The 56,648-nt window shown below is 70.5% G+C and carries 53 protein-coding genes and 5 pseudogenes (2 of these 58 only partly in view); 39 read left to right on the plus strand and 19 right to left on the minus strand.

Going from position 1 to position 56,648, the window contains the following annotated elements; translation table 11 throughout:
* Together KUM40_RS06940 and KUM40_RS06945 are read left to right on the plus strand one after the other, a co-directional pair.
* Positions 1-474 carry the end of a DUF4157 domain-containing protein gene (locus KUM40_RS06940; RefSeq protein WP_217163939.1) on the plus strand. Its footprint begins 987 nt before the window's first position, so 474 of the gene's 1,461 nt are visible here — the last part of the coding sequence; the start codon falls outside the window, past its left edge; the stop codon is at positions 472-474.
* Between the two features lie 200 nt (positions 475-674).
* On the plus strand, positions 675-3,002 hold the full coding sequence (locus tag KUM40_RS06945; protein WP_254394681.1) for an AfsR/SARP family transcriptional regulator: 2,328 nt from the start codon (positions 675-677) through the stop codon (positions 3,000-3,002).
* A 354-nt stretch (positions 3,003-3,356) separates the two neighbouring features.
* On the opposite strand, the pseudogene KUM40_RS06950 reads toward KUM40_RS06945, so the two are convergent.
* Positions 3,357-3,896 (minus strand): annotated as a pseudogene (locus KUM40_RS06950) (sigma-70 family RNA polymerase sigma factor); the annotation flags it as partial.
* 209 nt (positions 3,897-4,105) lie between these two features.
* On the opposite strand from KUM40_RS06950, the gene KUM40_RS06955 reads away from it, so the two are divergent.
* The 16 genes and pseudogenes from KUM40_RS06955 (at position 4,106) to KUM40_RS07025 (ending at position 20,422) form a co-directional block, all read left to right on the plus strand.
* Positions 4,106-4,807 carry a flavodoxin family protein gene (locus KUM40_RS06955; RefSeq protein WP_217163940.1) on the plus strand — a complete coding sequence of 234 codons (702 nt, stop codon included), beginning with the start codon at positions 4,106-4,108 and terminating at the stop codon, positions 4,805-4,807.
* Positions 4,808-4,882: 75 nt separating this feature from the next.
* On the plus strand, positions 4,883-5,713 hold the full coding sequence (locus KUM40_RS06960; RefSeq protein WP_217163942.1) for a hypothetical protein: 831 nt from the start codon (positions 4,883-4,885) through the stop codon (positions 5,711-5,713).
* Positions 5,714-5,801: 88 nt separating this feature from the next.
* Complete coding sequence (locus tag KUM40_RS06965; RefSeq protein WP_217163944.1) at positions 5,802-6,308, plus strand: DM13 domain-containing protein; 507 nt, start codon at positions 5,802-5,804, stop codon at positions 6,306-6,308.
* Positions 6,309-6,468: 160 nt separating this feature from the next.
* Positions 6,469-6,699, plus strand: coding sequence for an anti-sigma factor (locus tag KUM40_RS06970; protein WP_217163946.1), 231 nt, complete (start codon positions 6,469-6,471; stop codon positions 6,697-6,699).
* Between the two features lie 135 nt (positions 6,700-6,834).
* Positions 6,835-7,515 (plus strand): RNA polymerase sigma factor, encoded by a 681-nt coding sequence (locus KUM40_RS06975; protein WP_217163948.1) that lies wholly within the window; start codon positions 6,835-6,837, stop codon positions 7,513-7,515.
* Positions 7,502-7,732 (plus strand): anti-sigma factor, encoded by a 231-nt coding sequence (locus tag KUM40_RS06980; protein ID WP_217163950.1) that lies wholly within the window; start codon positions 7,502-7,504, stop codon positions 7,730-7,732. Before KUM40_RS06975 ends, KUM40_RS06980 begins: the two co-directional genes overlap by 14 nt.
* 381 nt (positions 7,733-8,113) lie before the next feature.
* The gene (locus KUM40_RS06985; RefSeq protein ID WP_308401073.1) at positions 8,114-8,815 is read left to right on the plus strand and encodes a hemerythrin domain-containing protein; all 702 of its coding nucleotides are present in this window, start codon (positions 8,114-8,116) and stop codon (positions 8,813-8,815) included.
* 259 nt (positions 8,816-9,074) lie between these two features.
* Entirely contained in the window at positions 9,075-9,848 is a 774-nt protein-coding gene (locus KUM40_RS06990; RefSeq protein ID WP_217163952.1) for an SDR family oxidoreductase, read from the plus strand.
* A 165-nt stretch (positions 9,849-10,013) separates the two neighbouring features.
* Positions 10,014-10,868, plus strand: a complete 855-nt coding sequence (locus tag KUM40_RS06995; protein ID WP_217163954.1) for an LLM class flavin-dependent oxidoreductase — start codon at positions 10,014-10,016, stop codon at positions 10,866-10,868.
* Positions 10,869-11,002: 134 nt separating this feature from the next.
* Positions 11,003-11,186 (plus strand): annotated as a pseudogene (locus KUM40_RS41060) (transposase); the annotation flags it as partial.
* Between the two features lie 12 nt (positions 11,187-11,198).
* Positions 11,199-11,561 (plus strand): annotated as a pseudogene (locus tag KUM40_RS41065) (FAD-dependent oxidoreductase); the annotation flags it as partial.
* Between the two features lie 213 nt (positions 11,562-11,774).
* Complete coding sequence (locus KUM40_RS07005) at positions 11,775-13,979, plus strand: MMPL family transporter (RefSeq protein WP_254394705.1); 2,205 nt, start codon at positions 11,775-11,777, stop codon at positions 13,977-13,979.
* A 77-nt stretch (positions 13,980-14,056) separates the two neighbouring features.
* Positions 14,057-15,250, plus strand: coding sequence for a sensor histidine kinase (locus KUM40_RS07010; RefSeq protein ID WP_217163958.1), 1,194 nt, complete (start codon positions 14,057-14,059; stop codon positions 15,248-15,250).
* A complete protein-coding gene (locus tag KUM40_RS07015; RefSeq protein WP_217163960.1) occupies positions 15,247-15,894 on the plus strand; it encodes a response regulator transcription factor in 648 nt (215 codons plus the stop codon). Before KUM40_RS07010 ends, KUM40_RS07015 begins: the two co-directional genes overlap by 4 nt.
* 273 nt (positions 15,895-16,167) lie before the next feature.
* Positions 16,168-17,823, plus strand: coding sequence for a serine/threonine-protein kinase (locus tag KUM40_RS07020; protein WP_217163962.1), 1,656 nt, complete (start codon positions 16,168-16,170; stop codon positions 17,821-17,823).
* Between the two features lie 1,120 nt (positions 17,824-18,943).
* A complete protein-coding gene (locus KUM40_RS07025) occupies positions 18,944-20,422 on the plus strand; it encodes an MFS transporter (protein ID WP_217163965.1) in 1,479 nt (492 codons plus the stop codon).
* Between the two features lie 114 nt (positions 20,423-20,536).
* Here the strand turns inward: KUM40_RS07025 and KUM40_RS07030 are convergent, their stop codons facing one another.
* Together KUM40_RS07030 and KUM40_RS07035 are read right to left on the minus strand one after the other, a co-directional pair.
* Positions 20,537-20,752: a DUF397 domain-containing protein gene (locus tag KUM40_RS07030; RefSeq protein WP_217163967.1), complete on the minus strand. Its 216-nt coding sequence runs from the start codon at positions 20,750-20,752 to the stop codon at positions 20,537-20,539.
* Positions 20,749-21,670, minus strand: a pseudogene (locus KUM40_RS07035) (helix-turn-helix domain-containing protein). Before KUM40_RS07035 ends, KUM40_RS07030 begins: the two are co-directional and overlap by 4 nt.
* Before the next feature lie 146 nt (positions 21,671-21,816).
* Between KUM40_RS07035 and KUM40_RS07040 the strand changes: the two are divergent.
* Together KUM40_RS07040 and KUM40_RS07045 are read left to right on the plus strand one after the other, a co-directional pair.
* Positions 21,817-22,449: an ATP-binding protein gene (locus tag KUM40_RS07040; protein WP_217163968.1), complete on the plus strand. Its 633-nt coding sequence runs from the start codon at positions 21,817-21,819 to the stop codon at positions 22,447-22,449.
* A gap of 314 nt (positions 22,450-22,763) precedes the next feature.
* Positions 22,764-23,060 (plus strand): hypothetical protein, encoded by a 297-nt coding sequence (locus KUM40_RS07045; RefSeq protein WP_217163970.1) that lies wholly within the window; start codon positions 22,764-22,766, stop codon positions 23,058-23,060.
* Positions 23,061-23,126: 66 nt separating this feature from the next.
* On the opposite strand, the gene KUM40_RS07050 is transcribed toward KUM40_RS07045, so the two are convergent.
* Entirely contained in the window at positions 23,127-23,633 is a 507-nt protein-coding gene (locus tag KUM40_RS07050) for a hypothetical protein (protein WP_217163972.1), read from the minus strand.
* A gap of 156 nt (positions 23,634-23,789) precedes the next feature.
* Here KUM40_RS07050 and KUM40_RS07055 point away from each other — a divergent pair, with 156 nt between their 5' ends.
* A complete protein-coding gene (locus KUM40_RS07055) occupies positions 23,790-24,047 on the plus strand; it encodes a hypothetical protein (protein ID WP_217163974.1) in 258 nt (85 codons plus the stop codon).
* Between the two features lie 151 nt (positions 24,048-24,198).
* Here KUM40_RS07055 and KUM40_RS07060 read toward each other — a convergent pair whose 3' ends face one another.
* Both KUM40_RS07060 and KUM40_RS07065 read right to left on the minus strand, forming a co-directional pair.
* Positions 24,199-26,295, minus strand: coding sequence for a serine/threonine-protein kinase (locus tag KUM40_RS07060; protein ID WP_217163976.1), 2,097 nt, complete (start codon positions 26,293-26,295; stop codon positions 24,199-24,201).
* A 171-nt stretch (positions 26,296-26,466) separates the two neighbouring features.
* Positions 26,467-27,516 carry an LLM class flavin-dependent oxidoreductase gene (locus KUM40_RS07065; RefSeq protein WP_217163978.1) on the minus strand — a complete coding sequence of 350 codons (1,050 nt, stop codon included), beginning with the start codon at positions 27,514-27,516 and terminating at the stop codon, positions 26,467-26,469.
* Positions 27,517-27,857: 341 nt separating this feature from the next.
* Here KUM40_RS07065 and KUM40_RS07070 point away from each other — a divergent pair, with 341 nt between their 5' ends.
* The 3 genes from KUM40_RS07070 (at position 27,858) to KUM40_RS07080 (ending at position 30,753) form a co-directional block, all read left to right on the plus strand.
* Positions 27,858-28,871, plus strand: a complete 1,014-nt coding sequence (locus tag KUM40_RS07070; protein WP_217163980.1) for a glycoside hydrolase family 11 protein — start codon at positions 27,858-27,860, stop codon at positions 28,869-28,871.
* Positions 28,872-28,911: 40 nt separating this feature from the next.
* On the plus strand, positions 28,912-29,931 hold the full coding sequence (locus KUM40_RS07075; protein WP_217163982.1) for a polysaccharide deacetylase family protein: 1,020 nt from the start codon (positions 28,912-28,914) through the stop codon (positions 29,929-29,931).
* Positions 29,932-30,021: 90 nt separating this feature from the next.
* On the plus strand, positions 30,022-30,753 hold the full coding sequence (locus tag KUM40_RS07080) for a hypothetical protein (RefSeq protein ID WP_217163984.1): 732 nt from the start codon (positions 30,022-30,024) through the stop codon (positions 30,751-30,753).
* Positions 30,754-31,184: 431 nt separating this feature from the next.
* Here KUM40_RS07080 and KUM40_RS07085 read toward each other — a convergent pair whose 3' ends face one another.
* Complete coding sequence (locus KUM40_RS07085; RefSeq protein WP_217163986.1) at positions 31,185-31,523, minus strand: MazG-like family protein; 339 nt, start codon at positions 31,521-31,523, stop codon at positions 31,185-31,187.
* Between the two features lie 53 nt (positions 31,524-31,576).
* On the minus strand, positions 31,577-32,119 hold the full coding sequence (locus tag KUM40_RS07090) for a DoxX family protein (RefSeq protein WP_217163988.1): 543 nt from the start codon (positions 32,117-32,119) through the stop codon (positions 31,577-31,579).
* Between the two features lie 196 nt (positions 32,120-32,315).
* Between KUM40_RS07090 and KUM40_RS07095 the strand changes: the two genes are divergently transcribed.
* The gene (locus KUM40_RS07095) at positions 32,316-32,642 is read left to right on the plus strand and encodes a nuclear transport factor 2 family protein (RefSeq protein ID WP_217163989.1); all 327 of its coding nucleotides are present in this window, start codon (positions 32,316-32,318) and stop codon (positions 32,640-32,642) included.
* A gap of 260 nt (positions 32,643-32,902) precedes the next feature.
* Here the strand turns inward: KUM40_RS07095 and KUM40_RS07100 are convergent, their stop codons facing one another.
* Complete coding sequence (locus tag KUM40_RS07100) at positions 32,903-33,709, minus strand: SDR family oxidoreductase (RefSeq protein WP_217163991.1); 807 nt, start codon at positions 33,707-33,709, stop codon at positions 32,903-32,905.
* A 132-nt stretch (positions 33,710-33,841) separates the two neighbouring features.
* Here KUM40_RS07100 and KUM40_RS07105 point away from each other — a divergent pair, with 132 nt between their 5' ends.
* Entirely contained in the window at positions 33,842-35,536 is a 1,695-nt protein-coding gene (locus KUM40_RS07105; RefSeq protein ID WP_254394682.1) for an alkaline phosphatase, read from the plus strand.
* On the opposite strand, the gene KUM40_RS07110 is transcribed toward KUM40_RS07105, so the two are convergent.
* Positions 35,523-36,599 carry a Gfo/Idh/MocA family protein gene (locus tag KUM40_RS07110; protein ID WP_217163993.1) on the minus strand — a complete coding sequence of 359 codons (1,077 nt, stop codon included), beginning with the start codon at positions 36,597-36,599 and terminating at the stop codon, positions 35,523-35,525. The two genes, KUM40_RS07105 and KUM40_RS07110, sit on opposite strands and share 14 nt — an antisense overlap.
* Positions 36,600-36,705: 106 nt before the next feature.
* Between KUM40_RS07110 and KUM40_RS07115 the strand changes: the two genes are divergently transcribed.
* From KUM40_RS07115 to KUM40_RS07135, 5 genes are all read left to right on the plus strand, one after another.
* Positions 36,706-38,067, plus strand: a complete 1,362-nt coding sequence (locus KUM40_RS07115; protein WP_254394683.1) for a multidrug effflux MFS transporter — start codon at positions 36,706-36,708, stop codon at positions 38,065-38,067.
* Complete coding sequence (locus tag KUM40_RS07120) at positions 38,019-39,191, plus strand: serine hydrolase (RefSeq protein ID WP_217163995.1); 1,173 nt, start codon at positions 38,019-38,021, stop codon at positions 39,189-39,191. The genes KUM40_RS07115 and KUM40_RS07120 overlap by 49 nt, the downstream gene beginning before the upstream one ends.
* Positions 39,192-39,230: 39 nt before the next feature.
* Entirely contained in the window at positions 39,231-40,229 is a 999-nt protein-coding gene (locus KUM40_RS07125; protein WP_217163997.1) for a small ribosomal subunit Rsm22 family protein, read from the plus strand.
* Positions 40,230-40,323: 94 nt separating this feature from the next.
* The gene (locus KUM40_RS07130; protein ID WP_217164083.1) at positions 40,324-40,986 is read left to right on the plus strand and encodes a response regulator transcription factor; all 663 of its coding nucleotides are present in this window, start codon (positions 40,324-40,326) and stop codon (positions 40,984-40,986) included.
* A 137-nt stretch (positions 40,987-41,123) separates the two neighbouring features.
* Positions 41,124-42,137, plus strand: a complete 1,014-nt coding sequence (locus tag KUM40_RS07135) for a type II CAAX endopeptidase family protein (RefSeq protein ID WP_308401074.1) — start codon at positions 41,124-41,126, stop codon at positions 42,135-42,137.
* Here the strand turns inward: KUM40_RS07135 and KUM40_RS07140 are convergent.
* On the minus strand, positions 42,132-42,362 hold the full coding sequence (locus KUM40_RS07140) for a DUF6243 family protein (protein ID WP_254394684.1): 231 nt from the start codon (positions 42,360-42,362) through the stop codon (positions 42,132-42,134). The two genes, KUM40_RS07135 and KUM40_RS07140, sit on opposite strands and share 6 nt — an antisense overlap.
* Positions 42,363-42,464: 102 nt before the next feature.
* Here KUM40_RS07140 and KUM40_RS07145 point away from each other — a divergent pair, with 102 nt between their 5' ends.
* Together KUM40_RS07145 and KUM40_RS07150 are read left to right on the plus strand one after the other, a co-directional pair.
* Positions 42,465-43,127 (plus strand): TetR/AcrR family transcriptional regulator, encoded by a 663-nt coding sequence (locus KUM40_RS07145; RefSeq protein WP_217163999.1) that lies wholly within the window; start codon positions 42,465-42,467, stop codon positions 43,125-43,127.
* Positions 43,128-43,218: 91 nt separating this feature from the next.
* Positions 43,219-43,953, plus strand: a complete 735-nt coding sequence (locus KUM40_RS07150; protein ID WP_217164001.1) for a bifunctional DNA primase/polymerase — start codon at positions 43,219-43,221, stop codon at positions 43,951-43,953.
* Positions 43,954-44,004: 51 nt separating this feature from the next.
* Here KUM40_RS07150 and KUM40_RS07155 read toward each other — a convergent pair whose 3' ends face one another.
* The 5 genes and pseudogenes from KUM40_RS07155 to KUM40_RS07170 all read right to left on the minus strand — a co-directional run bounded on the left by KUM40_RS07155 (position 44,005) and on the right by KUM40_RS07170 (position 48,215).
* On the minus strand, positions 44,005-45,006 hold the full coding sequence (locus KUM40_RS07155) for a hypothetical protein (protein ID WP_217164003.1): 1,002 nt from the start codon (positions 45,004-45,006) through the stop codon (positions 44,005-44,007).
* Positions 44,966-45,103 (minus strand): annotated as a pseudogene (locus KUM40_RS41070) (iron transporter); the annotation flags it as partial. The gene KUM40_RS07155 and the pseudogene KUM40_RS41070, both read right to left, overlap by 41 nt.
* Positions 45,104-45,106: 3 nt before the next feature.
* Positions 45,107-45,949: a heme ABC transporter ATP-binding protein gene (locus KUM40_RS07160; RefSeq protein ID WP_217164089.1), complete on the minus strand. Its 843-nt coding sequence runs from the start codon at positions 45,947-45,949 to the stop codon at positions 45,107-45,109.
* Positions 45,950-46,035: 86 nt separating this feature from the next.
* Positions 46,036-47,136, minus strand: a complete 1,101-nt coding sequence (locus tag KUM40_RS07165; protein WP_217164004.1) for an iron ABC transporter permease — start codon at positions 47,134-47,136, stop codon at positions 46,036-46,038.
* Positions 47,133-48,215 carry a hemin ABC transporter substrate-binding protein gene (locus KUM40_RS07170; protein ID WP_217164005.1) on the minus strand — a complete coding sequence of 361 codons (1,083 nt, stop codon included), beginning with the start codon at positions 48,213-48,215 and terminating at the stop codon, positions 47,133-47,135. The genes KUM40_RS07165 and KUM40_RS07170 overlap by 4 nt, the downstream gene beginning before the upstream one ends.
* Positions 48,216-48,316: 101 nt before the next feature.
* Between KUM40_RS07170 and KUM40_RS07175 the strand changes: the two genes are divergently transcribed.
* The 3 genes from KUM40_RS07175 to KUM40_RS07185 all read left to right on the plus strand — a co-directional run bounded on the left by KUM40_RS07175 (position 48,317) and on the right by KUM40_RS07185 (position 52,274).
* Positions 48,317-49,819 (plus strand): HtaA domain-containing protein, encoded by a 1,503-nt coding sequence (locus KUM40_RS07175; protein WP_217164006.1) that lies wholly within the window; start codon positions 48,317-48,319, stop codon positions 49,817-49,819.
* Between the two features lie 68 nt (positions 49,820-49,887).
* Complete coding sequence (locus tag KUM40_RS07180; protein ID WP_217164007.1) at positions 49,888-51,474, plus strand: HtaA domain-containing protein; 1,587 nt, start codon at positions 49,888-49,890, stop codon at positions 51,472-51,474.
* A gap of 155 nt (positions 51,475-51,629) precedes the next feature.
* Positions 51,630-52,274 (plus strand): PhzF family phenazine biosynthesis protein, encoded by a 645-nt coding sequence (locus KUM40_RS07185; protein ID WP_217164008.1) that lies wholly within the window; start codon positions 51,630-51,632, stop codon positions 52,272-52,274.
* Between the two features lie 2 nt (positions 52,275-52,276).
* On the opposite strand, the gene KUM40_RS07190 is transcribed toward KUM40_RS07185, so the two are convergent.
* Both KUM40_RS07190 and KUM40_RS07195 read right to left on the minus strand, forming a co-directional pair.
* Positions 52,277-52,480, minus strand: coding sequence for a DUF397 domain-containing protein (locus tag KUM40_RS07190; RefSeq protein WP_217164009.1), 204 nt, complete (start codon positions 52,478-52,480; stop codon positions 52,277-52,279).
* Positions 52,477-53,361: a helix-turn-helix transcriptional regulator gene (locus KUM40_RS07195; RefSeq protein ID WP_217164010.1), complete on the minus strand. Its 885-nt coding sequence runs from the start codon at positions 53,359-53,361 to the stop codon at positions 52,477-52,479. The genes KUM40_RS07190 and KUM40_RS07195 overlap by 4 nt, the downstream gene beginning before the upstream one ends.
* A gap of 190 nt (positions 53,362-53,551) precedes the next feature.
* On the opposite strand from KUM40_RS07195, the gene KUM40_RS07200 reads away from it, so the two are divergent.
* The 3 genes from KUM40_RS07200 to KUM40_RS07210 are packed head-to-tail and all read left to right on the plus strand — an operon-like array spanning position 53,552 to position 55,983.
* The gene (locus KUM40_RS07200; RefSeq protein ID WP_217164012.1) at positions 53,552-54,175 is read left to right on the plus strand and encodes an ATP-binding protein; all 624 of its coding nucleotides are present in this window, start codon (positions 53,552-53,554) and stop codon (positions 54,173-54,175) included.
* Between the two features lie 43 nt (positions 54,176-54,218).
* On the plus strand, positions 54,219-55,406 hold the full coding sequence (locus KUM40_RS42345) for an AAA family ATPase (RefSeq protein WP_217164013.1): 1,188 nt from the start codon (positions 54,219-54,221) through the stop codon (positions 55,404-55,406).
* On the plus strand, positions 55,396-55,983 hold the full coding sequence (locus KUM40_RS07210; protein ID WP_217164015.1) for a DUF4276 family protein: 588 nt from the start codon (positions 55,396-55,398) through the stop codon (positions 55,981-55,983). Before KUM40_RS42345 ends, KUM40_RS07210 begins: the two co-directional genes overlap by 11 nt.
* A 52-nt stretch (positions 55,984-56,035) precedes the next feature.
* Here the strand turns inward: KUM40_RS07210 and KUM40_RS07215 are convergent, their stop codons facing one another.
* On the minus strand, positions 56,036-56,648 hold the 3' portion of the coding sequence (locus tag KUM40_RS07215; protein WP_217164017.1) for a heme oxygenase (biliverdin-producing). Its footprint extends 35 nt past the window's final position; the window shows 613 of its 648 coding nt (coding positions 36-648); its start codon lies beyond the right edge, outside the window — the gene reads right to left on this strand; it ends in the stop codon at positions 56,036-56,038.

Below are 56,648 nucleotides of genomic sequence, written 5' to 3' on the forward strand. Positions count from 1 at the left end.
TACAAGGGCTGGTATGAGAGTGCTTGGAAGAGTGGGGACAAGGATGAATACAACAGGGTGACTTTTGCCCTGAGTGGTAGATTTCAGGATCATGTCGAGCGGGACCCGGAGAGGTCGGAGGATGTTCTTGCGCGATTGCGTATAAATGAGTTCGCGTCGACTCCTCATGTCGGCGATGGGATGGTCACCATGGCTCAGCCGGACGAGGATCAGGATCTTTTGCGTCAGCAGGGTGAGGGGCGTGCAACTTTCCATTATGGCGGCGTCGTAGCTAAGAGCGGAAAAGATTTCATCACGATGGAAAACTATTCCCGCGAACAGCATGATGACAGTCTGTCGACTCTTAGCGGAAAAGATCCTCTGTGGTTCTTTGCGATGTACGGTGCCGGCATCGGCGGTACGTGGCACGAAGCATGGACGGCAGACCGCTCCAGGTTCCTCGGGGCCACAGTCACGGTCAGGCTGCGAGGCTGATTGGTTCCTGGAGCGTCGTGCGCTGCCCGGCCGAAGGTGCGGTGGGACCTCTTCCAGCCGCTCGCGGCTCCGCGGCGACAGCCCTGACGGCAGGACGGTCGCGGGCGCTCCGGCACCGGCACCGGCACGGGCAGGGACGGTCGCGGGCGCCTGGTCTCGGGCCGCTTGTAACGTTCGGCGTGCGAGCCGCACTGAGGGGCATGGACTACGACGATCTCTTCGTGTTGCCGCTCGCCGGCCACCTGGCCGGAACGGACGACATACCGGGTAGGGCATCGCCGGGGCTGCGTACCTCGAACCAGCATGGACGTGCCGGCGACCGCCTTCCGAAGATGTCGCCCCGGCAGAGTTCCGCGGCCGGCGGTCCGCTCACTGCCGAAGGTCCGGCGATCACGCCGGGGAACGCCTCTCACGCTTCCGCGCAGGCACCCGACGAAGAGGGCCTGTGTTTCGCGCTGCTGGGACCGGTCAGGGCGTGGCACGGTGAACGCGAGCTGGATCTGGGGCCGCCGCAGCAACAGGTTGTACTGGCAGCGTTGTTGCTGCGCCGCGGACGTCCTGCCTCGGCCGCCGACCTGATCGACGCCGTGTGGGGCGACAGCCCTCCACCGGCGGCCGTGTCCATGCTGCGCACCTACGCGTCCCACCTGCGCAAGGTCTTGGAACCCGTCCGTGCGGCCGGTGAGCCGCCGAAGGTGATCGTCACAGCCGCGGACGGATATCGGATCAGCGTCCCTGAACGCGCGATGGACCTGGACCTGTTCGAGCAGCGGGTCGCCAAGGCGCGGAAGCTGCGCGGCGAGGGCAGGCTCTCCGCCGCCTCGGAGCTGCTGCACACCGCGCTCGACGTGTGGGAGGGGACGCCGCTGGCCGGCCTCCCGGGGCCCCTGGCCCAGGACGAGCGTTCCCGTCTGGCCGAGGTGCGGCTGAGCGTCCTGGAGGCTTTCCTCGACGCGGAGGTCGAGCTGGGGCGCCACAGCGAGTCGATCGCCGAACTCACCGCGCTTCTGAGCAAGCACCCCCTGCGGGAGCGGCTGTGTCGGCTCCTCATGCTGGCGCTGTACCGCTCGGATCGGCAGGCCGATGCTCTGGCGGCCTACCGCAGGACGCGGAGCACCCTGGTGACCGAGCTGGGTATCGAACCCGGCGCATCGCTCAGGGACCTGCACGACCGCATGCTGGCGGCCGACCCCTCCCTGGCCCCGGCCGGGCGGCCGGGGGAGGGCACTGCTCAGGAAGCGTCTTCGTCGCCCGCGTCCGGCGTCCGGCCCGCGCAACTCCCCGCCGACCTGGCCAGTTTCACTGGACACGTGGAGGACCTGGCCCGGGCCGACGCCATGTTGACGAGCGATGGCAAGCCCTCAGCGGCGGTCGTGGTTGGTGTCTTCAGCGGCATGGCAGGGGTGGGCAAGACCACCCTGGCGGTGCACTGGGCCCACCGGGTCGCTCACCGCTACCCCGACGGACAGCTCTTCCTCGACCTACGCGGTTTCGACTCGGCCGCCGCCGCCATGTCACCGGTGGAGGCCGTCCGTGTCTTCCTCGAAGCCCTCGAGGTCCCCGCCCGACGCATTCCCGCCTCCCCGGACGCCCGGATCGCGCTCTACCGCACCCTGCTCACGGACCGCCGGATGCTCATCCTGCTCGACAACGCCCGCAACAGTGAACAGGTCCGGCCCCTGCTGCCCGGCTCTCCGGGATGCCTCGTCGTCGTCACCAGCCGTACCCAGCTCATCGGCCTGGTGGCCAGTGCGGGGGCGCATCCGGTGACGGTGAACCCCCTGACGCCTGCTGAGGCACACGGCCTACTGACCCGGCGCCTGGGCGCCGAGCCGCCGATGGCGGAACCGCGGGCGACCGACGAGATCATCACGCGCTGTGGCCGGCTGCCTCTGGCTCTCGCTCTGGTCGCCGCTCGTGCCGCGACCCGCCCCGGGCATCCGCTCAGCGCCGTCGCCAGGCATCTGAGCGACAGCCGGGGCAGCCTCGACGCCTTCACCGCATGCGATCCCGCCACGGACCTGCGCGCCGTCTTCTCCCCGTCCTACGACCACGTGTCCCGTCCCGCCGCCCGACTGTTCCACCTGCTCGGTCTGGTCCCCGGCCCGGACATCTCCGTCCACGCCGCGGCCGCCCTCGCAGGGCTCCCGCTGCGTGATATTTGCGCTCTGCTCACCGAACTTGTCCGCTCCCACCTGCTCGTAGAGGAGTCGCCGGACCGCTACACCGTGCACGAACTGCTCCGTGTCCACGCCGCTGAACGCGTCGTCACGGAGGAACCGCGGCAGGAACGCGACGGGGCCCTGGAACGGCTTCTGTACTGGTACCTGCACACCGCCGACGCCGCTTGCCCCGACTTCGCCGAACGCGGGCACCGGGCTCCCCCCGGGCCACCACCCCCCGGTTGCCATCCCCTGACGTTCGCCACGCAGGACCACGCCCTGCGGTGGTGCGAGGAGGAACGCCCCAACCTCGTCGCAGCGGTGCACCGGGCGGCCATCACGCCCCGGCCGGGCACGGTCCGGTGACCCGCCGCCGCGCTGTGCGGCCGCTCTCCGTCCGGGCAGCCGTCGGCACGACCGGCTCAGCACCGGCGAGGAGTGCCCGGCCCGTGATGTCCCGGCACTCCGCTGACACACCGGCCGAGTCCCGCGCCCAGCCCGCGCATCTGCCGCCGGGTTGGAGGTTCGTGGGGTCGGCATGTGCCCGAGCAGGGCCGGTAGTCGCGGGACGGACAGCCCATCCGCAGCCTTGTTGGGCATGGTCGGCTCCGGAGGGGCCGGCTCCGGCTGGGTCGCGGGGTCTGCGCGGGTGCCATGCGGGGGCCGAGGTCGGCTGGGCGAACCGGCCGGTTCGTCTTGCCGGACGCCAAGCGCCTTACGCAGGGCCCGCAGCGCGTGGTGCGCGCGGGACTTCGCGGTACCCGGTGGGATGCCGAGCACGGCGGCCACTTCACGTGTTGACCCGCCGCAGTAGTACGACTCGTACAGCACCTCCCGGTGCTTGTACGACAGGGACTGGAACGCGTCCTTGAGGGACATCCCGTCGAGCAGCCGGTCGATGTCGTCGAAGTGTGCCGGTACATCGTCGAGCCACGAGGCGGCGTCCACCTCCCGGGGCCGGCCCGCGCGCCGCCGGTAGTCGTCCACGACGAGATTGTGGGCCACTCGGAACAACCACGGCCGCAGTGACGCCCCGTCGTCCAGTTCCTGTGTCCGCCAGCAGCGCAGCAGGGCCTCCTGCACCACGTCCTCGGCCTTGTGCCGGTCGCCCTCCAGCAGCCTCACCACATAGGCATGCAGTGGCCCCGCCACGTCGTCGTACAGCGTGCGCATCGCCCGTTCGCGGTCGCTGACAGCTTCCCTCGAACCCATCACATTCCTGCTCAAGGGCACGTGCGCTCCATCGTTGTGCGGCCGCATGGCGGCAGTCGTCGGTCAGGGGGCCGCAGACGGCGGCCCGGGTGCGTCGGCAAGTCTCGCGCCGGGCGCTCCACATCGCCTTGACGATCGCTTTGCGGCGTCGGCGCCACCGAACAGCGTCTCGGCTCGAGGCCCCGCCCCGTCGGAAAAGAATCCGTCCGATCCCCGAGCCGCTTGTAACGTTCGGCGCCCGGGCTGCACTGAGGGGTATGCGTTATGACGACCTGCGTGCGTTGTACCTCAACTGCACGCTGAAGAAGAGTCCCGAGCTGAGCCACACCCAGGGTTTGATCGACCTGAGTTCTCGCATCATGGAGAAACAGGGCGTCCAGGTGGAGCAGGTGCGACCGGTCGACCTCGAGATCGCCACGGGCGTGTGGCCGGACATGACCGAGCACGGCTGGGAGCGTGATGCGTGGCCCGCCCTCTACGAGCAGGTGATGGCCGCCGACATCCTCGTCATCGGCGGGCCGATCTGGCTGGGTGACAACAGTTCCGTCGCCAAGCTGGTCATCGAGCGGCTTTACGCCTGTTCGGGCCTGCTCAACGACGTCGGCCAGTACGCCTACTACGGGCGGGTCGGCGGCTGCCTGATCACCGGCAACGAGGACGGCGCCAAGCACTGCGCCATGAACGTCCTCTACAGCCTGCAGCATCTCGGGTACGTGATCCCGCCGCAGGCGGACGCGGGCTGGATCGGAGAGGCCGGGCCCGGTCCGTCCTACCTCGACCCGGGCTCCAGCGGTCCCGCCAACGACTTCACCAACAGGAACACCACGTTCATGACCTGGAACCTGCTGCACATGGCCCGCCTGCTCAAGGACGCCGGTGGTGTTCCGGCACACGGCAACCAGCGCTCGCAGTGGGACGCGGGATGCCGGTTCGACTTCGAGAACCCCGAGTACCGCTGAACCCCCTGGTACCGCTCCATTCCGTCCCAGTACATCCAACCCAACGACGAGAGGCACGACATGACTGTCGGATCCGTGGAAACTGTCCCCACCTGCGCCTACCCGGGCTGCGACATGCCTGCAGAGTCGCCCGCTCCCGGCGCGCAGGGCCCGGCGCCCCACTTCTGTCCGGACCCCGAGCACAACTCGCTCGGCGCGTTCCGCAAGATCCGCGCCAAGCGGCAGCAGCGCAAGGAGGACAAGCGCGTGGCGTCCGAGGCCAAGAAGGCCGCGAAGAAGGCGACGAAGGAGGGCAGGACGACGGCCGTCGGACAGCAGCCCTGGCCCGCCGTCGCCGCGGAGACGCCCGCCGCCGGCACGGAGGCGCGGCCCGCGGCGTCCGAGCAGCAGGCCGCAGCCTCACAGGACGTGGACGGCGAGATGGCCGCGTTGATGGCCATGACGACGGCCGAGGGTGACCGCGCCACTCAGTCACGCGACGCACTCGTCGCACTCATAGAGCGGCTCGTCGCCGAACTGCCGAACTACATCGAGGAGTTGGCAGTCATCACGGACTCCGCGGCGGCCGAGGCACGGATCGAGACGGTAACCCGAGCCTGCGCACAGCGCATCCTGGCCGCCGAGGGACGAGCCGCGCTCGCCGAGGAGGCCGGCGACATGGCCGTCGCCGGGCTCGACGCCGCGCAGGAGAAGTTCACCGAGGAGACCGCCGCGATCCGCGAGGAGACGGCCCGCCAGGTGGCCGACGCCGAGTTCGTCCGGGCCGAGCTGGAGCGCTACCGCGAGCGCGTGAGCATGCTCGAGGTCCGCCTCGACGCCGTCCGCGACGAGGCCGACGAACTGCGCCGCGAGAGGGCCGCACGCCCCACCACTGACCGGGAACAGCCGCGCCCCGCTGGGCGATAGCGCGAACCGACCGCCGTCCGGCGGGCCCGTGCTCGGCGCCCGCCGGACGGCGGGCCTGCGAGAAGACCCCACAGAGATGGAAAGACTCATGGACCGAACCAGGCGTCCGATCCTCTGGACCACCGTCGCCGCTGTCGTCGTCCTGGCGGCGGTCGGGCTGTACCTCTTCCAGCCCTGGCGGCTGTTCACGACGAACCGTGTCGACGAGGCAGCCCCCGTCGCCACCGACCAGCAGCGGGTGGCGACCAAGCCCTTGTCGACAGGCAGCTTCATCTCCCACGAACACGAGACCAGCGGCTCGGTGGAAGTCCAGCCACTCGCGGGCGGAAAGGCCAACCTGCGCCTGACCGATCTGCGGACCTCCGACGGCCCGGCCCTGCACGTCTGGCTCAGCGACCAGCCGGTCGAGCAGAGCGGCGGCGGCAACCTCGACGACGGCGCCCACGTCGACCTCGGCGATCTCAAGGGCAACGAGGGCAACCAGAACTACGCGATCCCGGCGGGTACCGACCTGGGCAGGTTCTCCACGGTGACGATCTGGTGCGAGCGCTTCAGCGTGTCCTTCGGCGCGGCCGAGCTGGAGCAGAGCGCCTGACGCGCTCGGCCCACGGCGCAGCGTGGAGCAGGTGGCAGGACCACCTGCTCCACGGCCGTCTCCGACGCGGTCCGCGTTCTACGAGCTCGGACCGACCGGACTGTATGGTCATTTGTAACGTTCCGGACGTGTTGGTCACCGAGGAGATCAGGCAGGTGCCATGAACTGTAACGAGTTCGTCGATGCGGTCACCGCCTTCCTCGACGGTGCCATGGGGGAAGCGACCGAGCTGCCCTTCCTCACACACCTCACGACGTGCGGCGACTGCGAGACCTGTTTCGACCAGTTCCAGCAGACCATCACGATCCTGGGTGAGCTGTCCGACAAGCACCTGTCCACGCCGGCGCGCGCCCAACTGCTGGGAGACTTCGCTGCGTTGCGACGACACTGACGACCCCGCCACAGTCACCCGCGCCTGCCTGGCACAGGTCTTACCGTGCCATGACCGAACACGTCAGCGTGCACTTTCACTCACCGGGCTGACCTAGGCTGGCACCCCAATCGGCGGTCGGCAAGGGAGAGGTCAATGGCGGGCGTACGCGAACTGCCGCCGGACGAGGTCCTGGTCCAGCGACTGCGCAGCGGTGACGAGGAGGCGTTCGCCCTGGTCCTGGACGCCTGGTCGGGCGGCCTGCTCCGGCTGGCTTCGTCCTTCGTCTCGACCAAGGCATCGGCGGAGGAGGCCGTCCAGGACACGTGGCTGGCGGTCATCAAGGGGATCGGCGACTTCGAAGGCCGTTCGTCCTTGAAGACTTGGGTGTACCGGATCCTCGTCCGCACGGCCAAGACGCGCGGTACGAAGGAGAGCAGGACGGTTCCCTTCACCAGTCTGCTGCCGGAGGAGGCGGAGGCGACGGTGGACGCCTCACGTTTCCGGGCCCCCGGCGAGCGTTACGCCGGACACTGGGCCGTCGGCCAGGAACCGCGACCGTGGCACATACCCGAGGACCACGTGCTGCGCGGCGAGGTTCGCGAGGTGATAGCCGAGGCGCTCGACGCCCTCCCGCCCCGCCTGCGCGCGGTACTCACCCTCCGGGACGTCGAAGGGTACGGCTCGCAGGAGGTGTGCTCCCTGTTGGAGATATCGCCGGGCAACCAACGCGTCCTCCTCCACCGAGCCAGGGCGATGCTGCGCGGTAAGCTGGAGGCTTATGCGTCGAGTCCTTCTGATGCCCACGTGGGAGGGGACGAACGTGGACTGCGTTGACTTCGTGGAGTTGGTGACCGACTTCCTGGAAGGCGCCATGCCCCAGGACGACGAGCGGCGGTTCATTGAGCACCTGGCGGTATGCCCGGGCTGCGAGCGCTACCTGGACCAGTACCGCCAGACGATCGCCACGACGGGTGAGCTGACCCCGGACCACATCTCGCCGGACGCCAGACGTCATCTGCTTACCGCTTTCAGGGACTGGCAGCGACAATGATCCCTGGCATCAGGCGCGAGAGCACCTCCGGGGGTACCCGGCCGCAGCGCGCGTTGCCGACCAGGAGAGCATGACCCGCGTGCCGGACGGCCACCTGGCCCCGGGGCGCGCGGTGGCGCACTGCCCCGCCCCCGCGGGGAACGGGTGAGAGCACGCTGTCCCGACGAAGTCCGTCTGGGAGGCCATCGGCCCGGGCGACCACTGACTCGGACGCGAGGAGCGGACCGAAGCCACCGGTGGCACGTGTCGGCGCCGTCGCCCGGCACGCTCGACCTCGTACCCATGGCACAACCGTCCACGTCCGGACGGGCTCCCTCTCCGAGTGAACCGATCCCCGCTTCTTCCCGTTGAAGCAGGGACACCGACACCTGGAGAGCATCCGTGACTGAGTCCGCATCCGCCTCTGCGCCGGACACCGCGCCCGCCGCCGACCACGCACCCGCCGACAGCCGGGACATGTACGCCGTTCACGCCATGCTCCGCCGGGAGTTCGCGGAGCTTCCCCGATACGTTGTGAACGTCATGCCCGGGGACGGCCGGCAGGCCGAGTTCGTCGCCGAGCACATCGACTTCGTGACCCGGATCCTGCACGTCCACCATGACGGCGAGGACACACTTGTTTGGCCGAAGCTGGCCGAGCGCGTACCGGCAGACGCCGCGCCCGTGCTGACCGCCATGCAGGCCGACCACGCCGGGATCGACCGCGGGCTGGCCGCGGTCACCAGCGCGGCCGCGTCCTGGAGGGTGAACCCGGACGCGGCGCGGCGCGAGGCTGTCGTGGACGCGCTGTGCGAGCTGGCGCCCGTCGTGGACTCGCACTTGACTGCCGAGGAAGCCGAGGCGCTCCTCCTCATCGACACCTACCTGAGCGCGTCGGAGTGGGCCGAAGTGGGGATGCACGGGATCGCCCACCTGCAGCCGGAACAGTACTCGCTGTTCTTCGGCATGCTGCTGCACGATCTGGATCCGGATCTGTACAAGGTGCTCCAGGCCACCCTGCCTCCGGACCTGTTCGGGGAGCTTGCCGTCAGCGGCCCGCAGGAGTACGCCCGGCACCGCCGCCGGCTGGCTACCGAGGCTTGACGGCGCTGTAGAAGGCGGGCGTCACGGTGACAGCGGTGGTGTGCTCACCGCGTTGTCGCGGACCTGTGGTAGCACTGATGAGCGGATTTCACCGCCGTACCGCTTCGCCGGGCTGGTGGCGGTGCGGCCGGAGCGGGTCGGGGAGGCCGGCCGATCCGGACGGGCCTGTGTTGACCGCCCGCCGAACTCCCACGGTGAGCAGCCGACGTGCCTGAAACGGACTGCGGCACCGCCACCCTGACGGAAGGTTGAACACGAGTTGCGTAACGTCCTCATCGTCGGCGCCACACAGGGCACCGGCCGGGAACTGGCCGCCGCCTACCTGCGCGACGGCGCGAACGTCGTCGTCACCGGGCGCGAGGCCACCCGGGCCGAAACCGTAGCCGCCGAACTCACCGCCGAGGCCGCCGAGGCCACCGCGACGGTGGCAGGGAAGCCACCGGCGGTCACCACCGACGACGGCCCACCCTCCCCCGGTGTGGCCACCGGCAGGGCACTCGACCTCAGCCGCCCGGAGACCGTTGCCGCGGCGCTCGCTCCGGTCGAGCAGGTCGACAGGCTCGCCCTGGTCGGTATGGTCCGCGACCGTAACACTCTGGCCGGCTTCGACACAGCGGCTGCGAGTCAGCTAGCCGTGACAAAGATCGTCGGCTACACGGCCGTCATCGCCGCTCTGGCCGAACGCCTGGCGCCGGACGCGGCGGTGCTGCTGTTCGGCGGCGGCGCCAAGGACTACCCGTACCCCGGCTCGACGACCCTGACAGCCGTCAACGCCGCCGTAACCGGGATGGTGCGGACGCTGAGCATCGAGCTGGCGCCGGTGCGGGTGAACGCGATCCACCCCGGGCCGATCGGCGACAGCCCGTTCTGGCAGGGCAAGTCGGAACTGGCCGACACTCTGGCCAAGTTCCGGTCGCAGACGCTGACCGGAGAGCTCGGCGACATGGCCGACATCGTCGACGCCTGCCGGTTCCTGCTGGAAAACCGGCTGGCCAACGGAATCGACCTGCCCATCGACGGCGGACATCCATAAGACCGGACACAGCGTGCCACTGTTCTCCGTCAGGCTTGGGCTCACTAGGCGCCTTGCACCGCTCAACACCCCCAAGCCACTGGAGGAACGGCACACTCCGCAAGTGCAATCCCTGCAGTGAGCGACCAGTCGGCGCACTTACTCTCCACAGAAGGAGTACAGCCTATGAAAATTGGTATCGGAATTCCCAATCAGATACGTGATGTGAGAGCGGAAGTCATACCGGAGTGGGCGCGGCGTGCCGAAGACGCAGGGTTTTCCTCCCTGGGCAGTGTGGGCCGTGTCGCCTATCCGGGAGTGATGGACACAATCGCGCTGGCAGCAGCGGCAGGGGCCACGAGCAGGATCGGGCTCATCAGCAACGTCCTGCTCGGCCCGGTCTGGCCCGCTCTCCTGCTGGCCAAGGAAGCTCAGAGCATCGACGGTGTTTCGGGCGGCCGTCTCACCCTCGGTATCGGCCTCGGGGGGCGGTCCGACGATTTCGTGGTGGAGGGCCTTGGCCCGCGCAGCACCGGTAAGCGGCTCGACAGCGACATCGAGACATACAAGAGCGTCTGGCGCGGCGGGACTCCCGCCGGCTGCGACAACCCACTGGCCCCCAGAGGCAGCCGTGAGGTGCCTCTGCTCTTCGGCGGCATGGTCCAGGCGTCATACAAACGCGTGGCACGCTCCGGCCGTGGCTATATCGGCGCGTCAGTACCGGCACACGTGATCGCCGGCGCCTTCGACGGCGTACGCACAGCCTGGAAGGAAGCCGGACGCGACGGCTCTCCGTACCTGGTCGCCATCGCCTATTACGCCGTCGCGGACATCGAGGGTGGCCGGGCGAACGTCTACGACTACTACTCCACCGCGGGAGCAGACACCGCTGGTTTCATCGCCTCCGCGGTGAGCGGAGGAGCGGACGCGATCAAGAAGACCGTCAGCGAGTTCGAGGCGATCGGAGCAGACGAGCTGATCCTCAATCCGACCAGCGACGACATCGCCGAGATCCAGCGCGTCGCCGAGGTCGTCCTCTGACACGTTGGCTGCGATCCACGACCTGTTACGCGACGAGACCCGCCGGTTCCATGGCCGCTGAGTGGAGCCCGACCACGGCCGTAGTAGACGCGCAGAGCGTGAAGACCTCGGCAAACCGTCGGTCACGGCCGTGGATCGTGTCAGACGAACTGTGGTCCCTGATCGAGCCGTTGTTGCCGAAGCCAAGTCCGAAGAAGGCCGTGGGCCGACCGCGGGTGCCGGACCAGCAGGCCCTGAGCGGGATCCTGTTCGTCCCGCACACCGGTATCCAGTGGGATTACCTGCTCCCAGGAACTCGGCTTCGGCTCGGGCGTCACGCACACCCGCACCGTGCACGTCCTGGCCGGTCGGGAGCGCCCGCTGCGCGTACCGTACGACCAACTGGTCCTCGCCGTCGGCGCGGTGCCGCACTTCTTCGACCTTCCCGGCGTCGGCGAGCACGCCTTCCCGCTGAAGTCCGTCGAGGACGCCACCCGGCTGCGCGACCACGTGCTGGGCGCGCCGGAGAGCGCCGACCTGGAGCCGGACCCGGCCGAGCAGGCCAGGCCGCTGACGTTCGTGGTGGCGGGCGGCGGGTTCGCCGGGACGAAACTGGTGGCCGAACTCTTCGACCTCGTACACGACATGCTCCACTTCTGTCCGAGGCCGCACGGGCTGCGGCCCAGGTTTGTGATCGTGCACGCGGGCGACCGGCTGCTGCGGCTGCGAGGACGTCGGCGGTCTCGGCGTCGTCATCGGGGGGCAGCGGCACCTCGCTCGGGATCCTGCTGGACACCACAGCGCCCGTGCCGGTCTTCCACACCCTCGGCTTCCACTGAGCCGGGTGGGGGTCCACCAGTTGGTGGACCCGAAGTTCAACCGGTCGCCGCTGTCGGCACCACACCCCCGGCGAAGAGCATGGCTGCCATGAAGAATCTCACCGTACGCATGGCTCGTTGGAGCGCCGTCCACCCCTGGCGGGGCATCGTCGGCTGGTTCGTGTTCGTGGTCCTGTGCCTCGGCGTCGGCATCTCCGTCGGCACCAACGAGGCGACCACCGAAGACTTCCGCATCGGAGAGGCGGGACGCGGCGAGGCGATCGCCGCCGAGGGCGGATTGGAGCAGCGCCCCGTCGAACACGTCCTGATCACCGCGAAGCCGGGCACCGGAAAGCTCGACATCGCCGCCGCCGACTCGGCCGCCGACGATGTCGCCGCCCGGATGGCCAAGCTCCCCGAGGTGCTCACCGTCGACGACCCGGTACGCGACGCGGACGACACGGCGGTGCGGGTCACCGTCACCATGAAGGCCCCGGAGCGGGAGGGCAAGGATCACGTCGACGCGCTGATCGAGCAGACCGCGGCCGTACAGGAGGCCAACCCCTCGCTGCGCGTCGAGGAGACCGGATCGCCGTCCATCAGCAAGGGCGTCGACAAGCTGCGCGGCGACGACCTCGCGCGCACCGAGATGATCGCCCTGCCGGTCACCCTCGTCACCCTGCTGCTGGTCTTCAGCTCCGTGGCCATGGCCCTCGTACCGCTGCTGCTCGCCCTGTCCTCGATCGCCGCGGCCGTCGGCCTGTCGATGGTGGCCTCGCACGTCTTCCCCGACAACGGCATCGGCATCAACATCATCCTGCTGATCGGCCTCGCCGTCGGCGTCGACTACACGCTCTTCTACCTCAAGCGCGAACGTGAGGAACGGGCCCGCGCGGGTGGCAGACTGAGCCCGCAGGCCGCCGTCGAACTCGCCGCCGCCACCTCCGGACGGGCTGTCGTCGTCTCCGGTCTCGCCGTCGCCGTCTCCAGCGCCACCCTCTACCTCGCCGACGACGTCATCTTCTCGTCCATCGCCACCGGCGCGATCGTCGTCACCCTCGTCGCCGTCGTCAGCTCCCTGACCGCACTGCCCGCCCTCCTCGCCAAACTGGGCATGCGTGCCGACCGCCGAGCCGAGCGCCGGGCGGCCCGCGGGCTCGCACCGAGGAGGCAGAAGACGTACAAGGCCGGCCCCGGCCGCCTGACCGCCGCCGCGCTGCGCCCCGTTGCCCGGCACCCCCGCGCCACGCTCACCGTCACCGTGGTCGCGATGCTCGCCCTCGCCGCCCCGGTCCTCGGCCTCAACCTCACCGACATGGGCCGCGAGACACACTCCCGCTCCATCGACGCCATGCAGGTCTACGACCGGCTGAACGCGGCCTACCCGGAGCTGAAGTCCATGCACCAGGTCGTCGTCCGCGCCGACGCCGACCGTTCGCCCGAGGTGACCGCCGCCCTGCGCGAACTCGCCGCCGACGTCGAGGACGACCCGCGACTGAGCGGCGACTCCCGGCTGACCACGTCGCCCGACAAGCGGATCAGCATGCTCCAACTGCAGGTCCCGCACTACGTCAGCAGCGACGAGGCCCAGTCCTCGCTCAAGGACATCCGCGACACGTACCTGCCGGAGACCGTCGGCCGGGTGAAGGGTGCCGAGACCGCGGTGACCGGTGACGTCGCCCGCTACGCCGACTACCCGACCCACCAGGAAGAGAAGCTGCCGCTCATCCTCGGGGCACTGCTCCTGGTGACCTTCGCCATGACCGTGTGGGCGTTCCGCTCCGTGGTCCTCGGCCTGGTCGGCGTCGTCCTCAACCTCCTGTCGGCCGCCGCCGCGCTCGGCGTGCTCGTCATGGTCTTCCAGCACACCTGGGCCGAAGGACTGATCGACTTCACCTCCACCGGTTCGATCGGCGCCCGCGTCCCGCTGTTCCTCTTCGTGATCCTGTTCGGCCTGTCGATGGACTACCAGGTCTTCGTGATCAGCCGGATCCGGGAGGCCGCCCTGCGCGGAGTCCCGACCCGCCAGGCCGTGATCGACGGCATCGGCAGCTCGGCGAGCGTGGTGACCAGTGCCGCCGTGGTCATGGTCACGGTCTTCGCCAGCTTCGCGGCCCTGCACATCATCGAGATGAAGCAGATCGGCTTCAGCCTCGCGGTCGCCGTCCTCCTGGATGCCTTCGTCATTCGCATGCTGGTCCTGCCGTCCATGATGCTCCTGCTCGGCGACGCCAACTGGTGGCCCTCGCGCGCGGTGCGCCGAGCTCTGCGCAGCACCGAACCGGCCCCCCGCCCCCTGGAATCGGTAAACTGATCAGCTTGATCAGCTTGATCAGCTTGATCGGCTTGGCCGACGGCACCGCAACTCCCGTACGAGCGAGGTGACTCACCGTGGCTCAGTGGCAGCAGCAGTCGGGTGACCGGCTCGTGCCGGACCGCGTCCGCGGCTGGTACTCGGCAGGCTGGATCCTGTTCGGGCTGCTGCCCCCGGCCGTCGCCGTGTCCGACGCGACGCCGGCCCGGAGGTACTGGGTGCTCGGCCTGCTCGCCCTGATCGCGCTGTGCCACCTCGCCGTTCTCACCCGACCGGACAACCCCCTGCTGCGCCCCCGTGCCTACCTCGCGGTCCTCGGCGTCGTCCTCGGCGGAACGTCCTACCTGCTGGACGGCGGGGCCGCCTTCTACGTGGTGTCCCTGCCGCAGTTCTGGCTCTTCGCCCGCGCCCCGCGGAACGCGGTCACGCTCAGCGGGGCCGCCGCGGCCCTCACCGTCCTCGGCAGCACGCTCGCCCAGGGCTGGAGCCCCCAGTTCCTCACCGGCAACGTGGTGTTCACCGTCGTCGCCTACGGCGCGGGGACGGCTCTGGGGCTGTGGGTGCACCGCTTCGTAGGCCGGAGCAACGAGCGGCAGGAGCAACTGACCGCCGAACTCGCCGTCGCACAGGAGGAACTGATGGCCGCGTACCAGCAGCAGGGCGCGGCCGAAGAGCGTGAACGGATCGCCCGGGAGATCCACGACACCCTCGCCCAGGGCTTCGCCTCCATCGTGGTGCTCGCGGAGGCCGCCCGCGCCGCCACCGTCACCGACCCCGCACGCTGCGTCGAGCAGCTCACCTCCATCGAGCAGACCGCGCGCGAGAACCTGGCCGAGGCCCGGGTGCTCGTCGGCTCCGCCCCCCAGAGCGGCGTCGCACCCGGTTCCCTGGCCGCCACCCTGCGCAGGATCCTGGACCGTTTCGTCCAGGACACGGGCCTCACCGTCACCGCCGAACTGCGCGACACGCAACTGGACCAGCGCACCCGCGTCGCCCTGCTGCGCTGCGCACAGGAATCCCTCGCCAACGTGCGCAAACACTCGGGCGCCTCCGCCGTCGGCGTCGTCCTCACCGAACTCGAGGGCGTCGTCGAGCTGGAGATCACCGACGACGGCTGCGGCTTCGTCGTCGAGGAGTCCCACGGCTTCGGCCTCGACGGCATGCGCCGACGGCTGGCCGAACTCGACGGCGAACTCGCCGTCACCAGCTCCCTCGGGGACGGCACCCGCATTCTCGCCGGCCTTCCCACGCACAGTCAGGACCGACCATGACCGACACCGCGAACAGCCGGATCCGTGTGGTCGTGGTCGACGACCACGCCGTGATGCGCGCCGGAGTCATCGCCCTGCTGACCAACGAGCCCACCATAGAGATCGTCGGCGAGGCGAGCGACGGTCGCGAGGGCGTGGGCCTCGTCGAGCGGCTCGCCCCCGACGTGGCCCTGGTCGACCTGCGCATGCCGGTGCTCGACGGCGTGGCCGCCACCACCGAGATCGTCGCCCTGTCGGTGGCCACCCGGGTGCTGATCCTCACCACCTACGACACGGACGTCGAGATCGAACGTGCCGTGGAGGCCGGCGCCGTCGGCTACCTCCTCAAGGACACCACCCGCGAGCAGCTCGCCGACGCCATCCGCTCGGCGGCGCGCGGTGAGACGGTCCTCGCGCCCAAGGTCGCGGAGCGACTCGTGGCCCGGATGCGCCGCCCCGCGCCGGTCGTGCTCACCGCCCGCGAGCGGGACGTGCTGCACGCCGTCGCCGACGGCCTGTCCAACGCCGAGATCGGCCGCCGCCTGGTCATCGGCGAGGCCACGGTGAAGACGCACCTCCTGCGGGTCTTCGCGAAACTCGACGTCAGCGACCGCACGCGCGCCGTCGTCGTCGCCCTGGAACGCGGACTGCTCGTGCGCTCCTGAGCCGGCCCGAGGCTGGGTCGGTTTCATGCTCGGCTTCGTACTCGGTTCCGTGCTCGGTTTCGTGCCGGGCCGCGAGGTCGCCCCGCACCCCGGGCGGTCAACCGTTCCCGTCTCAGGGGCGGTTGGAGACGGTCGTCTTCGGGTGTCGGTATTGTTGCCACCGTCTTTTCCTTTGGCCCGGATCCGATCGGTCCGGGCCTGCCTGTTTCGCCGCGGTGGGGAACCGCGTGGGACGTGGTTGCCGGGTGGTAGCGAGAGGGATGTGAGAGACCGGTGCTGACCGGTGTACCTGATCAGCAGGCCGACGGGGGCTCCGGGAGGCTGATCTCCGGCCGCTATCTGCTGCACGACGTACTCGGCAAGGGCGGCATGGGCACCGTCTGGCGTGCTCACGACCAGCTCCTCGACCGGCAGGTCGCCGCCAAGGAACTGCACTTCGCCGCCGAGGCCGACGAGGACCACCGGGTACGGATGCGTCGCGCGGTCCGTGAGGCACGCGCCGTCGCCCGGGTGCCGCATCCCCATGTGGTCGGCGTGCACGACCTGGTCGAGTACGAGGACCGGCTCTGGATCGTCATGGAGCTGGTGCAGGGCCCCTCGCTCGCTGCTCGGGTCGCCCGTTCCGGGCCGCTCACCCCGGCGCACACCGCCCGTCTCGGACTCCAACTGCTCGACGCCCTCAAGGCCGTCCACCTCGCCGGCACCCTGCACCGCGACGTGAAACCCGCCAACGTGCTGCTGCGCCCCGACGGCAGCGCGGTGCTGACCGACTTCGGCATCGCCGCCCTCGACGACGGCGAGCCGCTCGCGTCCACCGGTCAACTGGTCGGCTCCGTCGAGTACATGGCACCGGAACGGGCCTTGGCGCACGAGGGCGGGCCGGAGTCCGACCTGTGGTCGCTCGGCGCCACGCTGGTCACCGTCTGCGGAGGGCAGTCGCCCTTCCGCAGATCCGCGTACGCCGCGACCATGCACGCCGTCGTGTACGGGGATCCGACGCTTCCGGAGGGCCTCGGCCCGCTCCGCCCCGTCGTCGAGGCCCTGCTGCGCAAGGAGCCGGGCGAGCGCCCCACCGCCGACGACCTGGCGGAGGCCCTGCGGGACGTCGCGGCGGGGGAGACGACGGACCTCGCCCCGTTGCCCGTGGCCGGGCTCGGGGGCAGCGGCGTCGCGCCCGACGCCGTCACCGTTGCCGTTGCCGTCAGCCATGCTCCCGCGCCGTCGGACCGGGCGGGGGACACCCGGATCGCGCCCCCGGGCGGCTTCGGAGGCACCGCGGCACACACCGCCGAAACCACCCGCACACCACCCCCGGCGCGCCAGGGAGGCGCCGGGCAGTGGCTGGCGTGGACACTCGCCGGGGCCGCCGCGCTCGTCGCCCTCGTGGGCGGCGGGCTGCTCCTCGCGGGCGTGGCCCCCTTCCAGGGCGACGAGCAGGGACCGGCCCAGGGAGCGGCCCAGGGCAGGACCGAGGCCCCCGCTCCGGCGGCGACACCCCTGGCCTCACCCGTCGGGGCGCCCCAGGTCACGTCCTACGAGCTGGTCGTGAGCGCCCACGAGGGCTGGCAGCCGGTCGAGAACGCGGTGGTCCGCGAGGGCGACACCGTCACCGTGAGCTTCCAGCAGGGCGCGTGGACGGTCGACCAGCAGGGCATGCCCATGACCGGACCGGCCGGCTACGACACGCAGACCGACCGGACGCTGGACTTCGCGAGCCAGTGCAAGGTCCTCCCCGAGGCACCCTTCGGCACCCTCGTGACACGCCTGGCGGACACCGAGGACGCACCGGCCCTCGCCATCGGGGAGGCGAAGACCTTCAAGGCGGGCGGTGACGGCCTGGTCCAGCTCCGCATCAACGACGGCGAGGGCTGCCTCGACGACAACACGGGCGAGATCAGCGTGATCGTGGAGGTCACCCACCAGCCCTGACGGCCGGCCTCCATCAGATGCCCGGGCCCGTACGTCGTCGCCAGGCCGTCCACGGTGAACCCGGAGCGATGTTGCTCGGGTTGGGCATACTCAAATGAACCATAGTATGGACAATGTGAGTGTTCATGCGGTTGCTTTAAGTGACGAATCAGAGTGCGCCAGAAGGCGTGCGGGGCGAAGGTGATCACAGGCCCGGCGGCGCGCTTGATGTCGCGGACGGGGATGCGGGTGGGGATGTGGTCGGCCGTCTCCGTCTGCGGCTTCAAAACGAGAGCCCATCCGTAGGGGGTCGGGTGGTGGCCTGCGACGTTGCGGCGCGTCGTGCATTGGATGCACGATTCACGCGGCCGATCCGACAGAGCCCACCACAGACGCAGTTGCCCGGCCCGACGGGGCCACGATGCGGCTGCGCCTGGGTACCCACCCGGTAGAGATCCGGTCACCTCTGGACGGGGATGCTGCGGGAACCGGTGCATCATCCGGCCGGCAAGGCCCATCGCCTCGAACCCGGCCCGAGCCGCCGGCTGTTCCCAGGCGCTTGGGCGGGCCGGCCCACCCGCCTGCTCGGCTTCAGCGAGCAGACCGCGCGAACTGGATGGCGGAGAGCGGCGGCGACGATGCCCTACGCAGCCCACCGAGTCCGCGCCACTGTCGGCGCGCGCGGCAGACCGCAGCGGCCGGGCTGTGCGAGCGCCGCTCGAGCCATGATCCGGACGCCTCTGCCGGCCGGGATGGTGCCGGCAGCGGTTCAGTAACCCCTGGACGATCGGTCAGGTGCGGCCCTTCGTATTCTGATGTGCATAGAGCCCCGAGATGTCATATCGTGGTCGGGCTTCTGCGCTGGCGGGTTTCGGCAGCAGTGGCCGGAGTTCCTGTTCCTTCTGCGTCGATCTTGAGGTGACGTCCTATTAACCAGGCCATGTAGTCGTCCGCGTTCCCCACGTGCTGAGTTGTCGCACGTGTTCGGGGGCGGACGTCGCGCTGGCCTGAGTTGCGTCACCCACCCCCGCAGTTTCCTTTCCCGGGTGCAGCTCTGCCGTCTGCCCCGGGTTCCGTGTTTTCCGGCCTCGGTGCGGCTGTCGGCAGGGCTCCCCGATCCTTTCGATCAGGAGTTCCCGTCGTGTCTTCCTCCGCGCTCGACAACGAGCCGCAGCCCACCACCCAGCCCCCAACCCACCCAGCACCTGGACTGTCGAAGATGGGCTTGGCTGCCTGGATCGCCCTCTTGGTGCTGCTGGGTGCCGAGCTGATGGACATGATCGACCAGTCGGTCGTCCTGACCGCTCTGCCCGCGATCCAGGAGTCGACTGGCGCCGGACCGGACGCGGTGCAGTGGCTGACCACCGGCTATTCACTGCCCGTCGCCGTCGGGCTGATCACCGGCGGACGTCTCGGCGACCTCTACGGCCGGCGCAGGATCCTCCTCATCGGCACCGTCGTGTTCACCACGGCCTCGCTGCTGTGCGGCCTTGCTGCCGGGCCGGGCGTGCTGATCGGCGCCCGCGGGCTCCAGGGCGTGGGAGTCGCGCTGATGATCCCGCAGATCCTGGCCACCCTCCATGTCACCTTCGAGGGGCAGAACCGCAGCAAGGTGTTCGGTCTGTACGGGGCCGTCATGTCGCTCGCCAATGTCCTGGGCCCGGTGATGGGCGGCCTGCTGACCGAGGTGGACCTGTTCGGGCTGTCCTGGCGGCCGATCTTCCTGGTCAACGTGCCCGTCGGCCTCGCCGTGATCCTCCTGGGACGCAGGTTCATACCCGAGTCGACCGCCGCGAAGGCCGACCGGCCCGACCTGATCGGCATGCTGCTGTCCGCGCTGGCCGTCGTCCTCATCGTCTTCCCGCTCACCGAGGGGCACCTCCGTCACTGGCCGCTGTGGTGCTTCGCCCTGCTCGCCGCAGGTCTCCTCGCGCTCGGTGTCTTCCTGCGCCACCAGCAGCGCAAGCAGGGCAACGCCGCGCTCGTGACCCTGTCCCTCTTCCGGAGTCGGCAGTTCTCCGGCGGCATGACCGCGCAGCTGACGCATGGCCTGCTGTGCGGGCTGTTCTTCATGACCTGGACCCTCTACCTTCAGCGCGGCCTGGGCATGAGCCCCGTCCACGCGGCCCTGGCCTTCGTCCTGCTCTCCCTGGGTGAACTGGCAGGCGCGACCATCGCGGCGAAGAGCAGCGGGCGCTTCGCCCGCAGGCTGCCCCAGACCGGAGCCCTCATCGCGCTCGCTGCGATGGCCGCGTACGGACTCCAGACCGACCGGGGGCAGGCGGACCTGACTCTCGGGGCGATGACCGCTCCGGTCATACTGATCGGCTTCGGCCTCGGCATGGTCAGCGGCCCGCTCGCCGACATGTCGCTCGCCCGCGTCCCGCACGAGGACGCCGGTTCCGCCTCGGGCCTGTTCAACACCGCCATGCACCTGGGCATCGCCCTCGGCACCGCGCTGACCGCCCTGGTGTTCTTCGCCGCCACCGGCGGCTCACCCGACGCCGCACTCAACCGCGACGCGTTCATCACCGTGCTGTGGTGGGTCGGTAGCCTCCTCGCCCTGATGTGGGCCCTGATGTTCTGCCTGCCCAAGCAAGCAGACAACCAGGCCGACTGAGCCGCCCCCCCCCCAGGTGCCGGCCACAACTATGGCTGGGACCTGGTCCTTCCGCACAAGGGAGAGCCCTGCCGTCAGAAGGGAGGCGGCAGGGCTCTCGCGACCGTACGAGCGTCAGACGCGTCGTTCCGAGGAGGCCGGCCCGACGAACCCGGCCCACGCGTCACGCGACACCGCGACGACGGGCCCGGCGGCGACCTTGGAGTCCCGGACGTGCACAACTGCCGTACCGGCCGCGACCTCTACACAATCGCCGCCCTCGGCTCCGCTGTAGCTGCTCTTGAACCAGGCGAAGCCGGACGCGGCGGTCGAGGACTCAGCGTTGTTCATAGCGATCCCAGCAACCCTTCGACGAACTCCAGTGACTCTCGCGAGGTGAGAGTCTGTGATCGGATGATCCCATAGCGGGCGGCGGCGAGAGTGGTCTGTTCCGGGTCGGTCTGAAGAGCGCTGGTGCCCTGGGCCTCGGCGTAGACGAACCTCATTCCGTCCTTGCGCGTGACGATCGTGAACGGCCCGTCCACACCCGCGCTTTCCTCGCAGGAGAGCGGCATGACCTGGATGACCACGTTCGGCTTCTGCCCCATCAGCAGCAGGTGCTCCAACTGCCCGCGCAGGACCGCCTCTCCACCGTACGGACGCCGCAACACCGACTCATCCATCACGAAGCTCAGCAATGGTGCGGGCCAGCGGTTGAAGATGTCCTGACGGGCCAACCGTGCCGTCACGCGCTGCTCGATGGTTCTCCGCGTCCAAAACCGGTCGCCGCATCCCCAGCAGCGCCCTCATGTACTCCTCGGTCTGAAGCAGGCCCTTGACCACGAGGGTGTCGTAGGAGAGGAGCTCAACCGCCTCCTTCTCCAGCGTCGCCATCCCCTGGAAGAACACCGGATACTGAGCCCGCTCCACCTCCTCCTTCCACAGGCGCAGCAGCCCGCCCGCCCCCAGCACCTCGTCCGCCCGGTCGATCGTCCCCGGCGACGGAATCCTCCGCCCCTGCTCGAACGACGCGACCGTGGACGCCGAATACCCGATCCGGCTGCCGAACTCGCCCCGGTCCAGCCCTTCCCGCAGCCGCAGTGTCTTCATGGTCTGCCCGAACGCGGCGACGACGCCCTTCCCGGCCCCGTCCTCGGGGCGCCGCCCGTCACCGTTGCCGTCCTCGCCGCCGCTCTCCCATCCGTCGCCGAGACTCACGACTGCCGATGGCTCGCCGTCCCCGCCGCCCGAACCCGTACGCTCCGTCATCGAACACCGCCTCCCTGGCCCAACGCCCCCGCAGGGAACGCCGTCACGCCCCGCGCTTCGTACTCGGGGAGGCACCGCGCGTACAGCGACCCGCGTCGGTGCGTCACCACTGGTCACGCTACGCGACCGACGGGACCGTGGAAGTCATGACGAGCAAGCCCACCGGCACCCCCAGCCCCACCCAACACATCGCCCTCAGGCACCACTTGATCGACAACCCGGGCGCATCAGTGGCAGCGACAGCGCAGCGCACCTTCGAGATGCGCTTCACCTCCACGCCCCGGGGTGCCCGCCTCGCCCGCCGGCTGGCGGCCGTCCGCCTCGACGCCTGGGGCGTCCCGTACGGTACCGACGCGCACGACGTGATCGTGCTGATCGTCGCGGAGCTGACCGCGAACGCCGTCGTGCACGGTCACGTCCCCGGCCGGGACTTCCACTTCCGCCTCCACCTGCACGCCGACGCCCGCTCCACGACCGTCCGGGCGGAGGTCACCGACACGCGTGCCGAGCGAGTCCCGCCCCGCCCGGGAGCGGTGGCCGTTGACCCCGCTCCCGGCGCCGCCGAAACCGGCCGGGGTCTCCTCCTGGTCGCCGGCCTCGCCACCCGCTGGAACTGGCACCCGCGTCCCGACGGCCCGGGCAAGACCGTCTGGGCCGTGTACGAGGTCGAGCATGATGCCTGGCTCAACCAGTTGGCCGACGAAGCCGTGTCCGAGGGTGTCGACGGATCTGTCTCGCATGAGGAGATGTCCGCCCTGCTCCGCGCCGATCAGGGTTGACCGCAGGGGCACTCCACGCGCTCTACGCAGCAAGCGCAGCGCCATAGCGTCGGGGAACCGGTCCTTGCCAGGTGAGCGTGGCTGTACTCCCGGGCTGTGGCGCCGGACCGCCTCTTCGCGCTGCTGCGCCCTGCTCGCAATTTTCCGCCGTTCACGCCCTGTCCCGCGGCGGTTCGCGCAGCTGACAGCCGTCAGCTCCCACACGCCCCGTGCTCACTGGCCTCGCGCTAGATGGGCGGTAGCCGACTACGGCAGAGACCTATGCACAGCCCACCACGACGACATCGGCATTCGGCCATGATCGCCATGGCAGCGTGAGTAACGCGACGTTTACAGAGAGCGCCCCGGGCGGGCCACACCTCGCCTGCAGGGAAGCTGAGTTGGGGCAACCCGGCCCGGACGACGAACTCGGCTGCGACGAGTTCCCCATGGCCTCGACCTACGAGGGTGCGGCGCGCGCACAGTATGAAGGAGATCAGTACACCAACGAATTCTCCGTTTGCTACATCGACCGGGTCGAGAACGTAGAAGCTGGGAGCCGCCTCAAGGGCTTCTACGACAACGATCGGATCCTGAACCACGACTCCTTCATACTCGTCATCGGCGACTGACTGAGATACCTGCTCGGGAGTAGCCCAGACTGCGGGGTCGGCTCGTCATGCCGACCCCGCAGCCTTTCACGCAGCCTTGGCGCCGGCGGCTACACGCCAGATCTGAATGAGACAGTATTGATCTTTGCCATCCAATTCTTCTCTCTGCCCTTGCGGAATGCACAAAGTGCGCGTCCCGCCGATCGGAGAGGTGAAAGGTCCCGTTTCACCATTGAGCATCCACTGCCATCGCATCTTGTACAGGCCGGGCGATGGCAGGATCAGAGGGGCCTGCTGCATTCCGCCATCGATGGTGTGGATGGCGATATCCCCTCCGGGGAGTTCCACCTCCACCTCTTCCCGGCCAAACCATTGGGCATCCTTTTCCGGAGGGAGAGTCGACCAGCTCTCCAACCGTATGACCGCCTCAATTACTTGGGGCGGTACCTGCAGATAGACCATGCCGGGGGCGGAGCGTAGCCAACCCGACCCATTCATCTCTGGCATATGTATGTCGATAGTTGTGTCAATCAGCCCCAATAGGCGGTAACTTGGACTGACCACGGTTTCAAATGTGTCCAGCAGCCTGCTCAAGGGCCACCTTTCTCACAGCGGCAGTCGATTCACAAGTTAGCGTGGTTGTCGGGCCATTCAAGCGTCCCCACCTGCCGACCGCCTCGTGACCGCCAAGCCCGGGCGCATTGGACGGGTACCTATCCGTACCCTGGCGGCCCAGAACGAGGAGACATCATGTCCGACGTCAACGTCCGCATCCCCGCCGAGGCCCACGACAGGCTCGCCCGGACGGCTTCCTCCGAAGGCATGTCCCTGCGGGGGTACCTCTCTCATCTCGCCGAGACGCTGCTCACCCCCGAGGAGCGTGCGGAGCGGGCGGAACGGACCCGCGTCGCCCTGCGCGAGTGGAACGGCTACGACCCGAGCGCGAGCGAACAGGCGGCTCTCAATGCGGAGCTGGACCGGCGGCTGCGTGAGGCCGGAGTGAGGTGACGCAGCCGTCTGTCTCATCGACCTCGGGTCCTGATTCCGCCGAACCCGGCGGGGGTGTCGGACCTCACCCGTGGAGTGGAATGTGATCGATTCCGAGCGCCCCAGCGGCTGTTTCGTGCGGTGCGGTACCGGACCATGATTGCCCACCCCGTCAGAGGTCGGGCATGTCGCTGCGTTTCCACACCGCCCTGCCGCAGAAGGCGCCGCCGTGGTCCGGGCTCCACTGCGAGTCGGTGCCGCAGTTGCCCTTGGGCGCGCCGTACGGGGAGACGGCGGTGACCTGCACGATGTACTCGTACTTGTCGGGGAAGGACGCCTCGCAGTCGGTCACCGCGTTCCAGTAGGTGCTCAGATGGTCGCCCTCGTGCACGGCGAACATGCACTGGCCGACGCGGTAGTTGCGGTTCAGGCAGAGGTTGGTCTCAGTGCCGTCGTCGTTGTCGTGCCACCAGGCGATGTCCTCCGATTCGCAGCCGAGGTCGTCGGAGACCGAGTTGACCCGGTAGTAGGAGCCGGGGTCGGAGCAGGAGGCCACGCTGGGGGTGTCGGAGGTCCAGTCGTCGTCGTCCTTGTAGTCGCTGAGGCAGTCGTCGACGTCGACCGCGGCGAACTCCTCGTCCGCGGCGCTGAGCGGGGTGGTCTCGGGCTGGTCGGGCTCGTCGTACTCGTCATCGGTGCTGCCGCCGTCGTCGTAGTCGCCGACCGTCGAATCGCCCGTGTTGCCGCCGTCGCTGTACTGGCCGACGGTGTCTCCGCCCGTCCCGTAGGTGTCGGTGCCGGTGGTTGCGGAAGCGGTGGCCGTTGGTTCGCTGTCGGCGGTGTCCGAGGTGTCGTCCTTGTCGTGCTGCACCAGCCAACCGACCCCGATGACGAGGAGGATGACCACGACGACGACCGCCTCCCAGTTGGACTCGCCCTTCTTCTCCGGTGCGGGACTGGCGGGACTGGCGGGACGGGGGGCGGGTTTCGTCTCCTTCGGTCTCGCCGCGCCGGGCCGGTCCAGGTGCAGCTTGCCGTTCGACGCGCTCGCTTCGAGGGCCAGCACCTGGTCCCGCTTCAGCCCGTAGATACGGGTCACGTTCTGTTTTCCGGGGGCGGTCAGTCGTACGTTGTGGGAGCCGACGGGGAGGGTGACGCTCTTGCGCTCACCCGGGTCGATCTTCCTGACGAACTTGATGCCGGAGTAGACCCGTACGGTCACCTTCGTGGTGTTGCGGATCTGGAGGACGGCCTTCGGGCCGAGCTCGTCCTGACTCGGCTGTTTCGGCTCGCCGGAGACTTCGGTGAGGATGCGGGTGGGGGGTGTGGTCCAGGTGCGGACGACGGTTTCGGCTTCGGCGAGGGCGGTGGTGCCTTCGAGGCGCAGGCCCTCCGTCGCGTAGAGGCCGATGAGGGTGGACCAGCCGGCCGGCAGGGTCTCGGGGGCGGTGTTGTCGGCGAGGATGTCGAGGAGTTCGGGGGCGGTCGGCCGGTCGCCGGGGTCGCGGGCCATGCAGGCGGTGACCGGTTCGGTCAGCCCGTCGGGCAGGCCGTCCAGGTCGATGTCCGCGCGCCGTACGTAGTTGAGCTGCTGGAGCGGTTCGACGGTTTCCGGGTAGGGGAGTCGGCCGGCGGCGATGTAGTACAGGGTCACGCCGAGGGAGTAGATGTCGGAGGCGGCGGTGCAGGACTGGCCTTCGGCCTGCTCGGGGGCGGCGAAGGCGATGGTGCCGAGGGTGAGCCGGGTACTGGTGAGGTCGCTGGCGTGCGAGATGCCGAAGTCGATGACCTTGGGGCCGTCCCCGGTGAGCAGGATGTTGAGGGGTTTGACGTCGCGGTGCACGATTTTCCGGCGGTGCAGTTCGACCAGTGCATCGGCCGCGCCCCGGCCGATGCTGCAGACCGCGCCCACGTCCCGGAGTGCGCCGCGCTGCACCACCAGCGCCTCCAGGGAGGGGGCCGGTACGTACTCCATCGCCATCCACGGTTTGGCGTCATCGGCGTCGGACCTGAGGACACGGACAGTACGGGGACTGGTGACACGGCCGGCGAGTTCGACCTCGCGGCGGAAGCGCTTACGGGCCTCGGTGCTGACTCCGCCGGGCGCCAGCACCGTCTTGAGTGCCGCGAGCTGACCGGTCTCCTGATCCCGGCCCAGGTAGATGATCCCCATTCCACCGGTGGCGAGCTGCCCGAGCAGCCGGTACGGACCGAGGTTGCGCTCCTCACCGCTCAGCTCGACGATCCCCATCGTGAACTGCTCCGTCACCGCGTCGTCCCCCTAAGCTCGCCCTCGGCCCCACCGTGACGGTGACGCGGACTCGACGGGGGTCGGTTCCCGCGGCGGGAATCCTCCCAACACCCGGCGGTGGGAGGGAAGTCGCCTGCCGGTCAGGGGCGGCCGTCGAGAAGTTCGATGTCCGCCGGCCCCGGCCTCCCCTCACCCGAACCCCGGCATCACCCGCTCCGCGATCAGCCGCAACTGCGTGTTCACGTCGGCCGCGTCCGGCAGGTCCCGGCCCGTGAACGCCTTCACCAGGGCGCGGTCGGTGATCGCACAGATCATGTGGTTGACGCCGCTGGGTGCGATGTCGCGCTCGATCTTCTCCCGGCACTCCTCGGGCGTGCCCGCGACGGAGAGGCGGTCGGCGATCTCGGGGGAGGTCAGTTCGATGCCGCGGGCCAGGTCGCCGGCGCCGATCGCGTCGATGACCGGCTTCAGCTCGGCCGGGTCGACGCCGTTGCGGCGCAGTTGCTCCTCCGGCATGGAGGAGGCGTAGATACCGACCATGCTGCGCGCCGCCTCCTTCGCGGTCGCCGAGTCGGGGCCGGTGGCGAAGACCACCCAGGCTCCGATGTCCAGCGAGCGCCAGTCCTTGCCGGCCCGCTCCGCGCCCGCCCTGATGTGCCGCACCGCGTAGTCGTACGCCTCGCGGGTGTAACTCAGGGCGTGGTGGCAGCCGTCCGACAACTCACCGGCCGCCTCGAAGGACTTCGGGCCGCGCATCGCGCCGAGCTTCAGCGGCAGCCGGTCCTGGACGGGCCTGGCGAACGTGAACAGGCCGTCGTAGGAGAAGAACTCGCCGTCGTACGTGATGGCGCCCTCGTCGAGGAACGTGCGCATCACGTGCAGGGCCTCCTTCACCCGGGAGAGCGGCCTGGTGCGGGTCCAGTCGATGCGGTACTGGGCCAGCAGGCCGAAGTTGCCGCTGGACAGGACGCCTTCGGCGCGGCCGCCGGAGAGTTCGTCGAGGGTGGCCAGGGCCTGCGCGATCAGGGTCGGCTCGCGCAGCGTCACGGGGGAGACGCTCGGGCCGAGGCGGATGCGGTCGGTGCGGCCGGCCGCCGCGGCGAAGAGGAGCCAGAGATCCTTGTGCCAGGTCTCGTCGGCGGCGTAACAGGCGTGGAACCCGAGTTCGTCGGCGAGTTGGATCGACTCCAGGGACTCGGCCAGCGGGTAGTCGGGGAGCATCGCGTAGCTGAACTTCACGAGCGGCACCTTCCGGGGTGGGGAACGGTGTGCGGCTGTGCGGTCGTGCGGTCGTGCTCTGCCTGTACCGAGGATGTGAGTCCACGCTGCGGCTGTCCAGGGAGCGTGACTTCGAAATTTTCGGGTTTAGGTATCTACCTTTCCGGTGAGGGTGGCGAGCGCTCCTTGTTTGGCGTGTGCTGTTGCCGGTTGTCTGCTTGCTGAGCTGCAAATATCTCTCTCGTGCTGGATTCGGCGTGATCTCGAAGGTTTCGAAACATTTACCGAAACTGTTGACGCTTGACGAGTGCAGGCCAACACTGGCGCCGTTGTCCGAACCCCGCAGGAGAGGAACACCTCCCATGAACCTGCTCGTTCAATCGCGGCGTCGCAGACGAGGTCCCGTCACCCTGCTCATCAGAGGTGCGTGGGCCGTCGCGCTCGCCGCGCTGGCCGCGTTGATGCTGCCGGGCACCGCCCAGGCCGACACGGTCGTCACGACCAACCAGGAGGGCACCAACAACGGCTACTACTACTCGTTCTGGACCGACAGCCAGGGCACCGTCTCCATGAACATGGGGTCCGGCGGTCAGTACAGCACCTCGTGGAGCAACACCGGCAACTTCGTCGCGGGCAAGGGCTGGAGCAACGGCGGTCGCAGGACGGTGCAGTACTCGGGCAGCTTCAACCCGTCCGGCAACGCCTACCTGACCCTCTACGGGTGGACGGCGAACCCGCTCGTCGAGTACTACATCGTCGACAACTGGGGCACCTACCGGCCCACGGGCGAGTACAAGGGCACCGTCACCAGCGATGGCGGCACCTACGACATCTATAAGACGACCCGCGTCAACAAGCCCTCCGTCGAGGGCACCCGCACCTTCGACCAGTACTGGAGCGTCAGGCAGTCGAAGCGGACCGGTGGCACCATCACCACCGGCAACCACTTCGACGCGTGGGCGCGGGCGGGGATGCCGCTCGGCAGCTTCAACTACTACATGATCATGGCCACCGAGGGCTACCAGAGCAGCGGCAGCTCCAACATCACTGTCGGCGGCACGGGCGGTGGCGGCGGCGACAACGGCGGTGGCGGCGACAACGGTGGGGGTGGCGGGTGCTCCGCGACGCTTTCCGCCGGGCAGAAGTGGGGCGACCGGTACAACCTCAACGTCTCCGTCAGCGGGGCCAGCGACTGGACGGTGACGATGAACGTGCCGTCTCCGGCGAAGGTCATGTCGACCTGGAACATCAACGCGAGTTATCCCAGTGCGCAGACGCTGACCGCCAGATCGAACGGCAGCGGCAACAACTGGGGCGCCACCATCCAGGCCAACGGCAACTGGACCTGGCCCTCGGTCTCCTGCAGCGCGGGCTGACCGCCCCCACACACACGAGAAGTGAGGAGGAACCACTCGCATGCGCACCAGACCACGTCCGTCATCACGGCCCCTGCGTAACCTGGTCACCGGCGTAGCCGTCACCGCGCTCGCCGCCGCGGGCACCGTCGTCGCCGGCGCCGCCCCCTCGCAGGCCGCCGCCTGCAACGGCTACGTCGGGCTCACCTTCGACGACGGCCCCTCCGGCACCACCCAGTCCCTGCTCAACGCGCTCACGCAGAACGGGCTGCGGGCCACCATGTTCAACCAGGGCCAGTACGCCGCCCAGAACCCGTCCCTGGTCCGGGCCCAGGTGGACGCCGGCATGTGGGTCGCCAACCACAGCTACACCCACCCGCACATGACCCAGCTCAGCCAGGCCCAGATGGACTCGGAGATCTCCCGGACCCAGCAGGCCATCGCCAACGCCGGCGGCGGGACGCCCAAGCTGTTCCGGCCGCCGTACGGCGAGACCAACGCGACGCTCCGGTCGGTCGAGGCCAAGTACGGGCTGACCGAGGTGATCTGGGACGTCGACTCGCAGGACTGGAACAACGCCAGCACCGACGCGATCGTGCAGGCCGTCTCCCGGATGGGCAACGGTCAGGTCATCCTCATGCACGACTGGCCCGCCAACACGCTCGCCGCCATCCCGCGCATCGCACAGACCCTGGCGGGCAAGGGGCTGTGCTCCGGCATGATCTCGCCGCAGACCGGCCGCGCGGTCGCCCCCGACGGCGGCAGCGGGGGCGGCGGAGGAGGCGGAGGAGACGACGGCGGTGGTGGCGGTGACGGGGCCTGTACCGCGACGCTTTCCGCCGGGCAGAAGTGGGGCGACCGGTACAACCTCAATGTCTCCGTCAGCGGGTCCGACGACTGGACGGTGACGATGAACGTGCCGTCTCCGGCGAAGGTCATGTCGACCTGGAACATCAACGCGAGTTATCCCAGTGCGCAGACGCTGACCGCCAAGTCGAACGGCAGCGGCAACAACTGGGGCGCCACCATCCAGGCCAACGGCAACTGGACCTGGCCCACGGTCTCCTGCAGCGCGGGCTGACCGCGCCCCCTGGGGGCCCGCGCGAACAAAGGGCGTGCGGGCCTTCGGGTCGGTGGGATACGTTCCTGCCTGTTCGAAGGGGGAGCCGACATGGCGAAACTGAACCAGATCATCGCGGTCGAGAAGGGCGTCAAGAGCAAGGCGCTCCAGGACGTCACCGCCGCACACCAGAAGGTGCAGAAGCCGGCGCTGCTCGCAGGTATCTCACGCTCGTACCAGCCGAAGGACGAGGAGGGCGAGCAGTTGCCGCCCGAGTCCACCCGGGTGCAGCGGCGGGCCGAGGACGTGCTGCGCGAGATGTCCACGTCGCTGACGCGGCTCTTCGATGTGACGGCGACCAAGGACTGGGCGAACTGCGCGGCTCGTGCGGACGTCACGGTCGACGGGCGCACGGTCCTCGCCGACGTCCCGGTCAGCTACCTGCTCTTCCTGGAGAAGCAGCTCACTGACCTTCACACTTTCGTCAAGAAGCTGCCCACCCTCGACGCCGCCGAGTCCTGGTCGCAGGACCCCTCCACGGACTGGTGGAAGACGGACCCGGTCCGCACGATCCGGACGAAGAAGGTCCCGCGCAACCACGTCAAGGCCGAGGCGACCGACAAGCACCCGGCGCAGGTCGAGGTGTACTACGAGGACGTGCCGATCGGATACTGGACGACCGTCAAGTTCTCCGGGGCGCTACCGGCCCGACGGGTGAACGAGCTGCTCGAGCGGGTCGAGAAGCTCCAGCAGGCCGTGAAGTTCGCCCGCGAGGAGGCCAACGGCGCCGAGGTCACCGACCAGCGGGTCGGGGACGCCGTGTTCGGCTACCTGTTCGGCTGAGGCCGCGCAAGGGTAGCCTCCATGAACGCCCCCGCGTGCGAGCGCGGGGGTGCGCGAAAACGCGCGGGCCGGATTGAGGACCGGTTCGCGCGACGAGCGCAAGCTGAAACTGACGTTCAGCCTGAAGAGGCGCGCCGCACGGGTCACGTGCGTCCCGCGCCGTCAATCTCAGACTCTCGCTCCAGCTTCAGCATCGCCGCCCATCACCGGGTCGACGAGGCCGGACGACCGCCGTCGGATGCAAGTTCGAATCTTGCCTGCACCGCTTCCTGGTGCGGTAGTTCAAAGGAAGAACACGACGGTCTGACGACTGATCCGTCCTTTCAAACGACCCCGGTGTGCGCAATCGGGTGGCATCCCCAGGGGCTCGGGAGCTGGCTACGCTCCCGGGCTCCGCCACGTCCGAGGCAGTCAGGCACCGCCCGACACCGTCAGGTACCCCGCGGACGCCCCGCCACCCGCGCCAGTTGCCGCCCGAACACCTCCCGGGCCTCGGGTGTCAGCGTCCGCAGGGCCACCATCGCGGTGATCACGACGTCGCACAGCTCCGCCTCCACGTCCTCCCAGGTGTGCGTGACGCCCTTGCGCGGGTTCTGGCCGGTCGCGCCGATCACCGCCTCGGCGACCTCGCCGACCTCCTCCGACAGCTTCAGCATGCGCAGCAGCAGACCCTCCCTGCCGCCCACGGGCTGGTCCGTCTCCAGCCACTTCCACAGGTCGTCGATGGTGTCCCAGGGGTCGGCGGGCGCGCCGCCGGGGTTGTCCTTCATGCCGGGCAGCCTGCCACGGCGGCCGGAGCTCCGGGGACGCCCTGATCGGTACGTCAGTCGAACAGGGGTTCCTGCTGCCCCTCGGCGGCCCTCCGCAGCCGCCTGTTCCGTGCCCCCACGATCACCGTCGTGGCCGCCGCCGTCGCCGCGAACGCGGCCGGGACCATCCAGTTCCGGTTGACCGCGTGGCCGATCGCGTGGTCCAGCGAGAGGCGGCCGGGGCCCGTGACCGCGAGGCCGGCCGCCGTCAGGCCGAGAGAGGCCGCGTACTCGAAGCCGCCGGCCTGGGCGAAGAAGCCGTTCGGGGCGTGTACCGCCGCGGCGCCCGCCATCGCGCCGGCCGCCGCCGCGCCCGCGGCCGGGGTGGCCAGGCCCAGCGCCAGCAGTGTCCCGCCGCCCGCCTCCGCGAGGCCCGCCGCGGTGGCGCTGGCCCTGCCCGGCGCGTAGCCCATGGCCTCCATGGCCTGCCCGGTCCCCTCGATGCCGCCGCCGCCGAACCAGCCGAGCAGCTTCTGCGCGCCGTGTGCGGCCAGGACGCCGCCGGTACCCAGGCGGAGCAGCAGCAGCCCGAGATCACGCCGGTCATAACAGTTCACGTCGACTTCCTCTCATCCCATCCCCCGCGGACAGTGGCGGCTCATCCCCCACCGTCGCCCGTGCACGGCGCCCGAGCCCGTCGCGGGCGCCGTTCGGGTGGTGGGCGTTGTGGCGGGGGGTGTGGTGGCGGGCGTGGCGGTGGGCCGGATGGCGGGCCGGGTGGCGGGGGTGCGGAGCCGGTGTGACGCTGCCGCCATGACGATTCAGACCACGCGACTCAGCGACCCGGCCGTCCGCGCCTTCGTCGCCGCCGTCAACGCCCACGACCGCGAGGCCTTCCTCGCGCTGCTCGCGCCGGAGGCCACCATGGCCGACGACGGTGCCGACCGAGACCTCGCCCAGTGGATCGACCAGGAGATCTTCTCCTCCCACGGCCACCTGGAGGTCGACAACGAGTCGAACGGCGGTCGCGCCCTCATCGCCCGCTACCGCAACGACACCTGGGGCGAGATGCGTACGCGGTGGGACTTCACCGTGGACGAGGCCGGCCGGATCGCCCGGTTCGAGACGGGGCAGGCGTGACCGGGCAGGCGTGATCGGGCAGGCGTGATCGGGCCGCCGTAACGGGGGAAACGGTGCGGCAGCCGTTCCGTCCATCGGTGTGGCGGAACGGCTGCCGCCTCCCCCCTCGGTGTGGCTCGTGGAGCGTTGTGGGAGGACAACGCTTCAAGTGTGAAGCTCTGGTGAAGGAGAGTTGAGCATATGCCCTCCATCAGGCGCAATGCTACGGACGTTGAAATTCCGATTGTGTGAATCGGAGGGGGCGTTCGCGCGCCCCGCGCTCAGCCGCGCCCCACGTACGGCATCGCCGTCGCCATGACCGTCGCGAACTGCACATTGGCCTCCAGCGGCAGCTCGGCCATGTGCCGTACCGTCCGCGCCACGTCGGCGACGTCCATCACGGGCTCGGGTGCCGTCTCCCCGTTGGCCTGGAGCGCGCCGGTCCCCATCCTCGCCGTCATGTCGGTCGCCGCGTTGCCGATGTCGATCTGGCCGACCGCGATGCCGTAGGGACGGCCGTCCAGCGACAGTGACTTGGTCAGGCCCGTCAGTGCGTGCTTGGTCGCCGTGTACGCCACCGAGTGCGGACGCGGCGTGTGCGCCGAGATCGAGCCGTTGTTGATGATCCGGCCGCCCTGAGGGGTCTGCTCCTTCATCTGCCGGTACGCCGCCTGCGCGCACAGGAACGCCCCGTTGAGGTTGGTGTCCACCACGTGCCGCCACGCCTCGTAGGGCAGTTCCTCGACCGGCACGCCGCCGGGGCCGAACGTCCCGGCGTTGTTGAACAGCAGGTCAAGACGCCCGAAGTGGTCGCGCACGGCGGCGAACAGGGCCGCCACCTCCTCCGGGCGCGACACGTCGGCGCGCACGGTGAGAGCCGTGCCGCTGCCCGCGGGTGCCGCCGCGGCCGTTTCCGCCAGGGGCTCGGGGCGGCGGCCGGCCAGCGCCACCGACCAGCCGGCGGTGAGCAGTTCCACGGCGACCGCCCGGCCGATGCCGGAACCGGCGCCCGTCACGACGGCGATCTGCTGTGCGCCGACGGTTTCCTCGCCGACGGTTTCCTCGTCGGTGGTTCTCACGGTGTTCATGAGTCGGCAGCGTACGGGTCGCCGACCATGCGGAACTCATCCTTCCGACATGCGGTCGCCATGTCCGCGCCAAGCCTGGGTCGTCCCCGGCCATTCGAATTCCCCTTGCAACCACCGCAAGGGGAGGAACGGATGACACCCGCGAACCAGCACAACCAGTCCCAGTCCCAGCCCCAGTCCCAGCCCCAGTCCCAGTCTCAGCCCCAGCCCTCGCACGCGCCCGAACTCCGCGCCGCCGCACGGCACCTGGGCCGCCGCCGCTTCCTGACCGTCACCGGCGCCGCCGCCGCGCTCGCCTTCTCCGTGAACCTGCCGGCCGCCGGCACCGCGAGCGCCGCCGAACTGGACGCCGCGCGGCTCTCCGACGACCCCTTCACGCTCGGCGTCGCCTCCGGCGACCCGCAGCCCGGCTCCGTCCTGCTGTGGACGCGCCTGGCCCCGGTCCCGTACCAGGCCGACAGCGGCCTGCCCGCCAAACGCGTCGACGTGAGCTGGGAGCTGGCCCTCGACGAACGGTTCCGGCGGGTCGTGAGAAGGGGCAAGGCCACCGCCCACCCCGAGTTCCACCACACCGTGCACGTCGAGGTCGACCACCTCGCGCCCGGCCACGTCTACTACTACCGCTTCCGCGCCGGCCGCTTCGTCAGCCCCGTCGGCCGCACCCGCACCGCGCCCGCCGAGCACAGCCGGGTCTCCGACCTCACCTTCGGCCTCGTCTCCTGCCAGAAGTACGACCAGGGCTACTACACCGCGTACAAGCACCTCGCCCAGGAGGACGTGGACGTCGTCTTCCACCTCGGCGACTACCTCTACGAGTACGCCGTGAACGCCACCGGCGGCTCGCGCGCCTACCCCGCGGGAACCCTCCCGGACCTCTTCAACCGCGAGACGGCGACGCTGGAGGACTACCGCCTGCGGTACGCCCTCTACAAGTCGGACCCCGACCTGCGCGCCGCGCACGCCGCGCACCCCTTCATCGTCACCTGGGACGACCACGAGACCGAGAACAACTACGCCGACGAGACGCCGGAGAACAGCGTCCCGCCGGAGGAGTTCCTCATCCGCCGGGCCGCCGCCTACCGGGCCTACTGGGAGAACATGCCGCTGCGCCGCCCCCAGCTCCCCGACGGTGCGGACCTGAGGCTCTACCGCCGCCTGCACTGGGGCCGGCTGGCCCAGTTCGACGTGCTCGACACCCGCCAGTACCGCTCCAACCAGGCGTACGGCGACGGCTGGCAGTTCCCCGGAGCCGAGTCCGAGGACCCGAGCCGCACGCTGACCGGCGACGCCCAGGAGCGCTGGCTGATCAACGGCTGGCACCGGTCGAACGCCCTGTGGAACGTGATGCCCCAGCAGGTCACCTTCTCGCAGCGGCACAACTCCACCACCCTGCCGTCCAAGGTCTCCATGGACTCCTGGGACGGCTACCCGGCCTCCCGCGAGCGGGTGCTGGCCGGCGCGCGGGCCGCCGGGATCGAGAACCTCATGGTCCTCACCGGCGACGTGCACGTCTCCTACGGCTTCGACATCAAGCGCGACTTCGACGACCCCGGCTCCCGGACCCTGGGCACCGAGATCGTCACCACCTCCGTCACCAGCGGCGGGGACGGTGCGGAGAAGCCGTCCAACTGGGACACCCTCATGGCCGCCAACCCGCACCTGAAGTTCTTCAACGGGCGGCGCGGCTACGCGACCGTGTCACTGGGCCGCGATTCGGCGCGCGCCGACTTCAAGACCGTCTCCCACGTGAGCACCGAGGGCGCACCGCTCACGACCGCCGGGTCCTTCGTGACGGAGGTGGGGGAGCAGGGGCTCAAGCCGGCGTGACGACGGGCTTCCCCGGCTTCCCCGTCTCTGCCGTTCCCCCCGTTCCTTCCGTTTCTCCCGTTTCTCCCGTTTCTCCCGGGTAGCGGACGCCGACGCGGTCCCGGATCGCGTCGAGCGTCCGCATCACGGCCAGCGTGCCGGCCGGCGGGACCAGCGGAGACTCGGTCTCTCCGGCCCGCAGGGCACGCATCACCTCCCGGGCCTCGTGCTTGAGGCTGGCCCGGGGACCGTCCTCCGGGTCGGCCCGGAACTCCTGCGGCTCCTGGCCGTCCCGGTGCAGCACGAAGTGGTCCGGGAAGAAGAAGCCGTACGGGACGTCGATCCGGCCCTTGGAGCCGGTGACCGACGCGGAGTTGGGCGTACCGCCGGTGATCGAGCAGTGCACCGACGCGAGCGCGCCGCCGTCGTAGGAGAGCAGCGCACCCGTCTGGAGATCGACGCCCTCGTCCGAGAGCACCGCACGCGCCGCGATGTCCGACGGCTCACCGAGCAGCAACTGCGCGAACGACACCGGGTACACCCCCAGGTCGAGCAGCGCGCCGCCGCCCTGCGCCGGGTCCCGCAGCCGGTGCGCGGGAGGGAACGGGCCCGCGAGGCCGAAGTCCGCCTGGAGGCTGCGGACCTCGCCGATCGCGCCGTCGTCGACCAGCGCCTTCAGCCGCCGCACGAGCGGGTTGCAGTACATCCACATCGCTTCCATCAGGAAGCGGCCCTTGTCGCGGGCGAGCGCGACCAGCTCCTCCGCCTCACGCACGTTCAGCGTGAACGGCTTCTCGCACAGCACGTTCCGGCCCGCTTCCAGGCACAGGCCGGCGGCCGTCCGGTGCGCCGAGTGCGGGGTCGCGACGTACACCACGTCGACGTCCTCGTCCCGCGCCAGCGTCTCCCAGTCGCCGTACGCCCGCGGTATCCCGAACCGCTCCGCGAACGCCTTCGCCGACGCGTCCGTCCGCGAGGCCACCGCCACGACCTCCGCGTCCGGCAGATCGACCAGATCCGCCGTGAACGTCGCCGCCATCCCGCCGGTCGCCAGAATCCCCCAGCGCACCTTCTGCCCGGTCACCGCTGACACCCTGCCCCACCCTCGCTCAGGTTCGTTCGAGTCTGTTCGTACAACTCCGTACGAGCTGAGAGCATAGGTGGCGGATCTGTAGAAGAGGGAGGGGCACATGCCCGAGCGCGGGCCGGCCATACCGCAGCAAGCCCAGCAAGCCCAGCAAGCACTGAATCCGAAGACCTCGCAGCTCGTGCGGGCGGCCGGACCGGGAACGGAAACGGGAACGGGACCGGCCGTCCGCTCGTCGCGTGCCGCCCGGCGCACCGGGCTGCTCGTCACGCTCATCCTCGGCAGCCTGACCGCCACGCCGCCGCTGGCGATGGACATGTACCTCCCCTCGCTCCCCGAGGTCACCCGGTCCCTGACCGCGCCCGCCGCGACCGTCCAGCTCACGCTCACCGCCTGCCTGGCCGGCATGGCCCTCGGACAGCTCGTCGTCGGCCCGATGAGCGACCGGTTCGGCCGCCGGCGCCCGCTGCTGACCGGTCTCGCCGTCTACGTCGTCGCCACCGTCCTGTGCGCGCTCGCACCCACCGTGGAAACCCTCATCGCCTTCCGGCTCGTCCAGGGCCTCGCGGGCGCCGCCGCGATCGTCATCGCACGGGCCGTCGTCCGCGACCTGTACGACGGCGTGGCCATGGCCCGCTTCTTCTCCACCCTCATGCTGATCTCCGGCGTCGCCCCGGTCGTCGCGCCGCTCATCGGCGGGCAGATCCTGCGGGTGACGGACTGGCGGGGCGTGTTCGTCGTCCTCACCGTGGTCGGCGTGGTGCTGGGCGCGGTCGTGTGGGCCAAGCTGCCCGAGACGCTGCCGGTCGCCGAACGGCACGCCGGTGGCGTCGGCGACACCCTCCGCGCGATGCGCGGCCTGCTCGCCGACCGCGCCTTCACCGGGTACATGCTCGCCGGCGGCTTCACCTTCGCCTCGCTGTTCGCCTACGTCTCGGCGTCCCCGTTCGTCGTCCAGGAGATCTACGGCGCCTCCCCGCAGACGTTCAGCCTGCTGTTCGGCCTCAACTCGATCGGCCTGATCGTCGTCGGGCAGATCAACGGCAAGGTCCTGGTCGGACGGGTCAGGCTGGACCGGGTGCTGGGCCTCGGCCTCCTGATCGTCATCGCCGCCGCGACCGCCCTGCTGCTCATGACCCTGGGCGTCTTCGGCGAGGTCGGCCTCGTGCCGGTCGCCGCCGCGCTGTTCGTGCTGATGTCCGCGATGGGCATCAGCATGCCCAACACCCAGGCGCTCGCCCTGATGCGGGTCAAGAAGTCCGCCGGCTCGGCCTCCGCGCTGCTCGGCACGTCCTCCTTCCTCATCGGCGCCGTCGCCTCCCCGCTCGTCGGGATCGCGGGGGAGGACACCGCCGTACCGATGGCCGTGGTCCAGTTGGTGGCGGCGGTGGTGGCGCTCGGCTTCCTCGTGACCCTGTGCCGCCCCCCGGCCGGGCGCACCGCCGGGCAGGGGGAAGTGAACTGAGCACCCCGAGACTGCGCAGCGACACCCCGGAGCGGGCCGGACTCGACCCCGGGCAGCTCCGCCGTGTCGTCGCTCAGGCCCACGACCTCACCACCGGCGAACGACCCTGGGCGGCGGGTGCCGTCGTGGCCGTCGGACGCGGACCCGTGCTCGCCGTCGAGGAGGCGGCGGGCTGGGCCGTGCGCTACGCCTCCTACGACCCGCGCACCGACACGGGCGTGGAGCTGCCGGCGCGCTCACGGGTCCCGACGACCGTGGACACGCCCTTCGACCTCGCGTCCCTGACGAAGCTGTTCACGGCGGTCGCCGCCGTGCAGCAGATCGAACGGGGCACGCTCGGCATCGACGCGGAGGCCGGCGCCTACCTGCCGGACTTCCGGGCCGCCGCCGAGCACCGCGTCACCGTACGGCAGTTGCTCACCCACACCTCCGGACTGCGGCCCGAACTGCCGCTGTACGACTGCGCCGACGACGAGGAACGGCTGCGGCGGCTGCGCGCGGAGCCACCCGTGGGCGTCCCCGGCACGTACTGCTACTCCGACCTGAACATGCTGCTCCTCCAGCAGGTCCTGGAACGCGTCACCGGCCGCACGCTCGACGTCCTCGTCCGCGACGGGATCACCCGGCCGCTGGGCATGACGGCGACGCGCTTCGGACCGTGTCCGGGCGCTGCGGCGACGGAGGACCAGCGGCGGCCGTGGGCCAAGGCGGACCGGGGGATGCTGCGCGGGGTCGTCCACGACGAGAACGCGTGGGCCCTGGGCGGGGTGGCCGGTCACGCGGGGCTGTTCTCGACCGGCCGGGACCTCGCGGTCTTCTGCCGGACGCTGCTCGCGGGCGGCTCCCACGGTCCCGCGCGCATCCTCGGCCCCGACTTCGTGGAACTGCTCCTGACCGGACCGGGGCTCGGCTTCGCCCTCGACCAGCCGTGGTTCATGGGCGAGCTGGCGGGGCGCGGCGCGGCCGGACACACCGGCTTCACCGGGACGATGCTGGTCCTCGACCGCGCGACGGACACCTTCGCCATCCTCCTCGCCAACACGGTCCACCCACGCCGCCGCACCCCGGACAGCCGGCCCCGCGCCGCACTGGCCACACGGGTGGCGCGGGCGGTGCGGTCCTGAGCGGGAGGGGACGGGGGTGTCGCCTCGTACAATCGGTGGGTGAACGACCCCGCCGACCCCGCCGCTCCCGCCGACACGCTGCGTGCCGCCCTCGCCGACCTCGTCGACGGGCTGCCGCCCCGGCAGGCCGCGCGGGCCGTGGAGCGGCTGATCGCCAACTACCGCGGGGACACCCCGACCGACGCCCCGATCCTGCGGGACCGCGCCGACGTCGTCGCCTACGCCGCGTACCGCATGCCGGCGACCTTCGCCGCGGTGCGCTCGGCGCTGGCCGCGTTCGCCGAGGCCGTGCCGGGGTGGGCGCCCGGCAGCCACGTGGACGTGGGCGGCGGGACCGGCGCCGCGACCTGGGCCGTCAGCGACACCTGGGACGGAGAGCGTCCGGTGACCGTGCTCGACTGGGCCGAGCCCGCGCTCGCCGTCGGCCGGGAGATCGCCGCCTCGCTCCCGGCCCTGCGGGACGTCCGCTGGCAGCGCTCCCGGATCGGAACCGCGCTCACCGTCGAGAGCACCGACCTCGTCACCGTCTCCTACGTGCTCAACGAGCTGACCGTGGCCGACCGCGCCGCCCTCGTCGACACCGCCGCCGGTGCCGCGCCCGCCGTCGTGATCGTCGAAGCCGGCACCCCCGCCGGTTACGCCCGCGTCATCGAGGCCCGCGACCGGCTGATCGCCGCCGGGTTCCAGGTCGCCGCGCCCTGTCCGCACAGTGCCGCCTGCCCCATCGTGCCGGGCACCGACTGGTGCCACTTCGCGGCGCGGGTCAGCCGTTCCTCCCTGCACCGGCAGGTCAAGGGCGGGTCCCTCGCCTACGAGGACGAGAAGTTCAGCTACGTCGCCGCCACCCGACTCCCCGTCTCCCCGGCCCCCTCCCGCGTGGTCCGGCGTCCGCAGATCCGCAAGGGCCAGGTCCTGCTCGACCTCTGCGAGCCCGACGAGCAGCTCCGCCGCCGCACGGTCACCAAGCGCCACGGCGACCTGTACAAGGCGGCCCGCGACGCGGCCTGGGGCGACCCGTGGCCCACCGAGGAGCGGTGACAACCCGCCTACCCAGTAGGGTCGTTGGCGGCCAGTCGGCCCGTCGACCCGGAAGTGGACCTCCCCTGTGGAACGTGAAGTGCACCGCGCCGCCCTGCGTCTCGTGATCGCCGAGGACGACCCGCTGCTGCGCGAGGGACTCGCCCTGCTGCTGCGCGCCGAGGGCCTGGACGTGGTCGCCACCGCGGACACCGCCGAGGCGGTGCTGGAGGCCATCGACGCGCACGAGCCCGACGTGGCCATCCTGGACGTACGCATGCCGCCCACGCACACCGACGAAGGCGTCCGCGCGGCCGTCGAGGCGCGCAGGCGCCGCCCCGCGCTCGCCGTCCTGGTGCTGTCCGCGTACGTCGAGCAGTCCTTCGCCACCGACCTGCTGACCGGCGGGGTGGGCGGCCTCGGCTATCTGCTCAAGGAACGCGTCGGACGGGTCGAGGAGTTCATGGACGCGCTGCGCCGGGTCGCGGCCGGCGGCACCGCCATCGACCCGGAGGTCGTCGCCCAGTTGTTCACCCGCACCCGGCAGGACACCCGCCTGGAACGCCTCAGCCCCCGGGAGCGCGAGGTGCTCGCGCTGATGGCCGAGGGTCTGGGCAACAGCGCCATCGCCGGACGGCTCGTCGTCACCGACGGCGCGGTCCACAAGCACATCCGCAGCATCTTCGCGAAGCTCGACCTGTCCCCGGCCGACCAGGTCGACCGGCGGGTGGCCGCCGTCCTGCACTACCTGGAGAACGCGCGGGCGCAGCCGCACTGACCTCCCGCCGACCGGCGGGGTACAGCCTGCTGTACCCCGGCTCGGGGCGTGCGCGGCAATGTGTCCCGGGGCCGCGACTGGTGTGCTGAACAGGCCGGTTCAGCAGACCGGTTCAGGCATCCCGAAGGGACATCACGGTGAGCACGCACGCACAGATCGGCACCGGAAGTGGCACTGGCTCCGGCTCCGGCACCGGCTCCGGCTCCGACACCGGATCCGCTCCGGAGCCGCCCAGCGGCCCGACGCACCGGACGAGTTGGGGCACCGGCCCGGACGACGGCCCGGGCGGCCTGCGGGGCAGCCTCCGCCGGCACCCGCTGACCTGGTTCTTCTCCCTGGCCTTCGGGCTGAGCTGGGTGGCGTGGACGCCGTACATCCTGGGCGGGAACGGCCTGGGCGTCCTCGGCTTCACCTTCCCGGGCGGCGAGGCCGGGGGCCAGCTCCTGGGCGTGCTGCCCGGCGCCTACCTCGGTCCCATCCTCTCGGCGTTCCTGGTCACCGCGGCCTCTCAGGGGCGTGCGGGACTGCGGGCCTGGGTGGGGCGGATGGCCAAGTGGCGCGTCGGCTGGCGGTGGTACGTCGCGGTGATCGTCGCGGTGCCCGCCGTGCTCACCGTGACGTCGGCGGTGCTCGGCGGCAGCGCGCCGGTGCTGCCCGGCGCGGCGGTGCTGGTGGCGTTCGTGCCCGGCCTGGTCCTGCAGATGGTCACCACCGGTCTCGCCGAGGAGCCGGGCTGGCGCGACTTCGCCATGCCGATCCTCCAGCGGCGCCACGGCGCGCTGCTCGGCACCCTGATCGTCGGCCCGCTGTGGGGCGTGTGGCACCTGCCGCTGTTCCTGTCCGACTGGGGCGGCTACCCGGACGTGGCCTGGTGGGAGCCGGTGGAGTTCATCGCCACCACGATCGCCTTCAGCTTCGTGATGACCTGGGTGTTCAACCGCACCGGTGAGAGCCTGCCGCTGGCGATGCTGTTGCACGTCGGCGTCAACAACTACATCTCCATCGCCTGGTCGGACATGTTCCCGGAGCTGTCCTCCGGCTACGCCGCGCACACGTTCCTGGCCGCCTCCGTCGTCGTGGCCGCGATCCTGCTGATCACCACCCGGGGCCGGCTCGGCTACGAGCCGGCCCCCGACGCCCCGCGCTCATGACGCCTCGCCGGCGGCGTCCGTCCCCCGCCGGTCCTGCTGTTCCTGCTGTTCCCGCCGGTCCTGCTGTCGTTCCTGGAGTTTTCGCAGCAGCTCCCGCTTCTGGGCCTGCGGGGACAGGCCGCCGCCGGTGCGACCGCCCCGGTCGCCGCCGCGCAGGGCGTCGCGGCCGAGCTTCCGGCGCGTGCCGCCGACGCCCAGCATGTTTCCGGATCCACCTCGGGTCATGGGTCTTCTCCCTGCGATTCCAGGAACGAGACGGATCGTCTCGTTACGATCCCTCCACTGTCGGCGAGACGTACCGTCTTGTCAACCTGTTAGATTCGGACCATGGCCGCCCAGAAATCCACCCACGCCCACGCAACCCCCGCTCCCGCCTCCGAGAGGCCGCACCCCGACGCCACCCGGCGCAGTCAGCGGTCCCGCCAGGCCATCTACGACGCCGCCCTCGCCCTCGTCGGCGAGATCGGCTACCCCAAGACCACCATCGAGGGCATCGCCGCCCGCGCCGGTGTCGGCAAGCAGACGATCTACCGCTGGTGGCCCTCGAAGGCGCAGGTCCTGCTGGAGGCCTTCGTCGACCTCGGGGAGCAGGCCGTCCAGGCCCAGGGGCAGGAGGCGACGTACGCCATCCCGGACACCGGCGACGTCGCCGCCGACCTCAAGGCCGTCCTGCGCGCCACCGTCGACCAGCTCTACGACCCGAAGTTCGACGCCCCCTCCCGCGCCCTGGCCGCGGAGGGCCTGGTCAACGAACAGCTCGGCCGGGAGTTCGTGGCCAAGCTCCTGGAGCCGTCGCTCCAGCTCCACGTCGACCGGCTGCGCGCCGCCCAGGAGGCCGGCCAGGTGCGGCCGGAGATCGACCCGCGCATCGCGCTCGAACTCTTCGTCTCGCCGCTCGCCCAGCGCTGGCTCCAGCACACGGGCCCGGTCTCCTACGAGTACACCGACACGCTCGTCGACTACGCGCTCCACGGGCTCGCCCCCCGGTGACCAGGGAAGTTTGTCCCTTCGCGACCCCGAAGCGCGGAATGGTGCGACCATGAGGCATGCTGGTGCGCACGACGGCGAGGCAAGGGGATAGATGAGCGCGGAGTTCGGCGGTCGGAGCGGTCTGCAGGGCAAACTCTCCTCGTGGCTGCGCGGACGCCGCCCCAAGGAGGCCGCCGGTGACGGTGGCCGGGAGGACCTGCTGCTCGCCGCCGCCGGTGCGGGACTGCCCCTGGCACCCGCCGCGCACCCCGCCGGATACCGTTGCTCCTGCGACCGGGTGGGCTGTCCCACCCCGGCCCGGCACCCCGTCTCCTTCGCCTGGCAGACGCAGTCCACCACCGACCGCGCACAGGTCGAGCGCTGGGCCCGGCACCAGCCCGAGGCCAACTTCATCACCGCGACCGGCATGGCGCACGACGTCCTGGACGTCCCCCTTCAGGCCGGTCGCGAGGCGCTCCAGCGGCTGCTCGACGCCGGCATCGAGGTCGGCCCGGTCGCCGAGAGCGCCGACGACCGCCTGCTGCTGTTCACCCTCACCCGCGGCACCCCCGAGGACGAGGACGAGTGGTGGCCCTGCGAGCTGGACTGCCACCCCGAGACCATGGACGAGCACCCCGGACTGCGCTGGCACTGCCGAGGCTCCTACGTCCTGGTACCGCCCGCCCGACTGCCCGGCGAGCACCGATCGGTGCACTGGGTACGCGGCCCCGAGCATCCGCTGCCGGACCCGCTGACCCTGCTGGAGACCCTCACCGACGCCTGCGCCCGGCACGCCGGTGACGACGAGAGCGACCACGCGGGCACGGCCTGGCCCCTTCGTCGCTGAGGCCCCGGGCTGCTGTGGGTGGCCGTGTGCGGCCCCGGGTGGCCGTGGGGGCTACTCGCCCTTGCCGGCCGTCAGCCCCTGGACCCGTCCCAGTACCGACACTTGCCCGTCCCCCGAGCCGTCCGCCGGGTCGAGCGCGACCTCGTTGGAGACGAACTCCATCGTCAGCGACTGCTTGATCTCGCCGTCCGTCAGCGCCAGCACGTCTTTGTTCGGCGTCGGCACGGACGCGCCCCGCGCGGCGGTCTGCTTCTCGAAGTGCCGGGAGGCGAAGAACACCAGCGCTCCGCCGTCCTTCGTACGCAGCGCCAGCGGCGCGTAGTCGCCGTCCGTCAGCGGCTCGTCGATGTACTGCGTGACCAGGCCCGGACGGGTCGACCGCTTCTCGCGCAGCTCGCGCCAGGAACTGGTGTGCACACCGTCCGCGAAGGTCTTCCCGCCGTCCTGCAGATACGTCGTGTAGCTCTTGCTCAGGCCGGCCGGCGCGACGGCCACGTCGGTGGAGTTCGCGGCGACGGTCTCGGCCCAGCCGTCCTCGTCGGTCTTGAACTCGGGCACCTTGTCGGGGGCGACCAGCGTCAGGTACGCCGCCTCCCAGGTCTCCTCCAGGCCGTCCCGGGTGAAGACCAGCAACCAGCGGGTGTCCCCGCCCCTGTTGGCCTTGGTGTCCGCGACGAACCAGCGCGGCCAGCCCGCCTTCTTCGGGATCGTGAACTCCGCGTCGGTCAGCTCCAGCGGCTCGTGCGCCGGGTTGCCGTCCGGGTGGTTGGCCGAGCCCGCCTTCAGCCGCGCCGAGTCGATCGCGGCGAGGGCGCCCGTGGTGTGGTCGGCGTCCAGATCGGCGTCGTACGCCTTGTCGGCCCTGTTGTACGCGGTGGTGAACTGCTCCAGCGCCTTCGCGGCCTCCGCCCGGGTGGCCGCCGGGAGCACCTCGCGCTCACCGTGCACCACCACGCATCCGCTCGCCGTCAACGACAAAGCGGTCGCCGAGGCGGATATGAGGGCGCACTTCTCAAGCCTGCGGGGCCTTCGAGGGCCGCGATCCTGGCTCATCAGGTTCCTTCACCTTCCCCTTCCCGGAGGCGAACCCTACCGGGGCGGGACGGCGACCGGGCGCGGGGACCGGGTACAGCGGCCACACCGTGACCTCACGTCACGGTTCCCGCCTCGGGACGACCAGCAACGCGCCCGTGCGCGGGTGCGGAAACACCTCCACCGGCTGGTCGTAGACCTCGGACAGCAGCCCCTCGGCGAACACCTCCGCCGGAGCGCCCTCGGCTGCGATCCGGCCCGACCGCAGGATCGCCACCCGGTCCGCGTACGCCGCCGCCAGCGCGAGGTCGTGCAGGACGACGACCACCGCGTCCCCGGCCCGCGCCCGCTCCCGGCACAGCCGCAGCACGAGTTCCTGGTGCCGCAGGTCCAGGGCCGCGGTCGGCTCGTCGAGCAGCAGCAGGGGAGCGCGCTGTGCCAGCACCCGGGCGAGGGCGACCCGGGCCCGCTCGCCGCCGCTGAGCGCGGAGAACGGCCGCCCGGCGAAGCCGGTCACCTCCGTGCGCGCCATCGCCTCGGCCACCGCCGCGTCGTCCTCGTCCGCCAGGTCGCCGCCCGCCCAGGGCGCCCGGCCCATCCGGACGACCTCCTCCACCGCGAACGGGAAGGACAGCGACGCCGACTGGGGCAGCACCGCCCGGCGCAGCGCGAGTTCGGGCGCCGGCCACTCGGTCACCGGGCGGCCGTGGACGCGTACGACGCCCTCGACGGCCGGGACATCGGCGGCCAGGGCGCCCAACAGGGTGGACTTGCCCGCCCCGTTGGGGCCGACCAGGGCGAGCACCTCGCCCGCGCGGACGGTGACGTCGACGCCGTCGAGGACCGGCCGCCCGCCCAGGTGGACGCACAGGCCCTCGGCCTCGGCGAGGAGGTCGCCCGGCGCGGCCGGGGGCGGCGGCACCGGACGGTACGGCACAAGACGCGGCAGCCTCACGGCTCTCATGCCCCGCATGCCCCCCACACCCTTCCTGCCCGTCATGTCCGTCACGCCCTTGACGCCCTTGACGTCCTTCGCGCCCTTCACGCCCTTCACGCCCAGCCTCCCTGCCTGCGTCGGGTGCGGCGCAGCAGCCAGAAGAAGAACGGGCTGCCCAGCAGTGCCGTCAGCACCCCGAGCGGCAGTTCGGCGGGCTCGGCGACCGTGCGGGCCGCCAGGTCGGCGGCGAGCAGCACCAGCGCGCCGAGCAGCGCGCTGCCCGGGATCAGGAACCGGTGCCCGGGCCCCGCCGCCATCCGCAGCAGATGCGGGACGACGAGCCCGACGAAGCCGATGACACCGGCCACGCTCACCGCGGCCGCGGTCAGCAGCGCGATCACCAGCACCAGCACGATCCGCAGCCGCTCCACCTCCACGCCCAGATGCCGGGCCGGACGCTCGCCGAGCGCCAGCAGGTCGAGCCGGCGGGCGTACAGCGGGGCGAGGGCCAGGCCGGCCGCCGCGCACGGCAGGACCGCCAGCACCTTCGGCCAGGTCGCCTGCGCGAGCGAGCCCAACTGCCAGAAGGTGATCTGGTTGACCGCGGCCGTGTCCGCGAAGAACAGGAACAGCCCGATCAGCGCGCCCGCGAAGGCGTTCACCGCGATGCCCGTCAGAATCAGCGTGACGACCTCCGTACGGCCGCCCGAGCGGGACATCGCGTACACCACCAGGACCGTGACCAGGCCGGAGACGAACGCGAGGACGGACACCGTCCAGTTGCCGAGGAAGTTCAGGCCGAACGCGATGGCGGCCACCGCGCCGACCGCCGCGCCCGAGGAGACGCCGATGACGCCCGGTTCGGCGAGCGGGTTGCCGAACACGCCCTGCATCAGGGCGCCCGCACAGCCGAGCGAGGCGCCGACGAGCAGCGCCAGGACGATCCTCGGGAACCGCACGTTCCACAGCACCGACTCGGCCACCCGGTCCAGTTCGGTGCCGCCGAGACCGGTCCGGTGCAGGAGCGAGCCGAGTACGTCGCCGACCGGGATCGGGTAGGCGCCGGTGCCGGCCGCGACCGGGACGAGGATCAGGAGGCCGGCGGTGAGGGCCGCGGTCAGCAGCCAGGCGGTGGTGCGCCGGGCGCGGGGCGGGGCCGGAGCGGCGGGTGCCTGGGGGTGGGTCGGTGTCGGCTTGTCGTCCAGTACGGTCACTGCGCGCCGTCCTTGCCGTCCTTGCCGTCCATACCGTCCTTGCCGTCCTCGCCGTAGAGCTGCGCCACGACCGACTTCAGCACCTGGTCGGTGCGCGGGCCGTAGTTGAGGAGTACGCCGTCCTCGATGGAGACGATCCGGCGGTCCATCCCCGCCGGGGTCTGGGCGACACCGGGGATCTTCACCAGCCCGTCGACGCCGCCGACCGATTCGAGTCCCTTGCTCATCACGAGGATCGCGTCCGGCGCGGCCTTGACGAGGGCCTCGCTGGTGATGGCGGTGAAGTCCTTGTCCAGACCGGAGGCGGCCCCGGCGTCCACCGCCCCGGCCGCCTCGATCAGCGAGCCGGCGCCGGACTCCTTGCCGCCGATCAGGTAGACGGAGGCCGAGCCGCGCAGGTACAGGAAGGCGACCCGGGGCCTCTCGCCGTGCGGAACGTCCTTGCGCGCGGCCTCGATCCGCTGCTCCGAGCGCCGGGTCAGCTCCTTCCCGGCCGCCGGTACGCCGAGGGCGTCGGCGACCGCCTGGATGCGCGGGCCCACGTCGTCCAGGCCCTTGGCCGCCTCGACGAAGAGCACCGGGACTCCGGCGGCGCGGATCTGGTCCACCGCCTCCTCCGGTCCACTGGTGGTCTCGGCGATCACCAGGTCGGGCCGCAGCGACAGCACGCTCTCGGCGGAGACGTCGTGGCCCCGGGTGACCACGGGGAGCTTCGCCGCCTGTTCGAAGGTGGCGGTGACGTCCCGGGCGACGACCCGGTCGCCGAGTCCGAGGGTGAAGACGATCTCGCTGAGGCTGCCGGACAGGGGCACGATGCGCTCGGCCCCCTCGACCGTCACCCGCTCGCCGTCGGCGGAGCGGACGGTCACCGGGAGTTCGGGCCGGGGTCTCTTCGCGAGCGGCTCGACCCGGTTCGCGACGGACTCCTTCGCGGCGGCGGCCCCCGAGTCGCCCTTGGCGCCGGACTCGGTCCCGGTCTGGGTCGCGGTCTCGGCGGAGCCTCCGCATCCGGTCGCGGTCACGGTGAGGGCGAGCACGGACAGCAGTGCTCCCGCCAGTCGGATTCGCAAGCGTCGCACGGTGTGTCCGGTCCTTTCGTCGACGGCCGGTATCAGTCGGCTAGAGCTTAGGTTAGCCTTACCTTCGTTCGCTACCGGCCCCCCGATCCGGAGGACTTCGCATGCCCGCCCGCCTTCGCGCCCTGGTCACTGTTGTGTGTGCGGTCGTCCTCGGAGCCCTGCTCCCCGTGTCCGCCGCACACGCCGAGAGCCGGACCGTGCAGGGCGGACGGCTCGACTGGGGCATCAAGTCGTCGTTCCAGAGCTATGTCACCGGCCCCATCGCGAAGGGCAGTTACTCGCTGACCGGGGGAGCGGCCACCGTCGGCGGCAGCGCCTTCCGCTTCCACTCGGCGACCGGCACCTACGACGGCGCCACCGGCTCCTTCCGCGCCGCCTTCTCGGGCGGCGTGCACTTCCTCGGCCACCGCACGAGCGCCGGCTCCTACCAGCTCGACCTCACCATCAGCCGACCCACCGTGAGCATCTCCGGCTCCACCGGCACGCTCAGCGTGGACGTCGTCAGCCGGGCGAAGGACACCGGGGCGGTCACGACGTCCCGTCAGGTGCCCTTCGCCACCCTCTCCCTCGGCGGCATCGACATGAAGGGCGGCGGCAGCACCGTGGCCCTCGACAACCTGCCCGCCACCCTCACCGCCCAGGGCGCCCGTTCCTTCGCCGGGTACTACACCGCCGGCACCGCCCTCGACCCGGTGAGCCTGTCCGCCGACGTCCGGGCGGCGGCGCAGCCGCAGGAGAAGCAGCCGTCCGGCACACCCACCAAGGCCGACACGTCTCCGAACCCCACGAAGACTTCGAAGACCTCGGAGACCTCGAAGGGCGCGATCAAGGACGGCGCCGTCGACTGGGGTGTGCGCCGCACCTTCCGCGAGTACGTCACCGGCGACATCGCCGACGGCAAGTGGACCCTGTCCGCCGGCGCCCAGGACGGCGGCGCCCTCTACCGCTTCCCCGGCGGCGAGGGGACGTACGAGGACGGCGACCTCACCGCGGCCTTCGAGGGCACGGTGCGCTTCACCGGCGCCCACGGACTCGACCTGAGCCTCGGCGCGGTACGGGCCACCGTCGAGGACGGCAAGGGCACGCTGTACGCCGATGTGGCGAGCCCGGACGTCAAGAGCGAGAAGGTGCCGCTGGTCACCTTTACCGCCGAGAACCTGAAGCCGGCCGACGGCCTGGTGAAGGTCACCGAGGCCCCCGCGAAGCTCACCGCGCGCGGCGCGAAGGCCTTCGGCGGCATGTACCAGGCGGGCACCGAGATGGACCCGGTGTCCCTGGCCGTCGCCCTCACCGCCGACGCGGAGCTGCCCGCCCTGCCCGACCTCGGCAGCACCCCCACGGCGAGCCCGAGCCCGCAGTCCACGAAGGCCGGGTCCGACACCTCCGCCGCACCCGTCGCGAGCGCCACCGACGACGGCGACTTCCCCGCACTGCCCGTCTCCCTCGCGGCCGGCGCCCTGCTGCTGGTGGCCGCGGCCCTCGTGGCCGTCGCCCTCCGCAGGCGCCGCGCCCGGCCCGCCGAGTCCGAGTCCGAGTCCGAGCCCGATTCGGCGGCCGAGTCCGAGTCGGCGGCCGAGTCGGCGTCCGCGCCGGATCAGGGCTGAATCCACGACACCGGGCCGCCGCCGCGCGGCGCCACCACTCAACCCCACCACTCAAGGAGAACCGAGCCATGCCCGTCAGACGACGCCGCTCCACCGCACTCGCCGCCGCCGTGGCCACGGCCGCCGCGCTCGGCGCGACCGCCCTCGCCACGGTCGGCGCCTCCACCGCCTCGGCCGCCGAGGTCCCGCTCCAGGACTACGAACTGACCTGGGGCATCAAGCAGTCGTACCGCACCTACGTCGGCATGTTCGGCACCTTCACCACGTCGGAAGGCGCCACCCAGGCCGCCGGCAACGGCGCGTTCACCTTCACCGACGGCACCGGCAGCTACGACCCCACGGACCACACCGCCGACCTCGCCTTCCAGGGCAAGCTGGTGAGCGCCTCCGCCGCGCACAACTTCGAGGTCACGCTCACCGACGTACGGTTCGACAGCGGGGCCGGCGAGATCACCGCCGACGTGACGACGGTCGACACCTCGGGGGCCACCCCCACCAAGGAGGGCGACGACGTACCGCTCGCCACGGTCGCCGTGACCCGCGAGATGACGGACATGGCGACCACCCTCACCGCGGAGGCGGGGGAGTACCTCGGCAGCGCCGGCTACGGGGGCGCGGCGGGCGACCCGCTGACGGTCGTCCAGAAGACCCCGCCGACCACGGAGCCCACCTCCGGGCCCGAGCCCACCACGGAGCCCACCACCGGCGAGCCGACGCAGCCGGGTTCCCCCGACCCGACCGATGACCCGACCGACACGGAGACCACGCCCGGCACGTCGCCGGGGACCAAGGACCCGAGCCCGACGGCGAGCACCAGCACCTCCCCGTCCGGCTCACCCTCCGCCTCGCCCACCGAGGCCGCCGCCCGGGGCGAGATCGCCGACGGCACCCTCGGCTGGGGCGTGAAGGAGTCCTTCCGCGCGTACGTCGTCGGTCCCATAGCCAAGGGCACGGTCACCGTCTCCGGCGGAGCCACCCAGGCGGCCGGCAACGGCGCGTTCACCTTCAAGGACGCCACCGGCACCTACGACACGGACGCCGACAAGCTCACCGCCTCCTTCCAGGGCGCCGTCAACTTCAAGGGCCACGAGTCGGGCGGCACGTACGGCCTCGACCTGACCCTGAGCAACCTCAAGGCCACCCTCGACGGCGGCACCGGCGAGCTCACCGCCGACGTGAACAGCCTCGGCACGCAGACCAAGGGCGTGGTCCTGGCCGACCTCAAGGCCGAGTCCGCCGACCTGAGCGCCGCCAAGAACGTCATCACGGTCGACGACATGGCCGCCACGCTCACCGACGCCGGCGCGAAGGCCTTCGGCGACTTCTACCAGGCCGGCACCGCGCTCGACGCCGTCGACCTGTCGGTGGCGCTGAGCGACGACGCGCAGTTGCCGGACGGCGACGGCACGGGCACGTCGGGCGGCTCCGCCGGCGGCGGCACGGGCACGACCGGTGGCTCCGGCGGCACCGGCGGCACGGGGTCGACCATCGGCGGCACCGGCACGACGACGGGCGGCATCATCGGCGGCGGCAGCCTCGCCTCCACCGGCTCGGACATCCCCGGCCCGGCGCTGGGCACGGCGGCCGGGGTGGCTGTGGCCGCGGGCGCGGGCACCGTCGTCGCGATGCGCAGGCGGCGTACGACGAGCCAGTGAGCTGTGTGCAACGCGAGACTCCCGATTGGACAGTTCGTCCCGGCGGCACGCCGCCCACATGGCGTTTCTGCCGGGACAAGCTGTCCCATCACCGGCCGCACCCCTGCGGGCTCCTTCCGCGGGGCCGTGCGGTCACATGATGCTTGAATGCCCCGGTGACTGACTACGACGTACTGCGCGTCTTCTGCGCGCCGAACGGTGGATACGGCAACGAACTGGGTGTCGTCCGGGAGGGATCCGTGCTGCCGGAGCCCGAGCGGCGGCAGGAACTGGCCGCGAAACTCGGCTTCAGCGAGACCGTGTTCGTCGACGACCCCGAGCGCGGCGTCGTCGACATCTACACGCCCACCCTGCGCCTGCCGTTCGCAGGCCACCCCTGCGTCGGCACCGCCTGGCTGCTCGACGTGCCCGAACTCGTCACGCCGGCCGGGGTGGTGGGCACCCGGCTGGACGGGGAGTTCACCTGGATCGAGGCCCGCCCCGAGTGGGCCTCGCCCCGCACCCTGCGTCAGTACGCCACCGTCGCGGAGGTCGACGACCTGGCGGTGCCGCCGCCGGGGGAGTGGATCTACGCCTGGGCGTGGGAGGACGAGGCGGCGGGCCGGATCAGGGCCCGCGCGTTCCCGGGCCGCGACGACGGGATCGACGAGGACGAGGCGACGGGCGCGGCAGCCCTCCTGCTGACCGAACAACTGGGCCGCGCCCTGAACGTCACGCAGGGGGTCGGCTCCCAGATCCTCACCGCACCGCAGCCCGAGGGCTGGGTCGAGATCGGCGGACGGGTGCGCCTGGAGCGCTGACCTCAGCTCAGGTGCGCCACGAAGGTATTCCAGGCCTCACCGCCGAACAGGATCACAGGACCGGCCGGATCCTTGCTGTCCCGTATGGGCGCGAGCGCGGGAACACCGGGGGCAAGCTCGAGGCACTCGCCCTGGCCGCCGCTGTAGCTGCTCTTGGACCATTTGGCCTTGGCCAGGAGAAGGACTGTGCGGTGTTCCAGGATCATGAGGTGAACTCCTCAGCGATGCGACGGATGAGTGCGAGCGATTCCGCCGGTGGCAGCGCGAGAGTACGCGCGTCGTCGAAGAGTGCCCGGTAGTAGGCCACTTCGGGTTCTTGCTCCATCCAGAAGTTGCCCGTAGGGGCCTCTGTCAGCACGATGTCCTGCGCTGTCGCCTGAGGAAAGCTCATCAGCAAGTACGGGCCGAACATACCCGAGTGCGCGCCCCGCGAGAACGGCAGGACCTGGACCGTGATGTTGGAGAGCTCGGCCAGTGCGGCTACGTGGTTCAACTGCGCGCGCATGACATCGGGCCCGCCGACTCGTTGGTGGAGAATCCCTTCAGCAAGAACCGCCCAGAAGTTCAACGGCATCTCATCAGTCAGTCGTTGTTGCCGCGCGATCCTCACCTGGACGAATCGATCGATGTCCTCGGACGACTGCCAAGCACGTGAAGCGACGGTCACCGCCCTGCTGTACTCCGGAGTCTGAAGCAGCCCGGGAACCAACTGTGCCTGGAACGTCTTGATGTGATCGCAGATGGACTCCATCTCGATGTAGTCCTTGTACGTCTCGGCCAGCACCGAGCTGTACTGGTGCCACCATCCCTCGCGACGACGGCGGTTGGCCGTCCTTGTGAGAAGGGTGAGGCGCTCTCGAGTCTTTGGATCGTTCACGCCGTAGGCGTGCAGCAGGGCGACCACATCCGGTGTGCGCACCAGAACGCGGCCGTTCTCCATGCGGCTGATCTTGCCCTTGGTGCAATCGAGGGCCTCGGCGGCCTGGGTGGTGGTGAGACCCGAGGCCTCGCGGTAGCGGCGCAGTTCGTCGCCCAACTGTCGCCCGAGAACGGTAGAGGGGCGGTCGGTCGTACCTCGCGAGTTCATGGCTCCCTTTTAGCAGAGACGTGTACCTATGAATCTGGCACTCACTCGAAGGGATGAGAAAAGAGTCGGATCCTTGGGGCAACGTTGCGAGCTGCTTGGTGCGTAGGCAATCTACGGAAGGTGCGACTCCAATCGGACTCGTGCCGTGGGGACTTCACTCGTGGTCCCGAACTCCGAGGAGGTCGCTCCTGTGAGCCCATCGAACGACGTCACCTTCCGACTCCCTCGTGACCGCCGCAGCGTCCCCCGCGCGCGGGCGTTGCTGCACGCCGTGCTCGATACCTGGGGCGTGGGTCAGGAGACCCTGGACAACGCCGAGTTGGTGCTCTCGGTACTCGTCACCAACGCCCTGCGTGTCCCGGTGCCGGGCGACCGGCAGGTGGGTGTTCGGATCGCGCGCTCCGTCGTGGACGGGCTGCTGCGGCTGGAGGTGAGCGACGCCGGGGGCGGCCGTCCCGAGGCCCGGGAACCCGGCGAGGACGAGACCGGCGGGCGGGGGCTCCTCCTCGTGTCGGCACTCGCGCATCGCTGGGGCTGTGAGCAGCGGGCCGCCGGTATCGGCAAGACGGTGTTCGCGGAACTGAAGGCGCCGGACATCGTGGCCGAGCCCGCGGCGCGCGAGGTGGCGGCGGTGATGGTCCGGGCCGGGCAGCAGGTGCGCGTGTGGGGTGCGTGGCGGGCCGTGCGGGGCGTGCGCGTCGATCAGTACGCGGCGGGTGGCCCCGTCGTGGTGCTGGAGCTGGACAACGGCCCGGCACTGGGCGTGCACGCGACGGAGCCGCTGGCCGTACAGACGGGGGAGTGCTCCGGATAATGTGGCGCAGTGCACACGAGACAGTGCGGAGAGAGGTGGCAGGGTGATCACGCGGATCGAGATCGACGGGTACAAGTCCTTCGACGGCTTCGCTCTCGACCTGCCGCCGTTCACCGTCCTGGTGGGAGCCAACGCCTCGGGCAAGTCCAATCTGCTGGAGGCTGTGGATCTTCTCGGACAACTGATCCGGGAGCCCACGAGCCAGACCCTGGTCGACCACGCCCGTAGGGGAGGTCCGAAGGAGCTGTTCCGGCGCGGCTCGGACGGTGTGCCGGTCAGGGCCATGCGTATCGCGGCCCATGTCCTCGTGCACGGCTACGCCGGGTACTGCCACGTCAGGGTCGAGGCGCGGGTGTCGTACGCGGATCCGCCCGATCCGCTGCGCGTCGACACCGAGGTACTCAACGTTCATGACTACTGCGGGGCAGATCCGGACTGGGTCGAGCCCGTACCGTGGCACCTGGTCCCCGACGAAACCGGACAACTGCACTGCACGGAGGTCCCGGTCCAAGACGCCGCCTACCGCAGGGAACTGGCCGGGGCCAGTGGGAACTGGCGGATCCTTGAACCCTCACCCAAGGCGATGCGCGTCGTCTCCTCCACCTACGACACCGCACCTCTCGCGGAGGACGGAAAGAACCTCGGGGCCGTCCTGGGGCGGATCGCCCGGGAGCCCGAGAGCTGGTACGACTTCCGTGCCGACGCTGTGGCACTCCTACCCGACCTCGTGGACATCACGGTGGCGGCCAACGCCGAATGGGGTCAGTGGGACGTCTGGCTTCAGCACCAGCACGAGCACCGCGTACCCCCTGGCGCCGCGTCGGCGGGAACCTTGCGCATTCTGGCGCTGCTGGCCGCGGCTCACGACCCCGCCCATGAGGGTCTCCTGATGATCGAGGAGCCCGAGAACGGCCTGCATCCCACCCGGGTCCCGTACCTGCTGTCCCGGCTGAAAGGCAGGACCAGCGATCCGGCGACGCTCACTTCTGGCGACGGAAGGCAGATCCTGATCACCACGCACTCACCTGTCGCGCTCGCCGCCGCGCTGGAGGACGCCCCGGACTCGGTGGTCTTCCTCGACACCGTGACCCGGTTCGGCGACGGGCTTCCGCCTCGTCGGCTGACCAGGGCGCGGAAGGTGGCGGAAAGCGGGGAGCGCGGAACGTTCGTCAGCCCCCTGGAGGTGCGGAAGTACCTCGATCCGGTGGGGCGGTACGCGCATGGGGCGTAGGTATCTCAGCCTGGCTCTTCTGACGGAGGGAGCCAGCGACCAGTGGTTCCTGGTTCCGCTTGTCGACCGGCAGATCGCCGAACTCGCCCTGGAGACGCCGCTCGGCTTCGACTACTCGGGAGTGGTCGCGGGGGAGTGCTTCACCGTGGCGCAGCGGGACATGGTGGTGCGTGAAGTGGCCAATCTGCTCCGCTACTTCGACATCGTGATGATCCACCACGACCATAACGAGCGGGCCAAGGTCGATGCGATTCGTGAGCGTTTCTCCGACGACGCCGACCGGATCGTGGCTCTGGTGCCCGTGAGAGAGACGGAGGCGTGGATGCTGGCGGATCCCGAAGCGCTCAAGGAGGCGGCTCCCACACGTGATGCCGCGTGGGAGGTGCCGTACGACGTGGAGAAGGTGGCCGACCCGAAGGTCATGCTGAGGGCGGCTCTGGGTGGGCGGCGCGACGCGGAGCGGGACTTCGGCCGGCTGGGACAGACGGTCGCGCTCGACGCGCTGGGCAAGGTCCCCGCGTACCGGCGCTGGACGACCGAGCTGCGCCGGGCGCTGGAGCGCGAGCGGTACCTGTGACCCGTGACGCCGGCCGGGAGACGGGCCAGCGTCACAGGGCGTCGGCCGGGCGTCACGCCGACAGCGGGAACTCCTCGCCCAGCGCCCGGAAGACCGCCGTGTTGAGCGCGAAGGCGCGCTTGCACTCGGCGACGACCCGCTGCTTCTCCAGGTCGTCGGCGCGGATGCCGTCCAGCAGCTCGCGGTACTCCCGCTTGAACGCGGCCGGGTTGGAGATCTCCTCGAAGACGTAGAAGCGGACCCCGTCGCCCTTCCTGGCGAAGCCCCAGGTCCGCTCGGCCTTGTCGCGGATGATCTGCCCGCCCGACAGATCGCCGAGGTAGCGCGTGTAGTGGTGGGCGATGTACCCGGCCGGCCACTGCTCGGCGCACTCGCGCACGCGGGCCGCGTACGCCTCGGTCGCGGGCAGGGCGGTCAGCCCCGTACGCCACCCGGCGCCCCGCAGATGCGCCAGGTCCCGCTCCAGGGAGGCCAGCCGCAGCAGCTCCGGCCGGACGAACGGCCCGGCCACCGGGTCCGACGCCAGCCGTCCGGCGGCCGCCTCCAGGGCTTCGTAGACGAACCACAACTGCTCGGTGTAGCGCGCGTACGCGTCCACGCCGAGCCGGCCGCCGAGCAGGTCGCTCATGAAGGTGGAGGTCTCGGCCTCCACGTGCTGCTCGTGG

Source organism: Streptomyces sp. AC512_CC834 (assembly GCF_019049325.1).
Lineage (GTDB): Bacteria > Actinomycetota > Actinomycetes > Streptomycetales > Streptomycetaceae > Streptomyces.

Excerpts from the sequence above, each read along its gene's own strand:
- KUM40_RS07055 (WP_217163974.1), top strand. The coding sequence starts at position 23,790 with ATGTCCGACGTCAACGTCCGCATCCCCGCCGAGGCCCACGACAGGCTC.
- KUM40_RS07040 (WP_217163968.1), top strand. The coding sequence starts at position 21,817 with ATGACGAGCAAGCCCACCGGCACCCCCAGCCCCACCCAACACATCGCC.
- KUM40_RS07095 (WP_217163989.1), top strand. The coding sequence starts at position 32,316 with ATGACGATTCAGACCACGCGACTCAGCGACCCGGCCGTCCGCGCCTTC.
- KUM40_RS07075 (WP_217163982.1), top strand. The coding sequence starts at position 28,912 with ATGCGCACCAGACCACGTCCGTCATCACGGCCCCTGCGTAACCTGGTC.
- KUM40_RS07210 (WP_217164015.1), top strand. The coding sequence starts at position 55,396 with ATGGGGCGTAGGTATCTCAGCCTGGCTCTTCTGACGGAGGGAGCCAGC.
- KUM40_RS07015 (WP_217163960.1), top strand. The coding sequence starts at position 15,247 with ATGACCGACACCGCGAACAGCCGGATCCGTGTGGTCGTGGTCGACGAC.
- KUM40_RS07100 (WP_217163991.1), bottom strand. The coding sequence starts at position 33,709 with ATGAACACCGTGAGAACCACCGACGAGGAAACCGTCGGCGAGGAAACC.
- KUM40_RS07070 (WP_217163980.1), top strand. The coding sequence starts at position 27,858 with ATGAACCTGCTCGTTCAATCGCGGCGTCGCAGACGAGGTCCCGTCACC.
- KUM40_RS07115 (WP_254394683.1), top strand. The coding sequence starts at position 36,706 with ATGCCCGAGCGCGGGCCGGCCATACCGCAGCAAGCCCAGCAAGCCCAG.
- KUM40_RS07155 (WP_217164003.1), bottom strand. The coding sequence starts at position 45,006 with ATGAGCCAGGATCGCGGCCCTCGAAGGCCCCGCAGGCTTGAGAAGTGC.
- KUM40_RS07180 (WP_217164007.1), top strand. The coding sequence starts at position 49,888 with ATGCCCGTCAGACGACGCCGCTCCACCGCACTCGCCGCCGCCGTGGCC.
- KUM40_RS07190 (WP_217164009.1), bottom strand. The coding sequence starts at position 52,480 with ATGATCCTGGAACACCGCACAGTCCTTCTCCTGGCCAAGGCCAAATGG.
- KUM40_RS06970 (WP_217163946.1), top strand. The coding sequence starts at position 6,469 with ATGAACTGTAACGAGTTCGTCGATGCGGTCACCGCCTTCCTCGACGGT.
- KUM40_RS07140 (WP_254394684.1), bottom strand. The coding sequence starts at position 42,362 with ATGACCCGAGGTGGATCCGGAAACATGCTGGGCGTCGGCGGCACGCGC.
- KUM40_RS07030 (WP_217163967.1), bottom strand. The coding sequence starts at position 20,752 with ATGAACAACGCTGAGTCCTCGACCGCCGCGTCCGGCTTCGCCTGGTTC.
- KUM40_RS07080 (WP_217163984.1), top strand. The coding sequence starts at position 30,022 with ATGGCGAAACTGAACCAGATCATCGCGGTCGAGAAGGGCGTCAAGAGC.
- KUM40_RS07160 (WP_217164089.1), bottom strand. The coding sequence starts at position 45,949 with ATGAGAGCCGTGAGGCTGCCGCGTCTTGTGCCGTACCGTCCGGTGCCG.
- KUM40_RS07145 (WP_217163999.1), top strand. The coding sequence starts at position 42,465 with ATGGCCGCCCAGAAATCCACCCACGCCCACGCAACCCCCGCTCCCGCC.
- KUM40_RS07105 (WP_254394682.1), top strand. The coding sequence starts at position 33,842 with ATGACACCCGCGAACCAGCACAACCAGTCCCAGTCCCAGCCCCAGTCC.
- KUM40_RS06995 (WP_217163954.1), top strand. The coding sequence starts at position 10,014 with ATGAAAATTGGTATCGGAATTCCCAATCAGATACGTGATGTGAGAGCG.
- KUM40_RS06955 (WP_217163940.1), top strand. The coding sequence starts at position 4,106 with ATGCGTTATGACGACCTGCGTGCGTTGTACCTCAACTGCACGCTGAAG.
- KUM40_RS06945 (WP_254394681.1), top strand. The coding sequence starts at position 675 with ATGGACTACGACGATCTCTTCGTGTTGCCGCTCGCCGGCCACCTGGCC.
- KUM40_RS07005 (WP_254394705.1), top strand. The coding sequence starts at position 11,775 with ATGAAGAATCTCACCGTACGCATGGCTCGTTGGAGCGCCGTCCACCCC.
- KUM40_RS07175 (WP_217164006.1), top strand. The coding sequence starts at position 48,317 with ATGCCCGCCCGCCTTCGCGCCCTGGTCACTGTTGTGTGTGCGGTCGTC.
- KUM40_RS07150 (WP_217164001.1), top strand. The coding sequence starts at position 43,219 with ATGAGCGCGGAGTTCGGCGGTCGGAGCGGTCTGCAGGGCAAACTCTCC.
- KUM40_RS06975 (WP_217163948.1), top strand. The coding sequence starts at position 6,835 with ATGGCGGGCGTACGCGAACTGCCGCCGGACGAGGTCCTGGTCCAGCGA.
- KUM40_RS07085 (WP_217163986.1), bottom strand. The coding sequence starts at position 31,523 with ATGAAGGACAACCCCGGCGGCGCGCCCGCCGACCCCTGGGACACCATC.
- KUM40_RS07195 (WP_217164010.1), bottom strand. The coding sequence starts at position 53,361 with ATGAACTCGCGAGGTACGACCGACCGCCCCTCTACCGTTCTCGGGCGA.
- KUM40_RS06965 (WP_217163944.1), top strand. The coding sequence starts at position 5,802 with ATGGACCGAACCAGGCGTCCGATCCTCTGGACCACCGTCGCCGCTGTC.